General features: G+C 48.6%; 51 protein-coding genes (2 of these 51 only partly in view). 34 read left to right on the top strand and 17 right to left on the bottom strand.

Going from position 1 to position 57671, the window contains the following annotated elements:
- The 6 genes from QNJ26_11610 to QNJ26_11585 all read right to left on the bottom strand — a co-directional run.
- Positions 1-1266, bottom strand: the 5' portion of a protein-coding gene (locus QNJ26_11610) for a glycerophosphodiester phosphodiesterase family protein (protein ID MDJ0986183.1). It extends 648 nt beyond the left edge of the window; only the first 1266 of its 1914 coding nucleotides appear in the window; it begins with the start codon at positions 1264-1266; its stop codon lies beyond the left edge, outside the window.
- Positions 1267-1358: 92 nt separating this feature from the next.
- Entirely contained in the window at positions 1359-2339 is a 981-nt protein-coding gene (locus QNJ26_11605) for a hypothetical protein (GenBank protein MDJ0986182.1), read from the bottom strand.
- Positions 2336-3382, bottom strand: coding sequence for an MlaD family protein (locus QNJ26_11600; GenBank protein MDJ0986181.1), 1047 nt, complete (start codon positions 3380-3382; stop codon positions 2336-2338). Before QNJ26_11600 ends, QNJ26_11605 begins: the two co-directional genes overlap by 4 nt.
- Entirely contained in the window at positions 3379-4086 is a 708-nt protein-coding gene (locus tag QNJ26_11595) for an ATP-binding cassette domain-containing protein (GenBank protein ID MDJ0986180.1), read from the bottom strand. Before QNJ26_11595 ends, QNJ26_11600 begins: the two co-directional genes overlap by 4 nt.
- 12 nt (positions 4087-4098) lie before the next feature.
- Positions 4099-4947, bottom strand: coding sequence for an ABC transporter permease (locus QNJ26_11590; protein MDJ0986179.1), 849 nt, complete (start codon positions 4945-4947; stop codon positions 4099-4101).
- The gene (locus tag QNJ26_11585) at positions 4944-7400 is read right to left on the bottom strand and encodes an adenylate/guanylate cyclase domain-containing protein (protein ID MDJ0986178.1); all 2457 of its coding nucleotides are present in this window, start codon (positions 7398-7400) and stop codon (positions 4944-4946) included. The genes QNJ26_11590 and QNJ26_11585 overlap by 4 nt, the downstream gene beginning before the upstream one ends.
- A 360-nt stretch (positions 7401-7760) precedes the next feature.
- Here QNJ26_11585 and QNJ26_11580 point away from each other — a divergent pair, with 360 nt between their 5' ends.
- Positions 7761-9623, top strand: coding sequence for a DUF389 domain-containing protein (locus QNJ26_11580; protein MDJ0986177.1), 1863 nt, complete (start codon positions 7761-7763; stop codon positions 9621-9623).
- Positions 9624-9717: 94 nt separating this feature from the next.
- Here QNJ26_11580 and QNJ26_11575 read toward each other — a convergent pair whose 3' ends face one another.
- From QNJ26_11575 to QNJ26_11560, 4 genes are all read right to left on the bottom strand, one after another.
- A complete protein-coding gene (locus QNJ26_11575; protein MDJ0986176.1) occupies positions 9718-11991 on the bottom strand; it encodes a cbb3-type cytochrome c oxidase subunit I in 2274 nt (757 codons plus the stop codon).
- A gap of 437 nt (positions 11992-12428) precedes the next feature.
- Positions 12429-13187 (bottom strand): lactate utilization protein, encoded by a 759-nt coding sequence (locus QNJ26_11570; GenBank protein ID MDJ0986175.1) that lies wholly within the window; start codon positions 13185-13187, stop codon positions 12429-12431.
- 280 nt (positions 13188-13467) lie between these two features.
- Entirely contained in the window at positions 13468-14895 is a 1428-nt protein-coding gene (locus QNJ26_11565; GenBank protein ID MDJ0986174.1) for a LutB/LldF family L-lactate oxidation iron-sulfur protein, read from the bottom strand.
- 58 nt (positions 14896-14953) lie between these two features.
- Positions 14954-15682, bottom strand: a complete 729-nt coding sequence (locus tag QNJ26_11560; GenBank protein MDJ0986173.1) for a (Fe-S)-binding protein — start codon at positions 15680-15682, stop codon at positions 14954-14956.
- Positions 15683-15955: 273 nt separating this feature from the next.
- Between QNJ26_11560 and QNJ26_11555 the strand changes: the two genes are divergently transcribed.
- On the top strand, positions 15956-17056 hold the full coding sequence (locus QNJ26_11555) for a sensor domain-containing diguanylate cyclase (protein ID MDJ0986172.1): 1101 nt from the start codon (positions 15956-15958) through the stop codon (positions 17054-17056).
- Positions 17057-17066: 10 nt separating this feature from the next.
- Here the strand turns inward: QNJ26_11555 and QNJ26_11550 are convergent, their stop codons facing one another.
- The 4 genes from QNJ26_11550 to QNJ26_11535 all read right to left on the bottom strand — a co-directional run bounded on the left by QNJ26_11550 (position 17067) and on the right by QNJ26_11535 (position 19703).
- A complete protein-coding gene (locus QNJ26_11550; GenBank protein ID MDJ0986171.1) occupies positions 17067-17456 on the bottom strand; it encodes a response regulator in 390 nt (129 codons plus the stop codon).
- A gap of 9 nt (positions 17457-17465) precedes the next feature.
- Entirely contained in the window at positions 17466-17870 is a 405-nt protein-coding gene (locus QNJ26_11545; protein ID MDJ0986170.1) for a PilZ domain-containing protein, read from the bottom strand.
- A 245-nt stretch (positions 17871-18115) separates the two neighbouring features.
- Positions 18116-19138 carry a tyrosine-protein phosphatase gene (locus QNJ26_11540; GenBank protein MDJ0986169.1) on the bottom strand — a complete coding sequence of 341 codons (1023 nt, stop codon included), beginning with the start codon at positions 19136-19138 and terminating at the stop codon, positions 18116-18118.
- A 151-nt stretch (positions 19139-19289) separates the two neighbouring features.
- Entirely contained in the window at positions 19290-19703 is a 414-nt protein-coding gene (locus tag QNJ26_11535; protein MDJ0986168.1) for a hypothetical protein, read from the bottom strand.
- A gap of 198 nt (positions 19704-19901) precedes the next feature.
- On the opposite strand from QNJ26_11535, the gene lgt reads away from it, so the two are divergent.
- The 8 genes from lgt (at position 19902) to QNJ26_11495 (ending at position 28292) form a co-directional block, all read left to right on the top strand.
- A complete protein-coding gene (gene lgt / locus QNJ26_11530) occupies positions 19902-20747 on the top strand; it encodes a prolipoprotein diacylglyceryl transferase (GenBank protein MDJ0986167.1) in 846 nt (281 codons plus the stop codon).
- Positions 20748-20769: 22 nt separating this feature from the next.
- Entirely contained in the window at positions 20770-21336 is a 567-nt protein-coding gene (locus QNJ26_11525; GenBank protein MDJ0986166.1) for a flavin reductase family protein, read from the top strand.
- Positions 21336-22523 (top strand): Xaa-Pro peptidase family protein, encoded by a 1188-nt coding sequence (locus QNJ26_11520; GenBank protein ID MDJ0986165.1) that lies wholly within the window; start codon positions 21336-21338, stop codon positions 22521-22523. The genes QNJ26_11525 and QNJ26_11520 overlap by 1 nt, the downstream gene beginning before the upstream one ends.
- A 23-nt stretch (positions 22524-22546) precedes the next feature.
- The gene (locus QNJ26_11515; protein MDJ0986164.1) at positions 22547-23239 is read left to right on the top strand and encodes an ATP-binding cassette domain-containing protein; all 693 of its coding nucleotides are present in this window, start codon (positions 22547-22549) and stop codon (positions 23237-23239) included.
- On the top strand, positions 23229-23978 hold the full coding sequence (locus QNJ26_11510) for an ABC transporter permease subunit (protein ID MDJ0986163.1): 750 nt from the start codon (positions 23229-23231) through the stop codon (positions 23976-23978). The genes QNJ26_11515 and QNJ26_11510 overlap by 11 nt, the downstream gene beginning before the upstream one ends.
- 28 nt (positions 23979-24006) lie before the next feature.
- Positions 24007-25011, top strand: a complete 1005-nt coding sequence (locus QNJ26_11505) for an ABC transporter substrate-binding protein (protein MDJ0986162.1) — start codon at positions 24007-24009, stop codon at positions 25009-25011.
- Positions 25012-25204: 193 nt separating this feature from the next.
- Complete coding sequence (ilvD, locus tag QNJ26_11500) at positions 25205-26878, top strand: dihydroxy-acid dehydratase (GenBank protein ID MDJ0986161.1); 1674 nt, start codon at positions 25205-25207, stop codon at positions 26876-26878.
- Between the two features lie 307 nt (positions 26879-27185).
- Positions 27186-28292: a uroporphyrinogen decarboxylase family protein gene (locus QNJ26_11495; GenBank protein MDJ0986160.1), complete on the top strand. Its 1107-nt coding sequence runs from the start codon at positions 27186-27188 to the stop codon at positions 28290-28292.
- A gap of 259 nt (positions 28293-28551) precedes the next feature.
- Here QNJ26_11495 and QNJ26_11490 read toward each other — a convergent pair whose 3' ends face one another.
- Positions 28552-29295 (bottom strand): J domain-containing protein, encoded by a 744-nt coding sequence (locus tag QNJ26_11490; protein ID MDJ0986159.1) that lies wholly within the window; start codon positions 29293-29295, stop codon positions 28552-28554.
- Positions 29296-29535: 240 nt separating this feature from the next.
- Between QNJ26_11490 and QNJ26_11485 the strand changes: the two genes are divergently transcribed.
- Positions 29536-31002 (top strand): OmpA family protein, encoded by a 1467-nt coding sequence (locus tag QNJ26_11485; GenBank protein MDJ0986158.1) that lies wholly within the window; start codon positions 29536-29538, stop codon positions 31000-31002.
- 204 nt (positions 31003-31206) lie between these two features.
- Positions 31207-31524 carry a cupin domain-containing protein gene (locus QNJ26_11480; protein ID MDJ0986157.1) on the top strand — a complete coding sequence of 106 codons (318 nt, stop codon included), beginning with the start codon at positions 31207-31209 and terminating at the stop codon, positions 31522-31524.
- 540 nt (positions 31525-32064) lie between these two features.
- On the opposite strand, the gene QNJ26_11475 is transcribed toward QNJ26_11480, so the two are convergent.
- Both QNJ26_11475 and QNJ26_11470 read right to left on the bottom strand, forming a co-directional pair.
- Positions 32065-34152 carry a LysM peptidoglycan-binding domain-containing protein gene (locus QNJ26_11475; protein ID MDJ0986156.1) on the bottom strand — a complete coding sequence of 696 codons (2088 nt, stop codon included), beginning with the start codon at positions 34150-34152 and terminating at the stop codon, positions 32065-32067.
- 406 nt (positions 34153-34558) lie between these two features.
- Positions 34559-35278 (bottom strand): AAA family ATPase, encoded by a 720-nt coding sequence (locus QNJ26_11470; GenBank protein MDJ0986155.1) that lies wholly within the window; start codon positions 35276-35278, stop codon positions 34559-34561.
- 462 nt (positions 35279-35740) lie between these two features.
- Here QNJ26_11470 and QNJ26_11465 point away from each other — a divergent pair, with 462 nt between their 5' ends.
- The 22 genes from QNJ26_11465 to QNJ26_11360 form a co-directional block, all read left to right on the top strand.
- Positions 35741-36205: a universal stress protein gene (locus QNJ26_11465; protein MDJ0986154.1), complete on the top strand. Its 465-nt coding sequence runs from the start codon at positions 35741-35743 to the stop codon at positions 36203-36205.
- Positions 36206-36303: 98 nt separating this feature from the next.
- Entirely contained in the window at positions 36304-36870 is a 567-nt protein-coding gene (locus QNJ26_11460) for a GAF domain-containing protein (protein ID MDJ0986153.1), read from the top strand.
- A gap of 468 nt (positions 36871-37338) precedes the next feature.
- Complete coding sequence (gene larE / locus QNJ26_11455; protein ID MDJ0986152.1) at positions 37339-38187, top strand: ATP-dependent sacrificial sulfur transferase LarE; 849 nt, start codon at positions 37339-37341, stop codon at positions 38185-38187.
- Between the two features lie 168 nt (positions 38188-38355).
- On the top strand, positions 38356-39444 hold the full coding sequence (mnmA, locus tag QNJ26_11450; GenBank protein ID MDJ0986151.1) for a tRNA 2-thiouridine(34) synthase MnmA: 1089 nt from the start codon (positions 38356-38358) through the stop codon (positions 39442-39444).
- Positions 39445-39546: 102 nt separating this feature from the next.
- Positions 39547-39924 (top strand): helix-turn-helix transcriptional regulator, encoded by a 378-nt coding sequence (locus tag QNJ26_11445; GenBank protein ID MDJ0986150.1) that lies wholly within the window; start codon positions 39547-39549, stop codon positions 39922-39924.
- A 108-nt stretch (positions 39925-40032) separates the two neighbouring features.
- Positions 40033-41319 carry an O-acetylhomoserine aminocarboxypropyltransferase/cysteine synthase gene (locus tag QNJ26_11440; protein ID MDJ0986149.1) on the top strand — a complete coding sequence of 429 codons (1287 nt, stop codon included), beginning with the start codon at positions 40033-40035 and terminating at the stop codon, positions 41317-41319.
- Between the two features lie 286 nt (positions 41320-41605).
- A complete protein-coding gene (locus tag QNJ26_11435; protein ID MDJ0986148.1) occupies positions 41606-42778 on the top strand; it encodes a homoserine O-acetyltransferase in 1173 nt (390 codons plus the stop codon).
- Positions 42762-43379: a methionine biosynthesis protein MetW gene (metW, locus tag QNJ26_11430; GenBank protein ID MDJ0986147.1), complete on the top strand. Its 618-nt coding sequence runs from the start codon at positions 42762-42764 to the stop codon at positions 43377-43379. Before QNJ26_11435 ends, metW begins: the two co-directional genes overlap by 17 nt.
- A 108-nt stretch (positions 43380-43487) precedes the next feature.
- The gene (locus tag QNJ26_11425) at positions 43488-43928 is read left to right on the top strand and encodes an MOSC domain-containing protein (GenBank protein ID MDJ0986146.1); all 441 of its coding nucleotides are present in this window, start codon (positions 43488-43490) and stop codon (positions 43926-43928) included.
- A gap of 148 nt (positions 43929-44076) precedes the next feature.
- Positions 44077-45885 carry a PP2C family protein-serine/threonine phosphatase gene (locus tag QNJ26_11420; GenBank protein MDJ0986145.1) on the top strand — a complete coding sequence of 603 codons (1809 nt, stop codon included), beginning with the start codon at positions 44077-44079 and terminating at the stop codon, positions 45883-45885.
- Positions 45886-46124: 239 nt separating this feature from the next.
- On the top strand, positions 46125-47351 hold the full coding sequence (locus QNJ26_11415; GenBank protein MDJ0986144.1) for a molybdopterin molybdotransferase MoeA: 1227 nt from the start codon (positions 46125-46127) through the stop codon (positions 47349-47351).
- A gap of 63 nt (positions 47352-47414) precedes the next feature.
- Positions 47415-48179 carry a hypothetical protein gene (locus QNJ26_11410; protein MDJ0986143.1) on the top strand — a complete coding sequence of 255 codons (765 nt, stop codon included), beginning with the start codon at positions 47415-47417 and terminating at the stop codon, positions 48177-48179.
- A 244-nt stretch (positions 48180-48423) separates the two neighbouring features.
- Positions 48424-48912: a DinB family protein gene (locus QNJ26_11405; protein MDJ0986142.1), complete on the top strand. Its 489-nt coding sequence runs from the start codon at positions 48424-48426 to the stop codon at positions 48910-48912.
- Between the two features lie 48 nt (positions 48913-48960).
- Complete coding sequence (locus tag QNJ26_11400; GenBank protein ID MDJ0986141.1) at positions 48961-49317, top strand: hypothetical protein; 357 nt, start codon at positions 48961-48963, stop codon at positions 49315-49317.
- Positions 49318-49404: 87 nt separating this feature from the next.
- Positions 49405-50178, top strand: a complete 774-nt coding sequence (locus QNJ26_11395; protein ID MDJ0986140.1) for an aldolase/citrate lyase family protein — start codon at positions 49405-49407, stop codon at positions 50176-50178.
- Positions 50159-50641, top strand: a complete 483-nt coding sequence (locus QNJ26_11390; protein MDJ0986139.1) for an isoprenylcysteine carboxylmethyltransferase family protein — start codon at positions 50159-50161, stop codon at positions 50639-50641. Before QNJ26_11395 ends, QNJ26_11390 begins: the two co-directional genes overlap by 20 nt.
- A gap of 2 nt (positions 50642-50643) precedes the next feature.
- Positions 50644-51393 carry a DUF364 domain-containing protein gene (locus QNJ26_11385; protein ID MDJ0986138.1) on the top strand — a complete coding sequence of 250 codons (750 nt, stop codon included), beginning with the start codon at positions 50644-50646 and terminating at the stop codon, positions 51391-51393.
- Between the two features lie 137 nt (positions 51394-51530).
- Positions 51531-52490 (top strand): phosphate/phosphite/phosphonate ABC transporter substrate-binding protein, encoded by a 960-nt coding sequence (phnD, locus tag QNJ26_11380; GenBank protein ID MDJ0986137.1) that lies wholly within the window; start codon positions 51531-51533, stop codon positions 52488-52490.
- A 4-nt stretch (positions 52491-52494) separates the two neighbouring features.
- Entirely contained in the window at positions 52495-54693 is a 2199-nt protein-coding gene (locus QNJ26_11375; protein ID MDJ0986136.1) for a sigma 54-interacting transcriptional regulator, read from the top strand.
- A gap of 7 nt (positions 54694-54700) precedes the next feature.
- Positions 54701-55075: a helix-turn-helix transcriptional regulator gene (locus QNJ26_11370; GenBank protein MDJ0986135.1), complete on the top strand. Its 375-nt coding sequence runs from the start codon at positions 54701-54703 to the stop codon at positions 55073-55075.
- 399 nt (positions 55076-55474) lie between these two features.
- Complete coding sequence (locus QNJ26_11365; protein ID MDJ0986134.1) at positions 55475-55879, top strand: hypothetical protein; 405 nt, start codon at positions 55475-55477, stop codon at positions 55877-55879.
- A gap of 38 nt (positions 55880-55917) precedes the next feature.
- Positions 55918-57671 carry the 5' portion of a molybdopterin-dependent oxidoreductase gene (locus QNJ26_11360; GenBank protein ID MDJ0986133.1) on the top strand. The gene runs 826 nt beyond the window's last position, so 1754 of the gene's 2580 nt are visible here — the first part of the coding sequence; the start codon lies at positions 55918-55920; its stop codon lies off the right edge, out of view.

The following is a 57671-nucleotide window of genomic DNA, read 5'->3' as shown; positions in this document are numbered from 1 at the left end:
CATTTCCGCAATCTTGCGATCAATTGAAGCAACGCGCATCAGATCGGCATCGTGCATGAGAATTACAACGCCATCAGCCGTAGCCTGCACATCAATTTCAGCATAATCCGCGCCATCCTCTATGGCTTGATTAAGCGCACTGATGGTATTTTCCGGAGCTTTGAGCGAACTGCCGCGGTGGGCGGTGATCGCCATATGGCGACGGTCAAAATTAAAGCTTTCAAAATATGCAAAACCGGCGAAAACCGTTATCGCCAACGACAGGCAGACACCGGCCCATCCTACGCTTTTTAAGACAGAAGGAGATATTTTTTTTATAAGCCACCATTTTTCAGGCAACATGATTTTGCGCCTTACAATCTCGCGATAAAAGTCAACGATAGTAAACATATAAACCGTCTTGCCCAGGGTGAACCAGATTAGGCCGCTTATGACAACAACCCCCAGAGCAACCACGACCAACGGCAGAATGACATATAGGTTCAGCCCGGCGTAGACCAGCAAAAATGTGAACAGCGCTTTAAGTACCAGCGCTGTGGCAAATGATACAGAAACAATAAATATCCACCAGACGGCCTGAGGCACCGCCAGTTCGATGACCCGGTGCTTTGTCCGCTGCCAGCTTTTTCTTAAGGCCTTAAGCGGTTGCGCATTTTCGAAAATGAGGGCTGGAATCGCAAACAGCCAGCGTATATACAACCAGGCAGCCAACAAAAAATAAAGCCCGGCGATCATAGCGCTGATAAATAGCGTCACCCACAACTGCCAGGGTCTTTCAGCAAGGTAATAATTTATGTCATACTCACCAAGGAAAACAAAATACGTCAGAGCGCAGGCTGCTAAAAATGGTATGCTGGCTAAAAAACCAATAGTGGCCTGGAGCAATCCTAAACAAATAACAGACCAAGCATGGACAATTTCTTCTCCGAGGACTCTGCTGACGGAAACCACACGACCATCAGCCGCGGCCAGGGAAATGATCATTAACCCGATCCATTCCAGAAAGGCCAGCCCGAGAAAAAAGGCGGCACTGAGCAGAATGAAACCAAAACCCCGCAAAGATATGAAAAAGGCTATAATGTCTTCATTGCTGACTGCAATTTGACCGTCGGAAACCAGCAGGCTATTTACCAGCCAGGCGGTAAACGGTGCCAGGGCGATTGCAAAAATAAAACTGAACCAGATTTCAAAACCGATGATCGGCCTGATTTCCCTGCGCAAATTATTCCATGCTTTATGATAGCGAATATAAGACGATTTAATCATTGCTAATTTGAAAGGAATCCAGGTGAGAAGTAAACCCGGTACCGGGTTGCGCCCCGATACAAGGCACGGGCTTGAATACCCATCACTAAAAATTATTCGGCGAGGGTTGTCTTTTTAACGGAGCTGTCCGGTGCGGTTACACCAAGCGCTTCTATTTGCTGTAAAAAGCTGGCAGCTTCCTGAACGATTTGACCTTCACCTGCGGTGTTTGCCAGTTGTACCGCCCGATTTAACCATTTTTGGGCATCATCAATCTGATCGTTAGCAAAAGCACTTCGACCGGCTCTAAGATAGCGGATGGCGGCCTCCCGGATGCGTCCCGCTTTTTCACTGGCTTCACCTGCCAGCACCAGAGCCCTGACCATTGCGCGATAGTCACGCGCTTCACGGCGCAGGCGGGTTGTGCGATCAAAGGCTTCAATGGCCGCCGGCCAGTTTTGCTCAGCCAGGGCCAGGTGCCCCAACAGCTCCTGACGATCGGCGCGCAGCCGCACCTGGTCCGGTTGCCCCAAATCCGCTATCGAGCTGCGCAACTGATCCAGATTACCCTGTTCACTGGCGATTAAGCCTCTCAAAAAATGCGTTTTGCTTTGTATAACAGAAGAAGTCTGTGCCGGGTCGGCCAGAATTTGATCGGTTATTTGCCAGGCGGCATCTGCATTCCCAAGTCTGTGAAGAAGGGTGGCTTCGAGAAGCAGAAAATCGACCGACTTACCATGATCCGCCAGGGCCATTTCGGTTTTGGCACGCCGAACCACTTCCAGAGCCTCTTGATAGGATTGCAGGTTCTGCAGACATACGGCCAGATTGTAGCGGGCATCCAGGATCGCGGCGCTATCATCACGCACATAGGCACGCTCCAGCGACCGGCGATAGAAACTGGCAGCCTGACGGAAGCGCCCCTTGTCAAAGGCCTGGCGTGCGGCTCTGTTAAAACGTACCAGTTCTGAATCTATGGACGGATCCCTTTGTGGTGGTGGTGAAGACCCACAAGCGGAAAAAACCAATATGACAACTGCAGCTAGCAGACCAATAAGCCCGGCTCGAAAGAAGGAATGCAGATAGCGGTTCATGGACTGACCTCCAGCGGCGATAAACGATTGGTTGTTTGTTGCGGTTGGCCTGAGCGACCGCCGAATAACCAGTGGGACTGAAGCTGCTGAATCAGCAGTTCCAGTTCGACCATCACCTGCTGCAGTTGCAAAACCAGTATCGTAGCTGTATCCGCAGTGTCACCCACATTTTTGGTAATCTTGGGCAGATGCGGTGTCGTCTCGCTTAGATCTGCCATCACCCCTTCCATGGATGCCATGATTGTTTTCAGACTACGCGTAATTTTGGGGATATCGCCGGTTTCGATATCAAATTCGGTTGAGAAAGCTGAAACGTTTTCAATTATGTGTTGGGCTTCATCAAGGAGCGGGCCCAACTGGGCGATCCGGTTTTCCAGCTCCCTAATAAGTTTATCCTCGGTCAGCAAACGCCCGAGCGACCCTTCCCCCCGGTCAATCCGGTCGGCGATGGAATTCAGATTCGTCAGCAGCTGCTGGACGCCTCTGTCAGGATTCTGTAAATCTTGTGCAACTGACGTCAGCGCAATGATTGCCGTATGGGCATCATCGATCAATGGCATTACTTTGGCCCGCAGCTCATCAATGAGTTCAGACAGTGTATCGCTGGTGCTGCGATCTGATTCAACGGTCAGAACAGCAAATTCCCAATCAAGCGGCGGCCCGCTGCCGCGGGTAATTTCAAGGAAAGCATCACCGGCAATGCCGAATGTCCGGCGGATGGTTGCCCTTGAATCGCTGCGAATAAAAACCGCCATTTCGCTATCGATACGGGCGATGGCGTGGATCTTTTGATCGGGGTTGATGACAATATCCAAAACTTCCCCGGCACGCGTTCCCAGAATTTGGACCGACGATCCTTGGGACAGCCCGAACAGACCTTCATCGGGCAATACTACCTTGAGCAATTCTCCGGGATTAAACCATTTGCGAATCTGACCGGAGTAAATCAAGCCGGCGACAAAAATCAGCAAGGTGAGCAACACAAACAACCCGACCGTTTCATTGGTATAGCGGAATTTTGTCTGTGGCAGCCTTTGTTTCACGGTGTGACCTCCATCAATTTATTGGCAACCATTCGATATCGCCGGGTTACAGGCAGGGTTTGATCCTTCCAGATGCGCTCTTTTCTTGTCAGCCAAATAACGGCAGCGCCCCGTTCGAGCACATCACGCACCGCACTCATCAGGGCAGATATGATATCAAGGAAAATGCCGCTGGTCGGCTCTTCTAACACAATCAGCGAAGGTTGTCCCATAAATGCCCGCGCGCAGGCGGCGCGTTGCAGGTCGGTTTCCGTGAAATCACCGGGCAATCCCAGAGGAAGCCCGGGAAGACCAAAAAGTTGTGCCAGCTGCCCGGCCTCATCGCAAAGCTGGCGGGTAGACCTGCGCGTATGATGAGATTGGGCCAGCAATATATTATCCATCAGCGAAAGGTGGTTGATCCAGTTTCCGGTTTTAAAGACACGGCTGATCCGGCCCCGCAGCGCATTGGCCTGGTCAGGCGGCAGTTTCGTCCAATTGCGTCCCAGAAAACGCACAGACCCACTAGTGGGTTCGATGATTCCAGCACAAGCATCAGCGAATGCCGTTGTTTGCTCCAGGCGCGCCAGACGGATTAAAACCAGATCACCGCCATAAATACTCAGGCTGACCTCATCAGACGCAGCGGCCACCCCGGATGTGCCTGTGAAAATGGTATCTTCAAATTGCAGAATGTTGCGTTGCTTATTGAGAAGGACTGGCATCAGACATCACCCTCATGCAAATAATATTGTTAGTGCAATAGATATGACCAGGGTGGCCAAAGCCGATTTGGCAAAGCCCCTTGGCATGAGTTCCAGTACCCTGGCAGTGCCACCGGTAAGCGACAGCGCCATCTTACAGGATATTAATGCCACCACAAATCCAATAATAACGGTCTTCAAAGTAAATAATATATATGTTTGCTGACCCATTGAGCCGATGGCACGATTGAGGAATTCAAAAAAATTTGATTGCGAGACACCGACCAGCACTCCTGAGACAAAGCCGGCTAACAGGGCCAAGGTAACAAAAGCGACCGACAGCGAAAACATACATATACTAAAGGCCAGCACCCGCGGCACCACCAGATATAAAAACGGGTCGATTCCCTGAGCATCCAACATGTGGACCTGACCTTCGGTCTTCATGGTGCCCAGTTCAACCAGCAGGGTAGATCCGCTGCGACCGATCACAATCAGACCTACCAGTACCGGTGCGATTTCACGCACCAGAACCAAAGACAAAAAGTTGCCGAATAATGCTGTGCTGCCAAAGACGTTTAACCAATAAAAAGACTGAGCGACGAGACCAAAGCCTACAAATATCCCGCTGACCAGGATAAAAGGTAACGCCTGGGCGCCTACCTGAAAACACTGACGCATGAACTCGTTGCGAATCGAACGCCGCCAGGTGATCGGGCGGCAGCCTTGCCAGATAACTGCCACGGCATCGCTGATAAATCGCACCGGCCCATGCCACAAACCAATGGTCCCCGCACCCACGCTTGCGAGCAACCATCTCGGTCTGGATATTCGCCGTGAGGTATCATTACCATATGATGGGTTAAGCGGTTCGGTGTTCATATGTGTCCTGTCAGAAGATAGGTTGAACTTTCACCGACGTGGGGCAAATAATAGCGCCCGCGCATTTGAAATAGGTACCTGGACTGTAATCGCTGATAAGTGGTTTGTGAGACCTGGATGCCGCCCGCTATGCCGGATTCTGCCATTTTTGATGCAAACCGAACCGACTCGCCCCATATATTGTACGTTTTCTGTTTGCGCCCCACGGAGCTGCCCATAGCCGTCCCGGTGTCGATACCGATACGAAATTCCATAGGAATGTTCAAAGATGCAAACAGGCTGCTGTAGCGATCCTGGAGGTATAGTGCCAGGTCGGCAATGCGACCGGCATGGTTATTCGAGTCGTTGTCAATTCCCGCTGCACAGATGATCTCCTCGCCCATAATTTTCACATAATCGATGGCATCCGATGCAGCCGCTTCCTCCAAATAGGCAACCAGCAGATCAACGATTGTCGTTGATTCGTCACCTGCGCTGTGTCCGGCAAGGGTTATGGGATCGCTAAATCGCAATGCCAATACGGTTGTATCTGCAAATATGTCGGCAGCCGTTTTCTGCGCATCAATTCCGCCGGCTGCCAGACGATCCAAGAAAGAAGACACTCTGTCTTTTTCGTCCTCTGAAACGGATATTGTTTGCTCTCCTAACAGATCCGCTATTTCCGGTTGACGATCGGACCGAGTGTCATTTTCAACGGTGGGGGTCTTGGGTCCAGGCGCCGTTGACGCTTTGATACTGGTTGCTCTGTCTTTGCGGCTGTCAGCCTCATGCATCGATTTTCGATCCGTTGAAAATCGCAGCGCCAGCATATTGGCAATGGCGTAGGCAAATGAGACATCTTCGTCCGGCCAGCCACGGTGCATGCGCTCCTGCTCAAACCAAAGGGCCCCAGCTGTCCAATCCTGATAGCGAATCGGTACTGCCAGCAAAGATCTACAACCCAGTGGTTGCAGATAGGCCTGAAACAGCGCGGTCAAGCGACTATCCGCTTCTGCGTCTCCGGTGCTGATGCTGGAACCGTGCTGCAGCACATCAAACAATTCTGAAAATTCGTCCTGAGAAAGTACCGTTCCCTGGGTGTGCCCATTGCTTTCGCTGTCATAACTATCGATACACTTTAAATTTTGGGCGTTATCGTCAAAACGCCACAGACTGGTGCGTCTTAAATTGATGGCATTGGCAACAATCTCGGTTAATTCCTGAAACGAATCACTATCCCCGGTACCAAACACGGCCGCTCTGGAGGACAGCTCGGAGAAGGCCCGGCTCTGGGCCGCGAGTTCATGCTGACGATCGAGCACGCGCTGGGCAATGATTTCCGCCCGCAGAGCCTGATATACCAGCAGAGCCGCCAAAATGGCGGCCAGGATGATGATACCCACAGACATCAGTAAAATATTACGGTTGTTGCGAGCAACAAAGCCGACAAAGTCTTCTTCAGGTACAAAAATGAATACCGATAAGTCGAGCCCGGTTTTTTGGGGCATCAGGAAAGCGCTACTCAGATAGCGCCGATTGTCAACAACCAAATCACGATGACCGTGCCCCTCGATACGGAAGCGACTGAAGGCACGATTTAAGATTGTGTCTCCCAGTTCTTCAACCCGGATGGGTTTGAACACATTGCCTTCCTTTTTCACCATTTTGTCAATCTCCGGATGGGCGACGATGTAACCCTCTTCATCGACGATAATGGCCTCGCCGTTTTCGCCGATTTTCAGGGTCTCGAGAAAGGCGCTGACCGCTTTTAATTCGATATCCAGACCGATGACACCCAGTCGTTCATCATTTTTGCTCATAACCGGCAAAGAAATCGTTATGCCGTGTGTTTGGCTGGTGTAAAAGATATAAAAATCAGTCCAATACGGTTCCTGGCGATTGACAGCCCCCTTAAACCAGGGGCGGTTGCGGGGATCATAGGAATCATCAACCGAGGTCTCTTCTTCCAACATGTTTCCGGCCGGGTCCCGACGGATCCAGGTGGTCCGTGCGGATCCGGTGGCGCGCTCGATGATTTTGGTGTGCAGGGATTTGTCCGGCTGCCGGGCGACCATCAGAAAGTTACCCTGGGTGTCAGCGACGATGAAATTGGTGATTTGCGAAAGATTGTTCAGTATGCCAAAAGCAAGCGGTTCCAGTTGATCCCGGTCTTTAATATCAAATGACGAATTGTTTAAGAAAGTAGCCGTGAGCTGAACCGTATCTTCTATGGGCTTTAAGAAAGCTTCCAGTTCTCCGGCGATGCGTCTTTCAATCGCTCCCAGCACTTCATTCGACAGCGCCAGCGCTTCCCGGCGGTTACTGAAATAGGAGTATGCGACAATCGCCAGCAAGGCCGCCAGCATGATGACCACAAAACCGATCGGGCCGGCCACTCGAAAGAAGTGACCCCGCTGCAATTTTCGCTTGCTGCGATCACCAGATCTAAGATCAACCACTTCTTCTCTTCGCAATTTTAGTGCCTCCCAACATATTCAATGAAGCATAGGCGCTTTACCAGTGCTTGATTTGCTTCTTGACGCAATCTTCTTTAATTACATCCTGCATTTACTATAAATATCAAAATCATATATAGGCCCATCATGACAGATGGGTCAAATGCTTTATGCCATTTTATGAAGTCGATTAGGTTTATTTTAGTGCTGAAATTAGCCGGTTATGCGAAAAAGTAGGTATTCGGCAGTCGGCTGTCAATTGAATGCAACACACTTAATAATCCTTGAAAAACAAATTTTTTTCTGCCACAACCATCGACGGTCCTAACATCTTTAATTATTTCATTTTATGCCCCTTGCTTTTGAAAGGATCGATGAATGAGCACTATGGCAGTCGTCACCCAGGCAAAATCCGCTGCAGCAGTGATCCGTTGGGCCGCGCGCTTCGCAGAAATGCGCAATGATGCCCTCACTGTTCTTTGCTGTGAGTTCGGTCAGCAGGTTATGCCTGCAACAGCGGTTAATTTAAAGCAGCCAGAGCCCGCAGGCGAATTTGTACAAGCTGTGGCTGCGGCCATTGGTGAAATCCGAGATATTGAAGTTGAGCTATTTTGGATGCGCCAACCTAAACCGGCCAGAGCCATTGTTCAGCAGATTCAGAAAAAGAACATCAAATTTCTGTGTGCCGGTATGGATACCGGCCTGCCGAAAGACTCGCCTGTAAATCGGCTGGCCCTGCGATTACTGCGTTTTGCGCCCTGCCAGATGTTCGTGCTGGATCCGGGGGATGCAGACGGCACACGCTTTCATAATATCCTGTTGCCGATGGGCTCGAAACTGAAACCATTTACCATGCAAACTGCCGTCAGTCTGGCGGAGAAATTGGATTGCACGGTCATGCCGATGGAGGTGGGTTCCTATTTTGGCAGCGACTCAAAGGAGGTTGCCCAGCGCTCGTTGATATCAAAGCTTCAGGAGGCCGGTATCAAGGAATCTACGGCGATTAAGCCCATCCTGGTGCTCAGCGGTGAAAAGTGGAAGAGCGCGGTTAACCGAAGTCGAGGCAGCGATCTGGTGCTGACCGGAGCAGCCGCCATTAGCGAAGTTCGCAAATTTCGCCAGGAAGAAAAACGCCACAGTGATCCCGAAAGTCCAAAAGTACCGATCGGAATGGTGCGCCGCTGGAATGTGGAGGCCGGGTCATCCTGGATCAATATGATTGAAATCCGGATTTTCAGCTGGCTGCCGTCCCTGGAAGCCGTGGATCGGGTTGATCTTTTTGATCGCCTGCAAGCCGGTGCACGCTGGAATGTGGATTATATATTGATGATGTGTCTGTCCACCGCCATCGCCTCACTGGGCTTAATGCAAAATTCAACAGCCGTGGTCATCGGCGCCATGGTGGTCGCCCCGCTGATGACACCGCTGATTGGCGCCGGGCTTTCGCTGGTGCAGGGCAATCTTGTATTTTTTCGGGATGCCATGCGGGCCATGGGATATGGCATTGTAGCCGGCTTAACGATCTCGAGTATTCTGGGCTTTATCGTTCCGCTGGAAGAACTCACCCCGGAGCTATTGGCTCGCGGTGCTCCGACGATTATCGATCTGGTGGTGGCATTCCTTTCCGGGGCAGCGGCTGCTTATGCCCTTGCCAGACCCTCTTTGCTCGGTGCACTTGCCGGGGTCGCCATTGCTGCAGCGCTGGTCCCTCCCCTGGCGACGGTGGGCATCGCTTTTGCCGAATTTAGATGGGACATTGTTGAAGGCGCCGCTATTTTGTTTGTCACCAACCTGGTGGCCATCATTTTAGGCGCCGCCAGCGTCTATCGCCTGCTGGGCATCCAGGGCTCGCGTTTGGGTATACGGCTGCCCCTGTGGGTGCGTCGCACGGTTATGCTGCTGGTTTTGCTGTCGGTGGCCTTAACAGCACCACTGGGATATAAGCTGGCAGACCAGCTGCTTGAGGGTCAAACCCGTCCGTACACCTTGCCCGTCAGCAAAACGGTCTGGACAGCTATCCGGGATCGGGTTCATCTGGAGCCGGGGGTGACGTTTTTGTCGGCCAGCCGTTTCGGTATGGAACATGATACGGATATCGTCATTCTGCTGACGGCTTCAAAACCGGTCTCCGCCGACTTTATCTCCGACTTGAAACGAGTGACCAATGAAGCGCACGATGAAAACTTAAATATCGGTGTTTATGTCGTCCAGGAGGCCGGGATCAAACGTACTAAATTCTGATATTTATTAGACACATCGCCTAAACTAAATATGAAAGCCCGGTTCGCATCGAACCGGGCCTTCTGTTTCTGAGTTAGATAACATGCTCTGCAGATTACAATTCAATTCCCAGCCGTTCCCAGACCGACTCATCGTCTTTGATTTCCGCGGCTTTCAAATGCGGATAGGTGGTGATCAGAAAATATGCCAGCGGCAGGACCCCCAGCACGATGATGATGGTGTCAGGGAGCGCACGAAAAGTCCCCAGCCAAACGACAGCGCCCTTTTCGAAAAAATCCGCGCTGCGCGCCACCCAATAACCGTCTTTAAAAGCGATCCAGGCCTGCATGGCGCCAATCGGCATCAGGGTGACAAATGCCAGCAAAAACAACCCGCCGTTAAGCCCCCAGAAAGAGAGCTTCAGGATGCCGTCTTTCCAGTGAGCCTTGTCCACCAGGCCACGCCATGAGAACAACAACAGGGCAACAGAAAGCATGCCGTAGGTCCCGAACATGGCCGTATGGCCGTGGTGCATAGTCAGGTAGGTGCCGTGCTCATAGAAGTTAATGATCGGCAGATTGATCAAAAAGCCGAAAATACCGGCACCCAGAAAGTTCCAGAAAGAAGCAGCCACCAGGAAATACATGGGCCACTTGTAGGAGAACTGCCTGCCTTGCTTGCGGATCTCACGGTATTCCATGAGGCCTCTTACCACCAGCGCCAACAGCGGCACAGGCTCCATTGATGAGAATATGGCCCCCCAGCCGACCCAGAATGCCGCACCGCCATACCAGTAGTAGTGATGGGCAGTTCCGATGATGCCACTGAGAAAAGTTAGGGCGGCGGTAAAATAGGCCACCCTTAAAGCCGCCTGGGCTGTTGCCAGTCCCATGGCCACCATCAGCAGCGCGATGACGGCAATACCGAAGAACTCAAAGATGCTTTCCACCCAGAGGTGCACCACAAACCAGCGCCAATAGTCCGCCATCGTCAGGTGAGAACCCTGGCCGTAAAAGAGCCCGAAAGCATAAAAAGCAACCACAAACACGGCACTGAACACGTAAAACCAGATCAGAGCACTGAATTCATCCTTGTGCTTCTTCAGATGCCCACCAACGGCGCGGTAGACAATCAGCAGCCAGAAAACCAAACCCACCAACAGCAGGATCTGCCAGAGTCGGCCTAGCTCTAAGAATTCCCAGCCCTGGTGACCCAGCCAGAACCACAGATCGCCCAGGTATCCCTTGATGCCCAGGACCTCACCGGTCAGACTGCCCACCGCAACCAGTAAAACGGCAACGAACAGCAGCTTAACCAGCAAGCTCTGCTTGTTGGGCTCTTTACCACCAATAATAGGTGCCAGATAAATGGCTGACGCCAGCCAGGTGGTGGCAATCCAGAAAACCATCAGCTGTAAATGCCAGGTTTTGGCCCAGCTATAAGAAATCAGGTCGGCTACAAAGTCTACAAAAAAACTGCCCGGATGAATGGTGTAATGCGCCAGCAATCCACCGAAGCTTGTCTGCAGCAGAAATAGCAGAATCACCACCACAAAAAACTTGGCAGCCTGAAACTGACTGCGGGTCAAAGGCATTTCGATCAATTTTTCAGCCAGGGCCGTCCCTTTGGCCTCTCCATACCATAAGCCGTATCGATGGATCCAATAGACAAACAACGCCAGAACCACTAACAGCGCCAAAACGCCGGCGATGGAATAGAAAAAGGCGTCGGTGCTGGGGACATTACCCACCCGGGTATCCGGCGGCCAATTATTGGTATAGGAATAATCTTCTCCCGGCCGAAGGGTTGAGGCCACCCAGGCCGTCCAGAAGAAAAAGCGGGATGCCTGCAGTCGCTGCTGCTGCTCAGGAATGGTGTTGGGAAGAAAACCATAACGGACCTCGCCATCCTTAAAGGTTTTTTCCCAGTGTTTAATCACACGCTCCAGGCCCTGAATCTGGGCATCGGTGAGCTTGAGCGTGTCACTGGCGGCGTCATAGCGGTTGGGCTTTAGCTCAGCCTTGATTTTAACATCGATGATGTCTTTTTGCAGGTCATCTAGCTGGTTATAGGATTTGCCATGCTCAGCCATTGCCAAATAATCGCCCACAGCCTCGACGATGATATTTAAAGATGCAGCTGAAAACTCCGGACCCCGCTGGGAGCCGTGCCCCCAAACTGCTCCATGATCCATCAGGCCAAACCGTTGATAGACGTCCTGTCCGGCAATGATATCCGACTTCTCAAATAGCAATTTGCCGCTGCTGTCAACGACTTTCCCCGGATAAGGCGGCAGATCCTTTTTCATGGCAACCCCGCCGCCCAGAAGAACCGCCATGGCGACAATAAAACACAGGATTGCTGCCCATTTTAATGTTTTAATTGACATGTGTACTCCTCAGAAATGAGTCACCTTTGGTTTGAATGATTTATGTCCCCACAGATTCTATGTGTAACCGCTACCATAGTTTTATTTCTGTTTACGGTATGGCGGTATGATTTGGATGCAGAAAATCACATCTAATGCCAAAACATATTTTTTTATGACCACTCAATATGGAGGATGGAGCCGCTGTCCTTCGATCACTTCAGTAGTGAATCGCATGGGTTATCAAAAGCCCCGTAAAACGGCTTGATATTTATTTGTTAAATTTAGTCAAACCTGTGGTTTTAAAACCAGAGCCGATCTCTGGTTTCTTGCATAATGTAAATATAATCTTTGGGGGAGGATGCCCTTGACTTAGATCAAGATTGAGGATTTTTAGCAAAATGGATAAAGCGGATGAAAAGCTTTTTCGATTAAATTTTAATCGACCGGGCTCATTTTCAATCCTGGGATGTGATTACATACAGATGGACTTCACGGGGACCATGAGCGCCGTGTACCATGGTGGCTTCGATATCAGCAGTTTTGCTGGGGCCGGATATGAATGTCAAACAATTGGTCAGGCCTTCCTGGTGTTCATGCGGGTCCCATTTAAGCAGGGCGTAAAGCTCTTTGAGGTCGGCAATCATCTGATCGAGTTTGATGACGGCAATATGAATGGCTGGCACCAGTGATACGGTGCGCGCCTGGCCGGGCCGGGTTCGCAGCACCAGCGTGGCGGTGTCGGCCATACAAAAATCAGCCGATGTAACGCCAATATAAGCGTCGATAACCTGTTGCCGGATGTCTTTATCCGTCGTTTTTCTTGACTCGGTGACAAATACCGGTACATTTTGTTCGCCCAAAACAGCCGGCAGATTCATACTTTCAACCAGGGGGTGAGCCCAAGCCACAACACTTTTTGTGTTCCCCCATTCGGGATCTTTTTCCCTGACCAATGTCGCAATGGAATCGGCTACGGTGCTGATGTCATCACAGGGAATCACCTTCAAGTTGATGGGCGAGGCGGCTGCCAGAAGGGTATCGAGCAGTTTTTTCCGCTCAGCAGCACCGCGGTTTTGGATGCGCTCCAATATCGCCCGGCTTTCAGCGGATATCTCACCACCGAACAAATCAGCCTCGCTGCGCGTATCAGCCTGTGGTATTCCCAAAGCCTTTTTGATGGTATTTAAAAATTGTTCTTGCTCTAGATATTTCATCTTATCAGTACTCGACCATGCCGAAACAGCCCTAACTCGGGCGTTGGTTCGCAATTATCGCTTTACGGGCATGTTATTTTTTGAAAGGCGATATGTTGATGGGGAACCCCTCGACCCGCTTATGACCCGATATTTGGGATGAGCGGCAACCAGGCATATGGGCCAACCCCTGAGCCGGTTTCATCCCAAATATCGGGGCACCGGCACCGTGTGATTCATATCGCCTTTCAGAAATTGATATGCCCGCTATCCATTGTCGCTCATCTCTTCTAGCACCATTCTAAAGGCCATTTTTCCAGCGTCTTCTAAAGCTTTCCTTGGCCAACGGCTTTAAATCGCGCCCCTGCGTCCAACCACTGAACGGCGGCGGCAGACGCCGTATCATGCCACCCCGTTGCGGCATCAGTTTTTGCCCTGCAGCTGCCAATCGCAGGGCAAGATCGTATACAGATCGTTTGCGTATGATCCAGGACCACATCTGCCATATCAGGTTTTCCTTGCGATCAGCCGGTGTCACCCCCCAGTCCGGATCGCCTTCAGCCAGCTTTGTTCTCAGGGCCAGCAACATGCGCGGCAGATCAATATTGACGGCACAGGCTTCCTGACAGGCGCCGCAGAGGGTCTCACCCAGACACAGGTCCTTGGCGCGGTTAATGCCCACCAGCAGGGGGGTGACCACCGCGCCCACCGGTCCGGTATACGCATAGCCATATGAATGTCCGCCGATTTTGGCATAGACAGGGCACACATTCAGACAGGCCGCGCACCGGATGCAACACAGCATCTCGCGAAATTCGGGATCGGCCAGAATCCGGCTGCGCCCATTGTCCAAAATAACCAAGTGAAACTCCTGGGGCCCGTCGGCCTGATCCGCTGTACGGGGCCCGCCGATGTAGCTGACATAAGTGGCCATATTCTGTGCTGCCGCTCCCCGACACAGCAACCTTAAAAGGATATCGTGATCTTCCAAGCTGGCGGCAACCCGCTCCATTCCCATGAAAGCCATGTGGATTTTCGGCAGGGTAGTTGACATACGGATATTGCCTTCGTTTGAAACGGTGGTGATGTGTCCGGTTTCGCCACATGCAATATTGCAGCCTGAGGTGCCCATATCCGCCGCCAAAAATTTTTGCCGTAGTGCCTTGCGGGCAATCCAGGTTAATTTCGGTGGATCATCCTCGTACGGGATATCAAGATGATCGGCAAAAAGGCTGCCGACATCATGGCGGGTTTTGTGAATGGCCGGTGCAATAATGTGTGATGGCGTCTCAGCGGCCAGTTGGATGATGTATTCGCCCAGATCCGTTTCAGACACCTCAATGCCGGCATCGATCAAGGCATCGTTTAGACCGATTTCCTCGCTTACCATGGATTTGCCTTTGACCACCCGCCTGACCTGATGCTGCCGGGCGACCTTCAGGCAATAGTCCACTGCCGCCTGGCGGTCTTTTGCAAAATACACATGGCCACCGTTTTTGCGGATGTTGGCCGCCAGGGTTTCCAGAACAACGTCCAGGTTTTCAATAGTTTTCATCCGGATCTCATGGGCTCTTAAACGCAGATCCGGCCCCTCCGGAAGACGGCGGTAGCATTCGGCTGTGCCGCGGCCAAAGCGGTTCTGTAAGTCCGCCAGCGCCTTTTGCAGGATCGGGTTCTTTATGGCCCTTTTGGCCTCAGCCACGTAATGTTCAGTTGTTATTTTGCTCATTTTAAATGACGCGTTGCTTGTTGCGAGTTACAGGTTACGCGTTATAAGCAAGCCGGCCTTAGCGATCTAAGATCTGAGCAATGTGCATCACTTTTATGGAAGAGCCCAGACGGCTGAGCTTGCCTTGAATGTTCATCAGGCAACCCATATCACAACCGACCACGGCATCGGCTTTGGTATCCATTATGTGTTTCACCTTATCGCTGACCATGGCGTCTGAAATGTCCGGATACTTAACGGAAAAGGTGCCGCCAAATCCGCAACAATAGTCCGAATCCCGCATTTCAATAAAGTCCAGACCAGAAACATGCTTCAATAGCATGCGGGGCTGCTGCTTGACACCAATGCCCCGCAGTAAATGACAGGAGTCATGGTAAGTAACCCGGCCATCAAACGTTGCCCCCAGGTTATCAACCCCGAGGACATCCACCAGATATTCACTAAATTCATAGGTGTGTCGGGCAATATGTTGAGCACGCTGCAACCAGGCGGCATCGTTTTGAAACAGCTCCGCAAAATGGTGCCGCACCATGTTGACGCATGAGCCCGATGGACAGACGATGACATCTGCATCTTCAAATACGTCAATGAAATGTCGCGCAGCAATCCGAGCCTGGCGGCGGTACCCGGAATTAAACGCCGGCTGCCCGCAACAGGTTTGATCTGGGGGACAGGTCACGGAAATCCCAAGTCGCCGCAGCACGCGCACCATGGCTTCGGCCACCTGCGGATAATGGGTGTCCACCAGGCACTGAATGAATAATGTAACATTCTGGTTGTAGCTCATTTTTATTTTGCAGCCAGGTCTTTATTGTTTGACTGGACGCCGCGCACGCAACGGTGATTGGATTGCCTTATTATTTTACGCATTCGACCTCTGTGGTAAACAAAACTAATTGTACAGAACCGGAATTAAAGCTGAACGCTACAATGAACCACAAAAAAAATCCAGCGCAAAATCAGGTTGCAAAATAGAGGTCACAGTTTAGCAAATAGGTCTGAAAGGCTTGCGCTAAAAATTTTTTCTGGTAAGATATTGAAAGCTTAGGAGATGATGGACATGTCAGAGCAAAGATTAGCCTTGTTGGAGCTCATTGATAAAATTGAGCACATGGGGCAGTTTCAGGATCGTATCGATTTTCCGGCCACCATCGGACAGATCTGGGAGGTCTTTTTAGATGACGTGCGCAGCTTAATTGACATAGAGGTGTGTGCGTTTTTTGTGGTCGATGACAATTCTCACGAATTTATCCTAGAATATGTCTACCCCGATGATCGGAAAAAAATCTGTAAAAAAGAAGTAGATTATCAAATCGAGTGCGGCATATTTTCCTGGATTATCAATCGCAGGCAACCGGCGCTGATACCCGCCCTGGCATTTGAAGACAGCAAATCAATTGTCATGCTGCCGCTTTCGACCATAAAAAGAACGCTTGGGGTGGTCATGATTAAGACCCCCATCAAGGAAAGCTTCATCACACAGGAGAATATGAAGCTTTTGACCATGCTGGCCAAACAATATTCACTGGTACTGGAAAATACTTTGCTTTACGAACGTTTGAAGCGCAAGCACAAATCACTGGAAAAGGCCAATGGTGAAATCCGGCTTTTATCCCGCAAAGATTCCCTGACCGGCTGCTACAATCGCGGCTACCTTAACGAACACCTGCAGCATGAAATTAAAAGGGCCTCACGTTATCATCACCCACTTTCGGTCGCTTTGTGCGACATCGACCATTTTAAACGCGTCAATGATACGTTTGGCCATTTGTGCGGCGATATGGTGCTCAAAGAATTTGTGCAACATATCCTGTCGTTGATCCGGTCAGATATGGACTGGCTGGCGCGTTATGGTGGAGAGGAGTTTTTGCTGGTCTTGCCAGAAACCAGTTACAAGAATGCGAGCCGCCTGGCCGAAAGGCTCCGCAAGCAAATCGCAAAAAAGAAATTTAACTGGGAAGGGGAAGAGGTCTCCATTACCGCCAGCTTTGGGGTAACCGGCATTGACAAAAGATCGGCTTTGGAGGATTTTTCTTCAGAAGAGCTCATCGAGATGGCAGATCAATACCTTTACAAGGCAAAGAATTCCGGAAGGGATAAGGTGGTCCGCGGGTCTTTTGCCCCTGACCAAAGCGAAAAAAGCAACAAAAACAAAAAATAGACCTGCAGGTTTAGCGACCGAATTTTTTTCTTTGCTTTATTTTTTCAAACCCTGCCTCAACAACCGGTTGGATCTTATCCAGCTTGATAGGTTTGGTCAGATAATTATCAAAGCCGACCTGCTTTAGTTTTTGCAAATCATACAAATCCGCATAACCGGTTAACGCGATAATGACTGACTGGGAGTTTCTCTCTCTGATTCGCTGGCAAAATTCAACTCCGTCCATATCGAGCATAATCAAATCGGTTATAATAACCGGGAAATCCTCTTTTCTCATGAGCGCAAGCGCGACTTCCGGTGATTCAGCCTCAGCCACTGAATATCCGGCCTTGCTCAGCAGCTTATTCAGCAGATCTCTCTGGAAATCTTCATCATCAACGACCAATATTTTCTTTTTCATTGGACACCTTTATTTTGAAACGCCGTCTAAAAGTGCATCAAACTTAACACCGAAACCCGCAGAAACCGTGCGCACCACCTGCCCGCCTACTTTGATAAATTCTCTGGATTTGGGTCGCATGAAAGATAGCGTCAACTGCTGGCCGACGGGCACAAATTCGCGGGTTTCAATCAACATACCCCCCGTGCTGATATTTTGAATAAACCCGCTAAAGGCACGATCCAGCGTAACAAAGTCCACTGGCATAAAATAAGGCTTACGAGAAAATTTTCTTCGGCCCTGTAAATGCTTTGCTTCCAGGTCTTTTAAAAGAATTCGGCGATCTTTGAAGGGCATATCTAAAATGATTTCAAACAAGCGTGCGGTTACAACGGAAATATTCGGATCTTTGGGATGCTTATCGGAAGGTTCCATTGCCGAGATCCTTTTGTAAGTGAATTAGACCGCCAAATGGAGATACTGCTCCGATGTGTCAATTACTTGTTTTGCATAGCAAAATCGATATTAAAGGTTTTCAACCACAATGTCAATTTAAGATTGGAACGGCTAATTGCTGCCGGCCGCTGGCTACTGGCCTCTGGCAGCAGGCATGCAGCTGCTGCGGAATTACCAGACGGTACGCCAGAAGCTGACGGTAAGCGGAGTGTTGTGCGGATATTTTATTCGAGCAACTGAGACTTGATTGTTTGCAGCATCTCCTCAGTTACCCCCGCCCGCGATGCGAGGTAGGCCATCGCAGAGCCATACTTCTCATTCAGATGCGAAATCATGGCTTCAATGCAGTACTGTGGGGCCGAAAAATAGGGAGAAATTTTTTTCCGATATTGGGCATCAATATCGAACTGATCGTAAATCTGATTGACCACATCGGCGATATAAATATTGGATAGCCCGTAGTCGCTGATGACGGTTTTTTCGGGTACCCCCAGGGCCAGTAAAATCAAAGCCGCACAGGCGCCGGCCCGGTCCTTACCGCCGGTACAGTGAAAAATCAGCGGCAGATGCGCCGGGTCTGCCAGGCGCTTGAATACTTCACCCCAGGTGCTCGCAAATTGATCCACATTTAACAGGTAGCCTTCAATTAAAAATTCAGGAGTTAACCAATCGGCATCCCCATTTTTTAGTTTTTCAAATAAAAGGCCCGGTTCAAATTGAAGGTGGTTGACAGGCAAGTGAACGTATGATCCGCTGTCACCTGCTGGGAAACGATCCGGCCGGTTGCGGACTTCAACCAAGGTGCGAAAATCGCAAACACTTTGAATCTTCAGACGCTGCAAAAAAGCAATGTCTTTATCGGTCAGTCGGGCCAGGTGATCGGAGCGGAAGACTTTACCCCATTTAACCCGGCGGCCATCGGTGGTTTCATACCCACCAAGATCTCTGGTGTTTACGGTTTCTTGCAGAGGCAGACGCCGCTCACCCACGGTGATCGCATTGTTCCCTTCAAATAAAATTTTAAAATAATGGGGAACCGTGGGGTCCAGTTGCGATCTGATGACCGCCGCCGGATCTTTGGTTATCTTAAAAGGTACTTTAGACTGAATGGTTTCGGGTGTTGTTCCGTGATAAACGGAAATCGGCAGCTGTTTACGTTTGCTTTGCCAGCTGATGATCAACTCGCCCTTGCTGTTGCGGTCGGCAGAGACATCAGAGATAGGCGCAGTCGTTTCTAAAATAGTCATTTAATTTATCCCGCTAAGCAATTCGGTTGACCGGTTAAGCCTGCAGAGCCCATTGAAATACCCAATATGCATGATGCTATTATGTCGCGGTCAGACCGGCAAGATCGTTTCAGGCAGGCTTTCGTCAGGCGAAGGGCTCAACTTTTAGGTTCTACTTTTTTTCCAGTTTAACGGCAATGGCATAGCGCCCGGGCCCCACATAAACCAGACCTAAAAAGACAACAGCCAGGCCCAAGGACCACAGCATCAGTGTATCATAGCCCGGTTTTTGCAAATACAGAAAAAAATAAACACCAAATATAGCGAATAAAATGATACACGCGGCTCGAAAAAAATAGCCGAAAACAAAGCTTACTGCGCCCAAAGTTTCCAGAAATAAAATCGTAAAGCCAACAACCACCGGTGGAAATCCGATATTAATGGCGCTGAGACCCATTCCGACATTTTTCCATTGTTGCAAGCCGTCGAATAATTTGGGCAAGGCATGCCATAAAAGTACAGCTGTCAGACCCAATCGAATAATGAGCAGCCCTAAATGGATTCTTCGATCTTGCGAATCAAACATGGTGTATCCAAACGGCTGAAGGTATTAGCCTTAAAACAGTTTTGATATATCTTCTAGTATTCCACACCCAAAAATTATTTCAACTAAAAATTATCCCGCACCATGCTAGCCCCATGCACCCTGGTGATACTTTGACATTAAAAATTATATACCATATTATGAGCCGAAAAAACGGAAAGGAGCAAAAGCCCATTATTGATGAGCGAATTCTGGGATTGGTGGCAGCATCTGCCGCAAAACATAAGCCCGGTTCTATTTGAAATCGGCTGGTTCAAGGTCCAGTACTATGGATTGTCTTATATTGCGGCCTTCGCCATGACCTATATCCTTGTGCTGTATCGCATCAGGCATGAAGAGCGCTTCACGTTCACCAAAGAGCAAGTTAACGATATCACAACCTACGCCATCCTGGGACTGATAATCGGTGCGCGTCTGGGCTATGTATTGTTTTATAATTTAGCCTATTATCTGCGCCACCCGCTTGAAATCTTTTTGCCGTTTTCGCTCTCCAATGGCTTTGCCTTTACCGGCATCTCCGGCATGTCCTACCATGGCGGTCTGATTGGGGCGCTACTGGCTGTCACATGGTACATCCGCAAAAACAACCTCCAATTCTGGGATGTGATGGATTTATATTTTACCGTGGTGCCCCTTGGATATACCTTTGGCCGGCTTGGAAATTTTATGAATGGGGAATTATTCGGACGCGTAACGACCGCGCCGATTGGTATGGTTTTTCCCCAGGCACCGGATACAGCCCTGCGGCATCCATCCCAGTTATATGAAGCTTTTTTTGAGGGTATTTTCCTTTTTGTCATTCTTTGGAGCATCCGTAACATTAAAAAACCCCGTGGCACTATGCTCGCTTTTTATATAATCGGTTATGGGACAGTGCGATTTTTCATTGAATTTTTTCGCCAGCCCGATGCCCATATCGGCTTTATCTTTCTATCGTTATCCATGGGCCAACTTCTTTGTGCACTGATGATTGCCGCCGGATTCGGCCTGTATCTATATTTGCACAAAACCCAACAACGGGTGTAATGCCCATTCGAGGAGAGACATCATGAAGCAGTCCCTTGACGCCATCAATGTGCTGTATCCGACACCGACCACCATCGTCGGCGCGATGGTCGAAGGCAAACCCAATTTCATCACCATCGCCCATATCGGAATCGTTAACCACGCCAAACCTTTTCTGATATCACTCAGCATGGCAAAGCCCCACTATACCAATGCCGGTATCAAAGAAAACAAAGCCTTTAGTGTCAATATCCCATCGGAAGATCTGGTAGTGGCCACCGATTATGTGGGGCTCGTCAGTGGTAAGAAAACGGATAAATCCAATGTATTTGACATTTTTTACGGTCGGCTGGAAAGCGCACCCATGATCAGCGAGTGCCCGATCAACATGGCGTGCAAGCTTTATGATGTCTACGACACCCCCTCCCATGATCTGTTTATTGGTGAAATAGTGGAAACTTACGCCGAAGATTCCGTGCTCGTGGACGGTAAGGTCGATCTTGGCCGTGTAAAACCCCTCTTGTTTGACATGAGTAGCGTACAATACTGGTCAATTGGCCAAGCGCTGGCCAGGTGCTGGAATGTCGGCAAAAAAATGAAGCAAAAATAATGCAAACCGTCCCCCACCAGGAAATACACCAGCGCATCCGCAATTTCCAAACCCGACTGGGCGATAACCGGCTGGATGGGGCCTTTATTCTGCAGAATGCAGATCTGTTTTATTTCAGCGGAACAATTCAATCCGCTGTTTTATTTGTGCCTGCAAACGGTGAACCCATTTTGATGGTATTAAAGAATGCCAAGCGCGCCGAACAGGAATCTTCGATAAAACATATTGTCCCTATCAATAATAAGAGCGAGGTCCCGAATATTTTAAAAGATTTTGGCTTCAATCGCTTGGACAGAGCCGGTCTGGAAATGGATGTCCTGCCGGCCAGTCTATATCTCTGGTTTCAAAAAGCTGTCTCACTGTGCCAATGGACGGATGTATCGGGCATCATCCGCAGATTGCGCATGATTAAATCGGCTTATGAAATTGAGCAAATTAAAAAAGCAACCGCTGTCCTACACAAAGGGTTAACGGAACTTAAAAGCATCATTAGGGAAGGCATGACCGAACTGGAAATCGACGGACATCTGGCCATGGTTGCCCGCAGAGAAGGCCATATGGGCACTCTACGCATGCGAGGTTGGAACCAGGAAATGACCCACGCGCATGTGCTCGCCGGCCGCAGCGGCGCGACCATATCGCTGCTAAACAGCCCCCACGGCGGCAGCGGTAATACACCGGCTATGGCTCAGGGTGCCGGCTTTCGCAAGATACGGCGAAACGAACCCATTGGGGTCGACTATGGGGTAGCCATTAACGGCTATGTCGGCGATCAGTTTCGAACCTATGTGATCGGCACGCTTGCGGAACACTTAGAGCGGGCCCATAACTGCTCACAGGAAATTCTGGCGCTTGTGGTTGATATAGCGCGACCGGGCAAAACCTGCGCTGAGCTATATGCGGCAGCTGTGCAAAAAGCCAAAAGCGATAGCCTGGCAGATTTTTTCATGGGATTTGGAGAGGGGCAGGTTAATTTTATCGGACATGGTATCGGTCTGGAAATTGATGAATACCCCATCATATCTCCGCGTTTTGACGGAGGGCTGGAAATTGGCATGGTGCTGGCTCTGGAGCCCAAATTCGTTTTTCCCCAAAAAGGCGTTGTCGGACTGGAGGATGATTATGTCATGACACCCGAGGGTCTCAAAAGACTGACGCTGACAGAGCAGTCTATCATTTATATTTAAACCCGTTTCAGCTAAGAGAGAAAATGCAGCTTGACATCTCCGAATTAACTTATACCTATCCGGGATCTGTCAGACATGTCTTCCGGCAATTGAGCTGCCAGGTGACCGAACCCGGCTTTCACGCTTTGTTTGGCCCTTCGGGGGTGGGCAAGACCACTCTGGCGAAAATGATTGCTGGTAAGCTTAATGAATATTCCGGAAAAATTAAGCTGCATCAAATGGACCCAGTATTATACACGTATAATCTGGAAAGGCTCCCGGGATGGTCCAGTGTTCATGAGCATCTGACCCACATCACACCCGCATCCAACCGGAAACGCCTGGAAGAATTGGTGGATTCGTTTGGCCTTGATTCTTGTTTAAATTCCCGTTTTGCCCAGCTATCCCTGGGCCAGCAAAACCGAACCAATTTAACCCGCTATCTGCTTCAGGACTTTAAACTGCTGGTTATGGATGAAAGCCTGGCCAATGTGGATGAAATCACCAAAGAGAAAATCATATTAAAAATCAAAGCCCTGTATCCCGAACGCTGCTTTTTATACATCTCCCATAATGTGGCTGAGGTTTCAAAATTTTGCAAACAGATCCTAGTTCTGCGCAGCCATCATAAAGATCCTCAGGCTGTTTTACTTCAAGGTCAGGATTTTAATGGCCGTCAATCGCTCGCTGAAAAGGATCTGGAGCAATGCATGCTGGAGATCGTTAATGCTGCATAGGCGTATTTATCAATTTTTAATGATCTATTTTATCGGTTTTGCCGGTCTGATGCTGGTAAAATATGGTCTGAATTTATCCGATTACGTCATCCCGGGCTTTGGCGAAATCGGCATGACTGTTCGACGCTATTTCGGAATTTACCTGCTGGCCGTGCTCAACACGCTTGCAGTGGCCGTTCTGGGCCACCTGCTGTCCATTTGCATGGCAACGGTTGTGGGCATTATCGGACGGTTAACCATTTGGATCGGTTCTTTTATCCGCGTGGCGGCTTACAATATTCAGGCCTACCCTATTGTGGCCGTGGCGCCGATTATTTTTATCCTTTTAGGAGATGGGCTTTCTTCCCGCTTACTGATTGCAGCGATGATTTGCTATTTTCCGTTATTGCTTTCTATCATCGGAATATTATCAGAGCCGGTAACAGAAATCGAACACTTCTTTGAATCCACGCGCAGGATGAACTGGCAGCTTCAGGTTAAAATACGGGCTTTTGAGAATATTCATAAACTAATTACCGTTATTGTCGGAAGTGCCACCCTGGCCATGGTGGGCACGATTGTGGCCGAATTTATTGCAGCCAATGCCGGCATCGGATACAGTATCCGGATTGCCTTATACCAGAGCGATCTGGCAAAAATACTGGTTGCTCTTTTTTTAATCGGGATTTGCACATCCGTCTATTTGGTGTTTCTAGAATGGCTGGGTAGAGTTGTGAAAAAGCGCATCGGCAGCGTTTAAAAGGTTCAAGGCTCAACTGGAGGAATTGATGCAGCGACAACTGTTTGATCGTTTTGGTTTGCCAGTAATGGTTATGATCCTTATCCTCTTTTTGGTAGGGTGCTCACCGGACGCTGAAAAACCGCTGGAAGAAGTCAGTTACCGTCTTAAGTGGCTGTATAATGTCAGCGTGGTCGGAGACCTGTATGCCCTTGACAACGGATACTTCGCAAAACAGGGCCTGGCGGTAAATGTTAAACCCGGGGGGCCAGAAAAAGACGCTATAAAGGAGCTCGAATTGGGTCATGCTCAGTTTGGCGTTGCATCAGCCGACCAGGTGATCAGGGCGGTATCAAAAGGTTCACCGATTGTGGTCATCGCTCAGCTTTTCCAGACCAATCCGCTGCATTGGATATATCGCCCGGACAAAACACCGCTAAATACGCCTCAGGACCTTAAGGGTAAAACCATCGGTATTACCCATGGGGGCAATGATGAAACCATCATGCGTGCGCTGCTGGCCAAATACGGCATTCAAGAAAATGACGTCACTCTTTTCAGTGTGCGCTATGATTATACCCCTTTCTACCAGGGCAAAGTTGATCTGTGGCCTTTGTATCGTAATGCCCAAGCGCCCATTATCGGTGCTAAGCTACTAAAAGCGGGGGAACGCTTTGATCTCATGGACCCTAACAAAATGGGGATCCGTTTTGTGGCCAACTCAGTGGTCACCACCCGTAAAATGCTTGAAGAAAGACGCGAAACAGTTCAGCGGTTTATCAAAGCGTTGCTTCAAGGCTGGCGGGAGGCATTGGACCCGGCCAATACCGAAACGGCCGTCGCCCTGATCTTAAAATACAATAAAGAAACACCCGAAGAGATCGTTCGGCAGCAGCTGCCCGCCACCCGCATCTTGATGATGCCCTTAGCGAAATTTGACTTTGGCGCCATAGATGTGGCCGCCTGGCAGCAAACTGAAGAAATCATGCTGGCCCAAAAGCTGATCCCCGTCAGGGTATATGTGGAAAAATTGTTGAAACCGATTAACAAATAGTACTGGAATACCACTATGCAGAAAGCTCTACTGATGGATATATAACCACGAAGGGCACGAAGGACGTGAAAAGACAAAAGTAAAATCATGTGTTCCCTTCGTTATCTTCGTGCTCTTCGTGGTAAAATTGTAACGGGCGTATTCAACTGAGTTTTTCCGGATAACTAAGTATTTGAAAAAAAGGAACAGAACAATGAGCAAACGAAGTGATTTAATGACCAAAGGGCCCGAAAGAGCACCCCACCGTTCTTTACTGAGAGCAGATGGCTTTACGGACTGGGAGTTGGAGCGGCCCATCATCGGTATTGCCAACTCCTTTAATGAGATCATACCGGGGCACATGCATCTGGATAAGCTGGTCGATGCAGTCAAAGCCGGTATATATGCAGCCGGGGGTACGCCGCTGGTCTTCAATACCATTGGCATTTGTGACGGCATTGCCATGAACCACGATGGCATGAAGTATTCACTTCCCAGCCGGGAATTGATTGCCGACACCGTAGAAACCATGGCGGTTGCCCATCCTTTTGATGGTTTAGTCCTGCTGGCATCCTGTGACAAAATTATACCGGGGATGCTGATTGCTGCCGCGCGATTGAACATTCCCGCGATTTTTTTATCCGGCGGGCCGATGCTGCCAGGCAAAGTACATGGTAAAGATACGGGGCTGGATAAAGTTTTTGAAGCTGTCGGTCGCTTTAAAAGCGGAAAAATTTCCGAAGAAGAACTGGATACATTTGAGTGCGCTGCCTGCCCTGGTGCCGGCTCCTGTTCGGGGATGTTCACTGCCAATACCATGAGCAATCTCTCAGAAGCGTTGGGCATGTCGCTGCCTTACAACGGCAGCGCACCGGCTGTTTTTTCCGAACGCATCTGGTTGGCCAAAGAAACCGGCTACAAAGTCGTTGAGTTGGTCCAAAAAGACTTGAAACCACGCGAGATCATGACAGCAGATGCGTTTCACAACGCCATTGCGGCTGATATGGCCTTGGGTGGATCCACCAACACGGCGCTGCACATTCCGGCACTGGCCTATTATGCCGGTCTGGACCTAACCCTTAAAGATCTGGATCCCTTCACCGCCATGGTCCCTCATTTGACCTCTATTGCGCCTGCCGGCCCCCATCATGTTGTTGATCTATTTTATGCTGGTGGTATCCCTGCCATATTGGCAGAATTACACAAAGCCAAGCTCATCAAAACAGACCCACCGACCGTCTATGGAAAACCCGTCGGAGAAATGCTGACCGACATCAAGGCCGGGGTCAAAGATTATGCGGTCATTCGTTCAATTGAAAAGCCGGTCCACCGCGGCGGGGGGCTGGCCATCTTAAGCGGCAATCTAGCGCCTGATGGCTCCATTGTAAAGCAGGCGGCGGTATCTGAGGAAATGCTGACCCACTCCGGTCCAGCCCATATTTTCAACTCTGAAGAAGACGTGTTTGAAGCCATCATGGATGCGAAGATTAAAAAAGGTGAAGTCATCGTGGTTCGATATGAAGGGCCAAAAGGAGGGCCCGGCATGCGCGAAATGCTGTCACCCACATCTGCGCTCGCCGGTATGGGGATGGATAAGCAAGTAGCACTGATTACCGACGGCCGCTTTTCAGGAGCCAGTCGCGGGGCCGCTATCGGGCATGTTTCTCCGGAAGCAGCTGCTGGCGGGCCGATTGCAGCACTGCGCGATGGCGATATCATCGAAATCGATATTCCACAAAAACGCCTGAATGTTCGATTATCAGAAGAAGAAATCCGCAATCGGATTGCCACCCTGCCCGCGTTTGAGCCCAAAGTCAAGGGCGGTTATCTGGCCCGCTACACACAGATGGTTTCCAGCGCTGATCGAGGAGCAGTTTTCCAGCGTTAGCGTTGGTAGCCTTTTTCTATCACCGCAGAGACGCAGAGATCGCAGAGATAATTATCTTTAAGTTTTTCGTTGAGAGGCCGAAAAACTTAAAACCTCAGCTTTGCGGGCAGGGTTTCATTACTCCAAATGGATTTTTGGGGTTTGTGCCTTTTAAATTACATCAAAGAATACAATACTTTTTATTTGCTCAAGGCAGATTGTTTGGCCTGATTTTCCCTCTCAGGAATTCAGGCCAAGAAAAAAATTCTCTGCGGCCTTTGCGTCTCTGCGGTGAACAAAAAATAAAATCAACACCAAAACTATTTGCATGAGCAATGAAGACCTATACAACCAGCGGTTGGAAAGAATCCTAAAGGCCGTTGCGCTGGAGGAGCCGGATCGTACACCGGTTGTTTTAGAGTATTCCGGGTTTGCGGCCTATGCCACACAAACGCCGATGGCCGCATTTTTAAAATGCCCGCAAACCAATATTGATACAATGATTAAAGCGTTTGAGCTGGTGGGTGATGGGGATGCTATTAACTATGGCGCTTTTTGGCCTTATGGTCTGTGCTATGATTTTATGGCGAAGGTTCGCGTGCCGGGGGTGGATTTGCCCGAAAATGAAATGTGGCAGGTAACTGAAACCCAGCTGATGGACCGCGATGATTATGATCGCATTCTGGATCATGGATGGTTGGACTTTTTTGAGAAAATGATGCGGGAACGCATCCTCAATGATGTGCCACCGGAATACCTGCCGCCACAGCGGCAGTCGGTCAACGTTCGTGCAAAATGGCAATCCATTGGCATACCGGTGCTCAGCGGTGGCGACATCACCACGCCCATTGAACTGCTGTGCGGGGCACGCTCCCTGATGGAGTTTGCCATCGATCTGATTGACATACCGGAAAAAGTCGAAGCCGTTATGGATACCATTCTGCCGCACCTGGCCGACGCCGCTATTCGACGCGCAACAAAAAAGGAATATCCGTTGGTCTGGGTAGGCGGGTGGCGCGCGGCGCCCTGTCTGTTATCGCCGGCAATGTGGCAACGATTTGTATGGCCTTATTTTCGCAAACTGGTCACAGAGGTCGTTGATGCTGGTTTGATTGCACTGCTGCACCTGGATTCTGATTGGACGCGTGAGCTTGAAATTTTCAAAGAGCTTCCCCGCGGAAAATGTATTATGGCCCTCGATGGCGAAACCGATATTTTCAAAGCCAAAGAAATTTTAGGCGATCATATGTGTATCATGGGGGATGTACCGGCATCGAAACTGTTTTTAGATAATCCGGACGATGTTCACGCCTACTGCACTCGCTTGATCAAGCAGCTGGGTCCACAGGGCTATATTCTACAGTCCGGTTGTGATATTCCAGCCAACGCCAAACTGGAAAATGTGCAGGCCATGGTGGCCGCCGCCATCGGTTAGGCCGGTTTGCCCGTTGAGCCGGTTTAGCCTGTTAGTTCGTTGCCCGTTAAAAATAGGATGGCCTAATTAAAAATATAGGAAAAATTTAAATCAATTTCTATTTCCTTACAAAAGAACGACGCGTCCGAGGCTCATTTGCTGTAAGATTTGAAATTAAGCGACATTCCTTTTCTATCGGGCTCAACCGGCTCAACCGGCCAACGGGCTCAACCTAATGTGGAAGCCCCGACATTGGAGAAAAGATACGGTTTGAAACAAGTTATCGGGGGGTTATCTTGATAGCGGCGGGTTGTATCCACCGATTAGTACTGCCCTCATAAAACCACTTATCCGGAAAACCGCGGCGGCGAGTGAACGTTGGATTTTCAGCCCAGTCCATTAATTGCTCATAGGCTTGTTGAACCCGCAAAAAGACGGCAGCATCACCTCCCTGATCGGGATGATGGGTTTTGGCCTGCTGGCGGTAGGCGCTTTTAATGATCCTTTGCAACTCTGGTGAATTCAGATCTGAGCGAGCCAATTTTAGAAACGTTAGTGATTTGGCCATTCGGGCCGGTTCCACAATTTCATATGGTTTAAGCGAATGGGGACCAGAATTTTGGTTTTTGGCTTTTTCCAAAACATGCTGTGTTGCGATATAGCGCTTGTTGGTGCGGCGTTTTTCAGCCCACCATGCCCTTCCCAGCAGGTTTGACAGGGTAGCGAAATCATCAACCGGTTTTAGACCGGGGCTGCGTGGGAAAAGAAAACTGAATATGCTCTTGGAGCCGTAAGGCAGCACATCCAGAAAAATGAGGGAGGTTGTAAAATAAAACGTCGCATACTTGGTACTGAGTGCTCTTAACAGACCAGTCCGCATATTCAAACTGTAGCGCAGCTTCTGGCGGCAATCGATTGTACAGTATTTGCGTCGACTCATATTCTCGTCTGTGCCGCAGGAAAGGCAGCGTTTATGCGTATGCGCATATGACAGAACGAGGTCTTTTCTTGTGTTTTTTTTCATGGCAGGTGCGATTAGATTGAAATTTAAAACTTAAATACATTCTAATATCTTTGCTGTCAAAGTACAACTGCGCCTGGGTCAGTTTTGCAAAATATTCGCATACCTTTGGCGAAATCATCATATTTTTACTTGCCGTTAGGAATTTAATTTTGTAAAAATAAGTATATTCATTTGAATGATCACACGGTACACCCGCAAAAGGCGGTCATCTATCAGATTTTAAATAAAGGTTTTAAAAAAATGAAGCAACAAATCTGTAATAAACGAATCCTATGGCTTTTGATGGTATTATTCTTAATTGCGGCCTGCGGCGGGCGCCAACTTGAAGTTCAATCGATTCCCAAATCGGAGCATCCACAGGAATTGATCAATAAACTGGACAGCGAGGTTGCCCTGGCACGCAACGAAAAAATAAATGTATTGGCACCAACATGGTTTACCAAGGCCGAATCTTCGCTCAACGAGGCCAAAAGACTTCTGGAGGAAGGTGCTGAGCTTTCAAAAATATTTGATAATATTGCCACTGGTCAGGCCCAACTCAATCGCGCCAAAGAAATAGCCAATGTTTCCAAAGCCACACTGACCGAAGTGATTGAAGCACGCGAGCTGGCACGCAAGGCTGGCGCAGCCGGACTTGGCAAGGATTACACAGCAGTTGAAGAAGAATTTTTAGAACTTACACATGCCATCGAAAAAGAAAATCTGGGCTATGCCCAGCGCAACCAGGCCGAAGTGGCTGAAAAATTCCGCCAGCTTGAAATAAGATCGATTAAAATCAGCACCATTGGCCAGGTGCGCAACTTGCTGCGCGTGGCTAAAAAACAGAACACTGATAAAATTGCACCGGTGTCTTTTAAGGCCGCCAAAGAGAAATTTAAAGAAGCCGATACGTTTATTACTCAAAACCCTTACCAAAAGGAACAAATGAGCTTGCTGGCCAATGAAGCTCTTTTTCTGGCCCGCCGCCATATGGAAATTGCCAAAGAAACCATCAAGCTGCAGCAGATGACAACGGAGCAAATTGCCCTCAACATGGAAGAGATGATTTACCAGATGTCCAGTCAGCTGAAGGCGCCCGATATGCGGGACCAACCTTTCGAGCAACAGCTGGATAACATACTGGCAACTATCTCAGCTCAGCGAGCGGACCAGGAATTCACAACAAAAAAAATCAAAGAGCAGCAATTGGAAATCACCGACCTGCAGCAAAAGATAGCATCACTGGAAGGCCAGAGCCGCCAGCAACAGGAACGGTTGATGGCCGACAAACAGTTAAACCAGATTTACAGCGAGGTTAGAGGTTATTTTGAACCCCATGAAGCAGAAGTTTACAAAAGGGAAAACCAGCTGATTATCCGGCTGAAAACCATCAAGTTTCCGGTCGGCCAGTCGGTGATTATGCCGGAAAATTACGCATTACTTAGCAAAGTCCAGCGTGCCATCCGAGCTTTTGGAGAACCGGATGTCATTATCGGCGGCCATACGGATAGCACTGGACCTGAACCGATAAATGAACATCTATCCCAGCAACGGGCAGAAGCGGTGCGTCAATACCTTGTCGCCAACGGAATCTTGCCGTTTGAAAAGATCATCTCGGTTGGATACGGCTCCATGCGGCCCTTGGCTTCGAATGCAAATGAAAAAGGCCGGGCCATGAATCGCCGCATAGATGTCACCATTTCACCCAACGTGGCAACTACTCGCTGAACCTGAAGCCTCACGCGCATCGTTACCTTTTAGAAAAGAGGCGATGATCACCCGTTGACCTGCACACGGATCCGACCTGAGTCCATTTGTGTTTCTTTTTCATTTTGACCTAAATCAATGCGCGTGCATCCCACATTCATCTATGCTGTTTTAGCGCGTATAAATCTTCACCTTTCAAAGCCATTACAAAACGGGGAGGCTCTTATGAAACAGCTCAATCTTTACGAAGAAAATGATTTTGCCGAAAAAGCGTTCAAAAAACTATTAGTACATGACTCACCCTATTTTAAAATCCTCAATTTCAATTTTAAACCCGGTCAAGAACTGCCGGTTCACAGCCATGACATTGAGGGCCAGCTTAGCTTGGTTGTCCTGGAGGGCGAAGGTGAATTCTTAGGTGAGGGAGATGCGACGATGCCGGCCAAAGCCGGAGATGTTGTCATCAGCGATATTGCCGAGCCTCACGGTCTGCGCGCCACAACGAATCTCAGACTGCTGGTCACAATCGCACCACCTATTTAAGTCGGTTAAGCCGGTTAGCCGGTTATGGCCGTTGAGCCCGTAAAAAGATAATTAGATCGTTTTCATTTTAACCGGCACAACCGGCTTAACGGGCAAACGGGCTCAACTTAGTGTTCGACGAACACTTGAAATAAAACCAAGTCTAAAACCGTTAGATCTTGTTCGAGAGCTCCCGCCTGTTGGCGGGACTTAATTAGAAGCCATTTTAAAATCCCTTTTCTGCTGGTTTGCGGCTTTTGAAAAGCGCTAAACTCGTTACGCTAAATCTTGAAAACTCGAGCTAACGTTCTCAAACAGTTCAAGATTTTGTGCTCCACTTCATTAAGCGCTTTTAACAAAAGGCCGCAAAATCAGGCCTGAAAGGAATTTAAAATAGCTTCTAATTTGAACAACATGGAAGATTAAACAAAACCAAGTCTAAAACGCTTAGATTTTATTCGAGGGCACGGCTTGATTCATTTCAAAAGTGGAGCGTACTCGATAGTACGCGAGCATTTTGAAATGAAGCGTAACACAGCCCTCGGATAAAAGATGAGTGTTTTAGACTTGGTTTTTTTCGATGATGGGGATTTTGAGTTCTTGAGCAGGATGCAGCGCTCCAACATCTAAATGGGAATTATATTTTTTGATCAGCCACACCGGAACATCAAATTTATCCTTTGAAATCGTCCAGATGCTGTCCCCTCTGCGAACCGTATAGGTCTCAACTTTCTCAACACGAAATGATGCAAAAAAATCTTCTGCCATCTCTTTATGAAATTCGAATCGTTTTTCTTCAAAGTCCTCTTTTGTGACCCGCCGAAGGGGAATTTTGATGGATTGATGTATTCGAAGCGCTTTTCCAAATCGCAAGCCATTCAGCCGCCGGATCTCACTGGCGGGAACATCCAGCCATTCAGCATAATGACCCAGAGTTTCTTCAACCTCTACTTGAATGCGACCAATGGAACGTCCTTTGTGGATTTTGATGCGTTTGATGGCCAGCTCGCCCTGCACGACATCAGCGCTCTGGATGGCTTCAGGGGGCAGTTGTTGCCTTTCATCAGCTTGGCGGTTTTCCGATTGCAAACGCGATAGTGCGGCTTCAAGGATACGGTTTGATTCAATTGTGTCAAAATCAAGACTCGAAACCATCCGAGGCTGTTGCAGCTCCAGCAAAGCCATTCGCACATCGGGAATTTCCGGCCTGCGCAAAGGTGTCTTGCTCTGTTTTTTGAAAGGTCGCTCCTTTGAATTTTCAGCTATTTTGGGTTTGGCACGCTCGGATGCCAAAGCAGCCACCTGAGGTGTCTTGGCCCCAGGAAGAGGGATTCGCAAATTCTGATTGACGTGGACGGTCGCACGCGCATCCAGATTGTTAGCAGCAATCAGATCATTTAATTTGACACCGTGGTCACGGGCAATTTTACCAGCTGTATCACCTTTGCGGACAGTGTAAATTCGACTGCGTTTCTGGTAGTTTTTGTAGATTTTCGGTGCCAGTTGGGCGATCTCCTGCTGCCAGTCGTGATCGGGATGAGCCGGCAGCTTAAGATGAAAACCGCGTGGCACATACTTCTGTCCTTTGATAACCGGGGATCTCAACGCCGGGTTCAAATCACGCAGCACTGCAAGTTTCAGATTCAGATGCCGCGCAATTTGCGGTAAAGAGCTGTAGCCGGACATTGCAACTTCCTGCGTTTGCACAGGCGCGTCCAGGATAAGCTTTCCAAAATAGCGTTCATAATCATGGGCGACCTCCCGGGCCGCTAAAAACTCAGAATAAAAATTGCGTGAAGCAAATCTAAAAATACGGCTGCGGTATTCTTTAAATATAGTTTCATAGTTTCCTTTGCGTCTTTTGGCCCGCAGCATACCGGAAACGCCATGATTGTAAGCGGTTATGGCCATCGGCCATTCGCGAAATTTTCTATAATTTCTTTTCAGCAACCGCGAGGCCGCCCGCGTAGAAATCATGGGATCCCGCCGCTCATCAACGGCATAGCTGACCGTCATATAGCTTTTACCCGTTGAGCGCGTAAACTGCCACATGCCGGCAGCGCCGAATTTGCTGTAAGCTTTTGGATTAAATGACGATTCGACATGGGGCAGATACACCAAATCTTCCGGTAAGCCGGCATTGCGGAAGATTCGTTTCATTTCCGCCAAGTAGGCTCCGGATCGAATGATACCTTGGCGAAACGGATCGTTCTGGCCAACCTGACACCGTAAGTTGCGCATGGCATTATGGAAATCGGCACGCGTAGCATGGGGCCCGAATAATTGAGCCACGCGTTGCTCCAGAGGTCCGCTGGGTTTTTTTCCCTGGGCCAGTTTCGCCAGGATCTGTTTGTATTTCTTCTTGACGCGTTTGACCCGTACCTTATTGATTTTGCGACCGCTATAGCTATTGCGGTCCTTTAGGGCAATGACCTCATAGATGATCGCCAGGTTTTTCTTATCGTGAATAACTCCCTGAGCGGTTGAGTATTCGGTATATATTTTTTTCCAGAATTCAACATTGGGTCGAATGCTATCATAGACTGGAAATTCGGCATCGATACTGCTGGCATTTAGCGGCAGATTCCCCCACACCATCCCGAAGAAGGTTATGGTAAAAATTATGATATTGCACCGATAATTTTTCATGAGCTGAGCACATTCGGGCAATATTGGGCCCGAGTCCAATTTTGGCATTAGCACCTGTCAAGGATATATCCGCTGGCGGTGATCGAAGCGGTCAAAACAACTTAGTAAGAATAAAGCAAAATCCAAGCCAAATTTGACTAAAAAACATAAACTGCTAAATTCCATATAGTTACGCTAAATTTTAGGTTGGCCCTTTGCATCAAATGCGAAAATATTTTGACAAAATTCAGCAAATTCTGCCCTAATTGCGCCTGCCAATTTTGGTGACAGCGGGTTTTAAAAATGCGGGAGAGATGTTGGCCAAAAATATGAAAGCTCGGAAGGCAGGATGGTTATATTTAAATTACACAAATGTAATCACAGGCAACCTATTTTCCAAAGCAGACGTTATGCGGTAGGCCCTGAATCAGATGTCCTGCAAATATCGGTTGGGATCCTGCATAAAGCTTTTATATACTTGGAAATGCTCAGTATCCTCATAACCAATAGGTTGAAGCGATGATTCGCTGAAGCGGAATATGGTAGCGCCAGGACAGGCCAGAAGAATGGGTGAATGGGTGGCAATAATGAACTGCGCATGGCCTGCCTGTCCCATTTTAGCGATCAGTTTTAACAAATCGATCTGAGTGGTCGGCGAAAGGGCCGTTTCCGGCTCGTCCAGCAAATAAAGGCCCTTAATTTTAAAGCGTGATTTGAAAAAAGACATCAAAGATTGACCATGGGACTGAATCATTAGCGATTTGCCGCCAAAATAGTCGAGCAAGCCCGGATCCATGGTAGCCCATTCATCAACGATTTGAGCAAAATTGTTAAAAATTTCAGAAGAAAAAAAAGAGCCCGGAACCGACTGTTGGGACCAGACAACTTGAATGCCTTTGAAAAACTGGTTCTCATAGGGATTATATTGATAGCGGGCCCTACGCTCACCCCGCCAAATGTAGATGCCGCAGCGCTGGCTGATAGCCTGCAATAAGGTGGATTTGCCGGTGCCGTTTTCACCCGCGAAAAAAGTCACCGGGCAATCAACGTCTACCGTCTGGATGTGCCTGAAAATATCCAGATTAAATGGATAGTGCGCAACGGTTGGGAATTTATCAGGTACAATACGAACCTGTTTAAGATGCATGCGTGCTTCTCCTGTATTCAATTTAAATAACGATAACAATTCGACAGGTATTTTCACTGCTCCAGTTTAACGCTGCCGCAACAAAGCCTAACACCATTTCAAGTTTACCGGCAAAAATCAAGTCATTTAGATGCAGACGAAATCGCGGTTCTGATAGATTGGACATTCATTGCAGCTGTTTTAGCTTCAAATTTTTATTGACATAAGATACCACTTTGTGGGACCTTGCTGTTAAGAAAATCAGGATTCTATGGGCATTCATACCCTGTATTTCAAAATTTTTGATCCTGAAACAAAATCGGATCCGTATTGCAGTTATCCAGCCTTTTCGATTGTCTTGGTCTCGGGCACACATCAGGTGTGATCAATTTAAACGAAGCCGCTCAAATGACACCTTCTATTCCAGGCGTGAAGGATGTATCTGAATCCATCAGACTTGAATAAGCGTTAAGGGGGAAACCAATGGCTAAACTAAAACTACTACTACCCTATAATTTTGCCAGCTTCGACCATAAAGCGCTGGATTTCGTGATCGACACATTTGGGAATTCGAAAAATGTTGCTGTAACCATATTTAACGCTTATACGCCCATTCCTCAAATTGATACGGCTGCAACTTCTATAACAGGAAAATTGAAAGGAAGCTTAAGTTACCTTTCTCAGAAAATTTCTGAGCAAGAAGCCGAACTCCAAACCATCAAAGATAAACTGGTGGAAAATGGATTTGAAGATAGCGTTGTTGATACTGTTTTCCAACCGCGCAAAAAAGATGTTGCCAGCGAGATTATTGATCTTGCCACGGCGCAAAAATACGATGTGATCGTCATCAGCCACAAGCCCGGCAAAGCAACTCGATTTTTTACCGGCAGCAGATACCATAAAGTAATTTCTGCCCTAAAAAACTTGACCGTTTGCGTTGTGACTTAAGGTCGATAAAAAATATATCCCCCCATAATATTTAAAGCCTTAAATTCCGCAACCGGGGTAGTTGAAGAGCGGTGATTAACCAGTAAAGGAGGGACTCTATGCCTGTCGAGGAAAAAATTGATATTGATATTTTTAAGGTTGTCTTCAGAGCGATAGCCCAATCGGATAATCTGGAAATCATGGCCAATCATCTAACCCAGCTGCTGGTTGCGGCCCTTGAGATTAAGGGATGTACGCTGTTTGCCCTCAATCCGGAGACTGAAGAGTTGGAAGTATTGGCCAGCATTGGTTTGAGCACGAAATATTTAAATAAGGGACCGCTGTTGACCGGCAAAAGCATTGGCGCGACTCTAAAGAAAAAGCCGGTTGTCATCCGCGATGTTACCAAAACCGATCAACTGCAATACCCTGATGATGCTAAAAATGAGGGCATCGGTGCGATAGTCTCAGTTCCCATTCAAATTTACGATAAAGTTATCGGTGCTTTGCGGCTCTATCACCATGAGGCATGGGAAATCTCCGACAAAGACGTCGATTCTTTGCTGGTGCTGGCTGAAAATATCGGTCTGGCAATGACCTATACCCGAATGCTTAACACACTCAACACGATAAAATATGCTATGCAAGAAGTTCAGCCAGTCGGGCTGGCAACCAGGGAAGGATAGCTGATAATTGAGTCCAGAACTGCCATTGGATTAAAACCTGTTCAAAAGGAGTCAGCAAAAATTAAGATTGGTTCATACCGCTATAACCATATAGCAGATCCCCTCTAAATTACTTTTCTTGGGTAATCTCCTTTCCATCCATCTCCGAGCAGTGCCGCCGGGCATTGCTTCAGTTGTGTGCACCGGCTTGCATACTAACTATCTGTCTATTGGTAGCGTCACAAATTGAGAACAGTTCCTCACCTGCGGGGTCCCCGAACACAGGGTCTTTTTTATTGACTAAACTGCCACAATGTAACAAAATTTGGTCTTTGTGTCTCTATTCTTGGTTAGAATAAAATAATATCCACCACAACGGCGCAAAGAGCACAAAGTAAAAAAAATAAAATTGGATGAAGTTTCAAACTTCTTTGTGAACTTTGTGTCTTGGTAGTTATAAAAATTTGCATAAAGTATGGATTTAGGTAAATGCAGGCATCCGCAAAACAAAAGCCGTCTCCTGAAACCCGACTGTCAAAGCTAAAAGACCATTTTGCCCAGTATGATGGTGCGATCATCGCATACAGTGGCGGCGTCGATAGTGCCCTGCTGGCCTTTGTGGCGCACCAGGCGTTAGGAAACAAGATGCTGGCGGCATTGGCGGACAGTCCATCACTTGCACGCCGGGAATATCAACACGCCCTGGCCTTTGCATCAAAACACGATATTCCGCTGCAAGTTATCGATACACGCGAGATGGAAAATCCATTTTACGGGGCCAATCAAGGCGACCGATGCTACCACTGTAAAAAGGCGCTTTTTGAAAGAATTGAAGAACTGCGCCAGCAAACGGGTAACGCTTTCAGCGACCTTTCCTGGCCGGTATTTTACGGCGTTAATTTGGATGATTTGGGGGATTACCGGCCAGGCATACAGGCTGCAGATGAGGCCTCGATTCTGGCACCCTATGTTGAGTTAAAAATGGACAAAAAAGCGATTCGAGATGTCTGCAGCTTGTTGGGCCTTGATGTGGCTGACAAACCGGCGATGCCGTGCCTGGCCAGTCGAATTGCCTACGGTCAGGAGGTTAATGCTGATAAGCTCAAGCAGGTGGAGGCCGCCGAAGATTATTTGAGCGATCTGGGCTTTCAAATGCTGCGGGTGCGTCATCATGGAGATACCGCCAGGATCGAGATTGTGCCGGCAGATTTCAGCTTAGCCTTGCAGCATCGCAAAACCATCAGCAAGAAGCTGCACGATTTGGGATTTTTGTATGTCACCCTGGATATCGATGGCTTCAAAAGCGGCTCTCTCAATGCTGCTTTAAAGAACAAATAGCGGCTATTATAAAAACCATAATTAAACGTCAGGTAAATCGAAATCAAGAGGTTGAGCCCGCTGCCTGCCGAAGGTCCTCGTGAAACGGGATTAGCCGTTTGCCGGTTCAGATATTTTCTGATCTTAACGGGCTAAACCGGCTCAACCGGCACAACGGGCAAACCAAAAATGGAAAATAAGCAAATAAAAGTAGCGGTGGGGCTGAGCGGTGGTGTGGATTCTTCTGTGGCAGCGGCCTTGCTGCAAAAACAAGGTTATGCTGTTTGTGGCATCACTATGGAAATTTATGATGATGCCCTGGGATTTGATGAATCCGCTAAACATGCTTGCTACGGACCCGGTGAAAAAGAAGATGTCGAATCTGCGGCCGCCATTTGCGACAAACTTCACATACCGTTTCATACCATCGATTTACGAAAAGAATATCAAAACCATGTCATCCGATATTTCAGGAATGAATACCTGGAAGGTAAAACCCCAAATCCCTGCGTGGTGTGCAACCAAAAGCTCAAATTTGGTTTTCTTTTGGAAAAAGCCAGGCAGGCAGGCCTGGAATTTGATTATTTTGCCACCGGCCATTATGCCCGCATTGAAAACACCGGCGACCGTTTTGTATTGAAACGAGCTGCTGATCGCTCGAAAGACCAAACCTATTTTCTTTATGGGCTCAACCAGCGGCAACTGGCGCATACGCTTTTGCCGCTGGGCGGTCATACCAAGCAGCAGGTCAGGAAAATAGCGCGCACGTTGGGTCTGCAAACGGCAGAGCGCGAAGAAAGCCAGGATTTCATTGACGGCGGGGACTATTCCATTCTTTTTGATAAAAATGAGATAAAATCCGGCGATATTGTTGATGAAGCCGGCCAGGTACTCGGGAAGCATCGGGGCATCATTCATTACACTATCGGGCAGCGTCGCGGTCTTGGAATTGCTTCCCAACATCCGCTGTATGTCCGTAGAATTGATGCAGCTCATAATCGTATTATCGTCAGCAGCCAGGAGAACCTTTCTAAAGGCCTTGTGGCTGTGGACTTAAACCTCATCGGCATCGATCGCATCGAGCTACCGCTAGACGATGTTCAGGTTAAAATCCGACTGCGGCACAAAGCGGCCGACGCCACAGTTTACCCTTCCGAAGGCCGTCAAACCAAGATCCTGTTTAAAGACCCCCAAATGTCAGTGACCCCGGGGCAATCTGCCGTGATTTACACCGGAGATACGGTGTTGGGAGGCGGTATTATCAGTTCTGCGCTCTGAGCAGCCCTGGCATCTTTTTTGTTGACACAACTGCCACATTGTATCAAATTGAACTGTTGCGGATGTGTATCGCATCATAAACCAGCATTAAGGAAATATATTATGGAACGTGAGGAGTTTAAAAGGCTTAGAAAAAAACTAAATAAAACCCAGGCCCAAATGGCCCAGCTGCTGGGCATATCGTTAAAGGCGGTCCACAGCTACGAGCAGGGATGGCGCAGAGTGCCGACGGCTGTCGAACGTCAGATGTATTTTTTAACGGTCAAACAAAGTTCAAAAAAGGGCAAGCCGAAAGCATGTTGGCAAATAAAAAAATGCAGCCCAGAGCTTAAAATCAAATGTCCGGCTTGGGAGTTCGGCGCCGGTGAACTTTGCTGGTTCATAAACGGCACCATTTGTGATGGAAAGGTTCAGAAAGACTGGAAGGAAAAAATGAAAATCTGCAAGACCTGCGAAGTATTTGAACCGCTGATCGAGTAGGTTACCTGCCATATCCTGTAAAAACCTCATCAATCGAATGTTTCGCCTTGCTGCCGGAAGGTCAGCATCGCCCATATTCCAACCTTAAGGCACTAAAGGATTTCCATAATGAACCCAAACTATAAATTTGAAACATTGTGTCTGCACGCCGGCCAGCAGCCGGATCCGACCACCACTGCCAGAGGCGTACCGGTGCACCGCACGTCTTCTTACGTTTTTAACAGCAGCAAACATGCTGCCGATCTATTTGCACTCAAAGAGATGGGTAATATTTACACCCGCATCATGAATCCCACTCAGGAAGTCCTCGAGCAGCGCATTGCTGCCTTGGAGGGCGGCGCAGCAGCCTTGGCTCTGTCGTCCGGGACATCGGCTGTGTATTACACGATTATTAATATATGTGAGGCCGGTGACGAAATCGTATCCGCCGGCAACCTGTACGGCGGCACCTATACGATGTTTGATTGTATTCTGCCCCAATTTGGTATCCGCACCCATTTTGCAGACGTCACAGATCCGGAAAGCATTAAGCGCGCGATCACTGAAAAAACCCGAGCCGTATTTATTGAAACCATCGGCAATCCGGTATTGGATTTTACCGATATCAATGCGATCGCCGAAATCGCGCATTCACATCATCTACCCCTGATTGTTGATGGCACCTTTACCACGCCTTATTTGATGAAGAGTATTGAATACGGTGCTGACATCGTCGTCAATTCGCTGACCAAATGGATGGGTGGCCATGGCACCGGTATTGGCGGCATTGTAGTGGATGCAGGAAAATTTGACTGGCAGGATCCAAAATTCAAACTGTATAATGAGCCGGACCCCAGTTATCATGACATCCGCTACGCCCATGATTTGGGCGATATGAATCCGATTGCCTTTATTCTTCGCATGCGGCTGGTTCCTTTGCGAAACTTAGGTGCCTGTATCTCCCCGGACAACGCCTGGATGTTCTTGCAGGGTTTGGAAACCCTTCCCTTGCGCATGCAGCGGCATTGTGAAAATGCAGCCGCAGTGGCCCGGTTTTTAAAGGAACACACGCATGTTGAATGGGTGCGTTATCCCGGATTACCCGACGATCCGACATATCCGGTTGCCAGCCGATATCTGAAAAACGGTTTCGGCGGCATGGTCGTCTTTGGGATCAAGGGCGGTTTGAATGCCGGTCAAAAATTTGTGGACAGCCTGAAACTGTTTTCGCACTTAGCCAACGTGGGAGATGCCAAAAGCCTTGTCATTCACCCGGCAAGTACAACGCATTCGCAACTCAGTGAAGAACAGCAAAGGGCCGGAGGGTTAACGCCGGATCTGGTGCGCCTGTCAATCGGTATAGAGAACATCGAAGACATTAAAGAAGATCTCGATCAGGCTTTTGCCCAGACTTGATTTTCCTTGCCCTGGCTTAAAAAATCGAGTAACAAAATTAAATGGTCTTTTTCCCACCGTAATTATGATCAAACGGTGATTAAGACCATTTCTATCTGGCATACTAAAATTTGATATAGGAAATTATTCACCACGAAAGCACGAAAGAACCGAAACACGAAAGAAAAATATCTTTTTCGTGCCTTGTATATTTCGCCTGCCCTGTTAAACCTTTAATTGTTTAAACGGGGTGATTTCGGGATTGATATAATCAGTTTTCAAAATATGAGTTAATGGTTATTCGCTTATGAGTGAATATATCGAACATGATAAACAGGGGGTTTCGGTAGGAATAGTGGAGAAAAAACTCTTCACTTTTGCCGAACCGCCGAATGACATGGTTCTGGAAAACGGCGCTAAACTCGGACCGGTAACCCTCGCCTATGAAACCTACGGTACCCTCAATGCAGATAAATCAAATGCGATATTGATTTTACATGCCCTTTCGGGTGATTCCCATGCCGCCGGATATTACGACCAAGAAGATGAAAAGCCCGGCTGGTGGGATATTATGGTCGGCCCCCGCAAAGGGATTGATACCGACAAATATTTTGTTGTCTGCTCCAATATCATTGGCAGCTGTATGGGTTCCACCGGGCCCTGCAGTACCAATCCGAAAACCGTTCAGCCCTACGCGCTTGATTTCCCAGTGGTCACCATCGGTGACATGGTGACGGCTCAAAAAAAGCTCATGGATCACCTGGGTGTTAAACAAATATTATGCGTAGTGGGTGGCTCGATCGGCGGCATGCAGGTACTGGAGTGGACCGTGCGATACCCGGAAATGGTGAAGTCCGCCATTCCGCTGGCCACCACCACCAAGCATTCGGCGTTGGCCATTGCCTTTAATGAAGTCGCCCGGCAGTCCATCATGGCCGATCCATCGTGGAATAACGGAAACTACTACTACGGACCCAAACCCAACCTTGGGTTGGCAGTGGCACGCATGATCGGCCACATCACCTATTTGTCGGATGAATCCATGCGGTTGAAATTCGGCCGCAGGCTGCAGGATAAGAGTGACTTTTCATTTAACTTCGATGCGGATTTTCAGGTCGAAAGTTACCTGCGGTATCAGGGTAAAAAATTTGTGGATCGTTTTGATGCCAACTCTTTTTTGTATATAACCAAAGCCGCTGATTATTATGACATGGAAAAACAGTATGGTGATGGTTCAGCGGTAAAAGCCTTTTCAAAGGCCAAGGCTAAATTTCTGGTGGTCTCCTTTACATCTGACTGGCTGTATCCTACCTATCAATCCAAATCCATGGTGAAAGCCATGAAGAAAAACGGATTGGATGTCAGTTTTCTTGAAATTGAAGCCGAATGGGGCCACGACGCCTTTTTGCTCCCCAATGAGCGCTTAACGATGCTCATCAGGGGTTTTTTGGAGCGTGTTTGTCGTGACAACAAAACCTAACCATATGCGCTATGATCTTCAGATAATCGCTTCCTGGATCGATCCCGGATCACACGTGCTGGATCTGGGTTGTGGCAAAGGCGAACTGCTGCGCTTTTTGATCGACAACAAGCAGGTGCAGGGCTCCGGCATTGAATTGGAAGAAGATAAGGTGGTTAACTGTATTGAGAAAGGGTTAACGGTTTTACAGGGGGATATCAATGCGGAAGTCTTAGATTATCCCGATATGGCTTTTGATTACGTGATCTTGAGCCAGACGCTGCAGCAAGTCTACGCGCCGGATAAGCTTATACGGGCAATCATGCGCATTGGCAAAAGAGGTATCGTCAGTTTTCCGAATTTCAGTCACTGGGCCTGTCGCTTGCAGCTTCTGTCTTCCGGCTATGCGCCGGTTACCAAACAACTGCCATATCAATGGTATAACACACCCAATATCCGGGTAATTACCATCAAGGATTTCCGAAAATTTATTAATGATGTTGGATTGAAAATTTTAAAAGAGGTGGCCATTAATACGCATTCAGAGAATCGGTATGGCAAGATTATCAAATTTCTGCCAAATGTGAGGGCTACTTATGGTATCTTTCTAATCGGCAATTAAAAAATAATTGAGGATATGTAAGAAAAGACTTACATTTTGCCTTTAATTTAATGTGAATATAATATTATCCTGGGTATGATAATGTAAAAAATTGATTTAGGGGAACAAATGAAGATCGTGTCGATTGCCACCAGCAAGAAAAAGGGAACACGCAAAGCTCAAATTGATGAGGTTTATTTAAAAAAGGAGCATGGCCTGGAAGGCGATGCGCATGCCGGCAAGTGGCATCGCCAGGTGAGTTTTTTGGCATCTGAAGAAATCGATAAAGCCCGCCAATCAGGCCTTGATGTAACCTTTGGTGATTTTGCTGAAAACATCGCCACCACCGGTATTGACTGGAAAAACATTCCGGTAGGAACCCGCGTCCACCTGGGACCGGAAGCACTGGTCGAAATTACCCAGATCGGTAAAGAGTGTCACAACCGGTGCGCTATTTACTACAAGGCTGGCGATTGCATTATGCCGCGCGAGGGCGTTTTTGCACGGGTGCTTAAGGAGGGAAAAATTAAATGCGGTGATCAAATCAGCATTGAGTCACCTGAAGACTAAAAGCAAGGATTCAGACAAGTCTTCATTAAGACCGTTTGTCCTTTTATTACCAGCAATGCATTTCCACCAACAGTTCAATTCTGAGACGATTAAAAATGACTACCCCCGGCAGACCGGCTGAAAAACCATACCCCGGAGGACCTTTCGTATGCAGCCGCGCTTTCTAATTTTTGCTAAATTCCTCGCCAAAGAACTCATTAATCCAATTACCTATTTGGTAGCTTTTCTAATCGGTGCCGCCATCAATACCCTGCAGGGAAACGGCATTTGGTTCTCAGCAGTCCCTTATATCGTGCCGCTCTTTGTGCAGGGTTTCGCCAAGGCCTCATTAAAATTTAAAAACAAAGACATGGATATTCTTTGTCAACTACCGGCAGAGCGCCAGGATCCTGTATTTGTAATTGATAAAAACGGCTGGGTGGTTGCAACCGCCGGCAACACGAAAAAGCTTTTTGAAAAGCATCATATTAAAAAAATTCATGACTTGTTTGGAAAGACCGAAGCCGAAACCATTCTAAATGCCACCGACGATACCCGCGAGCGATGGCAAACTGAGCCGTTAGAATTAAATTCGAAAATCAGCGGCAAATGGTATCAGATCAAAACCAAGATTGGGGAAGGCGGCCACCTTCTCATATGGTTGGATGAAATTTCATCACGCAAAGCCATGGATATCAGCTTGACGGCAATTCGCGGGTTTAGCCGTGAAGTGATCAACTCTATTAACGAGCTGGCAAAAAAGAATGATATTTACGATCGGCTGGCTTTGCTCATTTTGAAGGAAGGATACCAGGGCGTTTTCATTACCCGAGAAGACAAAGATGGCAACTTGGCCGGATATGCCTTTAAAGGAAACAGCAATGAACTTGTAAAATCCGATTATATTCAGGTGCCGGAAGCTTCGGCAGCGCCGATCTGGGCATCACGCAAAGCAGAGTGCGATATTTACGGCTGTGTGGCAACGGCCACCCGGACGGCCGACATGTCTCAGACCGATTTTGAAAAAGCCCACCCGTTTGAAGGGCGCGTTCGATCTTTTTTGGGTTTTGCCATTACCAATTATATTAATTACGCTGAGGGCGATGTGTCCATCATTGCGTTTAATAAAAGGGACGGGATCAAAAAATTTGATGCAGACGTCATCAATACCGTCGTTAATACCGCCAGGTCCGTAACGCATCTGATTGACCTGGCCATTGGCAACAATCGCATGCTCAGTGCCCTGCAAGTAGCTGAAGAAGTCCAGCAGAACCTGCTGCCCAAGGTGCTGCCTGCTGTAAAAGGTCTCGATATTGCGGCTAAAAGCATATACAGCAACAGAACCGGGGGCGACTTTTACGATTTTCTCAGAGTTTCGCAAACACCAGCCGGCGTTTTGAATGTAGTCGTTGGTGATGTATCCGGTCACGGGATCGCCGCTGGTCTATTGATGGCCACCGCACGTGCGTTGTTTAGGAGCCGCTCGGCCCAGCCGGGAGCACTTTCTGAAATCGTTACGGATGTTAACCGTGATCTAACGCTGGATATCTATGACACCGGCCGGTTTATCACCCTGCTTTATCTGGTGGTCGACTCGCCCAACCATCTTGTGAAATGGGTTCGAGCCGGACACGATGCTGCCTTGCTGTATGATCCCGCAAACGATACTTTTGAAAACCTGTATGGTGAGGGTCTGGCATTGGGATGGGATGAAACCTATCCGTATGAAGAAAACGAACGCACCGGTTTGACCCAGGGGCAGATAATCTTTATCGGAACCGATGGCATCTGGGAAACATTTAACATAGACGGTGAACCTTTTGGCAAAGAACCGATCAAAGAGATCATACGTCATAATACTGCCGCTAGCGCCAGTGAAATAATGAATGAAATCCTGGCGGCTTTAGCCAGCTATCGGCAGGGCAAAGAACCCGAAGATGACGTCACGCTGGTCGTCATTAAGTTAGTAGATGGTTGACCAAAGCTTGAAATTAGCATCTTGAAAAACCGGAGGCTACAGTATAGTCGCTACTTAAACTACCAAAAGGTGTCAGTGTTCAGGTGTCAGGTGTAAACACAGACGACAGAGGACAGAAAGTAGTTGGTCGCTTCATCTTGCTGTGTTTGTCATCTGTCTTCTGTAATCTGATCTCTGTCATCTGGAAATCTGATACCCGAAACCTGAAACCTGAACCGCCTTCGGCGGGACTTTGATTTATGAAGACATTTATTGGATTTGACGAAGCGCTCGAGCTGACACTGGCCAATGTATCTGCCGGCCAAGTCGAAGATCTTCCCCTGGCCCAACTAACCGGCAAGGTTCTGGCTGAAGATATTGTTTCCAGAGTGGACAGCCCATCGAGCACTTCGTCCCGCAAAGACGGCTATGCCGTAATGTCATCCGATCTAACCGGCGCCAGCGATCAAAACCCGGTGAATTTAAAGGTCGTCGGAAAACTTGCGGCCGGGGACCGTGCCAACCTGCAAATTGCCAACGGGCAGGCGATCCGCATTACCACCGGCGCGCCCATGCCGAAGGGCGCCGATGCCGTGCTTTCCGAAGAATTCTGCGATGCAAGCGATGACACGATAACCGCTCGGAATATCGCAGAAAAAGGCCGCAATGTGCTCAGGCGTGGAACCGATATACAACAGGGGCAAGCGGTGGCCGCCAGAGGAGAAAAACTGTCTCCGGCCCTGATCGGACTGCTGGCTTCCGCCGGGTTCGATCGTGCGTCTGTATATCGGTCGCCGAAGGTGGCCATTATTGCCAGCGGCAATGAAGTCGTTGCTCCCGGAAAACCATTGAGCGACGGCAAGCTGTATGCCAGCAATATGGTCGAAATCGGCGCCTGGCTGGCATCCTTTGGTCTGTCTTACACCGCTGAGCTTGTCAGCGATAATGCCTCCGAAATTCAAAGCGCAATCACTTCCCAGCTGCCGCAAGCAGATGTCTTCATTACCAGCGGAGGGGCCTGGGGCAGCGAACACGACCTTATGCTAGATGTGGTGGAAAAACTCGGTTGGCAGGGCATTTATCGTCGCGTTCGGATGGGCCCCGGTAAACCGGTCGGATTTGGGTTGCTGGACCAAAAACCGTTTTTCATATTGCCTGGAGGGCCCCCATCCAATGAAATGGCTTTTTTGCAATTGGCACTTCCGGCAATCATGAAAATGAAAGGGGAGACGGCCTTTTCTTTTCCGGTAGTCCGCGCCCAGTTGGCCGAAACCGTTCACGGCCATAAGGATTGGACCCAATTTATTCACGCCCGCCTGGAGACAGAAAAAAACCAAATTATCGTTCAGCCGTCCAAACTTGGAAGCCGGCTGATATCGATGGCCCGGAAAGATGCGCTAATTGTTATCCCGGAAGGCTGGGAGGAGTGGATCGCCGGTGAAATTGTCGAGGTTCAGCTTTTAAATCTGGATTTTGGTCATCGTTAGCAGTACAACAGTAAAAACTGTTTTTGCCATCAACAAAATGTTTAAAAAGGATAAGGAGGTTTCATGATTCGGCATTTAATCGCTGGTTTGTTGGTGGTATTTTTATTTTTAGGATGTGCCTCGGACCCACAACCAAAGCCTGAATTTCAAAACGGCACCCGAGTTGGCGTCCTCAACAGCGTCGAACCCTATCTAACCCATCGACATATCACCATCGGCCGCGTCAATAGCTTTGAGAAGCAAATTAATGTTGATTGGAACATTCCAGCCTATTTAAACACGCAATTAACCAATGCTTTAAAAAAGGACCAGCGCTTTGTGGTTGTTCCGATTAAATCTCCACAAATCCAAACCCGTTTGAAGCAGCTTACGGTACAAATCGGAGCAGCGGCCAACAACAGGAGATTTCCACAGGATCTGGCTGCCTTTATTGAAAGCAAGGCAAAAGCCAATGATCTAGATGTGGTCATCATAGCGCAAAGTTTCAGAGGCAATAGTCGATGGAAAATACACGATGATCCGGTTGTGCTGGAGGGTTATGGGCTTTTCACTCGCAGGACGGTGCTTGGCGCCACCGGCATCCGAAATAGCTGGGTGCACCCTTACGCCCAGATTCGGGTCGTGGTGATAGATGCACAACCGGTGGTCAGAATTGGCGCCGGAAGCCCGTCAATGACACGAGCAAGAATGGACGATTTCAACTGGCCGGCGGATATCAGAAATATCCCCAAAAGCGAACTCAATAAAATACGGCCCAGGATCCAGGCATATGTGGATCAGGCGATTAGAACTGCTTTGACGGATGCCCAAATGCTCTCAACGGAGTAAGGGATTTAATCTGATGTACCGGTCGGTTGCTGGATTAATTCACAATGGGTCGTCCACAATTAGAACCTATCTCAAAAATAGTAGATTACGTCCGAGGGCAAGGCGAAAACCGATTCAAAAGTGGAGTCCGCCTCCGGCGGAACAGTATTCGAGCATTTTGAATCGGTTTTTAATCCGCCACGAATATTGGCGGATTAGATGCATTTTTGAGATGGGTTCTAGATGTAGTTACAAGGGGGATTATATGAGCGAAAGACGCACAACCATTGTGGCCGCGCTTGAAAAAAACCTGCAAGATACCCTTTCCTATTTCGACTCGTTGTCACCGGATGAACTCAGCATTCAGGTTTATCAGGACGGGGCCCAATGGACGGTTCAACAGGTTCTGGCCCATTTTATCACCATTGAGGGATCAATGCAGTGGCTGTTTAAGAATATATTGTCCGGCGGACCGGGCTCACCAGAAGGTTTTGATGTCGAGCGTTTTAACAGCACCCAGCCCAAAAAGTTAGACGGCAAAACCATCGATGAGCTCGTCGCGCAGTTCCAGTCGGTCCGCAATGAAACGATTGCCATCGTGGATTCCATGACAGATGCTGATTTTGACCGCGAAGGACGACATGCATTTCACGGTCACGGCAAGCTCGAACGTTTTATCGTCTGGGCTTATGAACATGTTGAGCTGCATTTAGAAGATCTTCGCAAGCGATTGCCGGACATTAAACCCAAATAATCGCACCTGTGATTGAGAAAAACGCTGCCAGCAAAAGGATTTTCCCTTATGCAAAAATCAAAGGCCATCGACATTATCAAATTACTGGCGGACGGCGTGCATCCGATGACCGGTGAGCAGCTCGACAAAAACCATGTCATCAATGAACCCGACGTTATCCGGGCGCTCAACTTAGCTGTTGAGGCCCTTGTATCGGAAGACGAGAAAATCAGACGTCAAAGCAATTTACCGAAGCGGGTGGGCAAGCCCTGGAGTGAACAGGAAGATAAGGCCCTGATCAAAGCTTTTGATAGTGGGATCTCTCTGAGTGATCTTGTCGATAAGCATCAGCGCACAAGGGGTGCAATTCGCACCCGGCTGGTCAGGTTGGGCAAAATTGACCCAAATGATCGGTCGTCTAAATAATTGAGGCTTCGGGCAGGTTTTTGAATTGAGCTGCGAGATGAACATTCCCTCGCGAAATCCGCGCAAACTGGTGCATAAAGGAGTGTGATGAATCTGAATTTCCGAAAAGAACTTTTGAGCGCTAAAACACTGATCGGCACTGTCGTCACCCAGCCGAATCCGGCGATGGCTGAAATTTTAGCGGATGCGGGGTTTGACTGGCTATGGATCGATGCAGAGCACTCGCCGATGGGAATGGGAGATGTTCAAAGCATTTTGCAAGCAGTCGAAGATCGCTGCGCGTGCGTCGTCCGCGTCCCGACCAGCAATGAGGTGTATATCAAAAAGGCACTGGATATTGGTGCCCCCGGTATCATTGCGCCGCATGTGGATTCGGTTGAGATTGCCGAAAAGGTGGTCAATTGGGCCAAATACCCGCCGATCGGGGAACGAAGCATTGGAGTAGCACGCGCGCACGCATATGGAATGGATGTTGCCAATTATATGGACAGCGCCAATGACCGGATCGCTGTGGTTGTTCAAATCGAACACGTTCTGGGCGCCCGTGATATCAATCAGATCCTGGATGTCACCGGTGTCGATGCGGTATTAATCGGACCGTATGACCTTTCCGGCAGTCTGGGCAAACCTGGAGAAATAGGTGACCCCGATGTACAGGAGCATATCGATCGGGTGCGTGAAACCTGCCTGAAACGCAAAAAGCCGATTGGCATTATCGGTGTCACGGTGGATGCGGCCAAACCCTTTTTGGATCAGGGCTATTCACTTATCGCGGTAGGGATCGATACGATGATATTCGGCCATGCAGCTCGCGACATCGTGACCGAAATGAAAGGTGGATATGCAGGCCAAAAAAGGTGAGCATCCTTTGGGCGATGCCGGGCAACTGATTTTGTTCGGCGTGTTTCTGATCACATGGATCCTGGACTCTTTTGTCTTGCACCGTTCCACCTTTTTGGTGAACAGCATACCGCTGGTGCTTCGTTTGGCTTTCCTGGTGACCGCTTTGGTGATTGCTTTTTTACTTTTCAAGTCCGGCCATGTAGCTGTGATCGGAGACCAGCGCCCCTCGCGTATTATTTCAAGCGGCGCTTTTGGTTATGTGCGGCACCCGTTGTATCTGGGAAGTATTCTGGTTTACCTCGGGTTAACCGTTTCCACGGCGTCCCTATTTTGTCTGGCACTGCTGGTGGTGATCGTTCTGTTTTACAACACCATCGCCGATTATGAAGAAAAACTGATGGAAACAAAATTTGGGCAGGATTACATTACCTACCGGCAAAATACGGGCAGGTGGTTACCCCGGCTTGGCAAGAAAGGTTAGCCATGCGCCTCAACGAAAATTTTTATAACCATTTTATAGACAGGGCCCGAAAAACAAATGTGGATTTGCTGTGTCTGGGCCTGGGTTACACCGCGGTGGTAACAACAGATGGCGGCATCGGGATGGCCTACACCTATTTTGAAGATAAAACATCCTGTATGTTGTTGAATGAAGCCATCGACTATGAAGGCCGACCGGCCGCTGATCTGTTGGAAAAAATAAGAAGTGAGCATCCGCTTGAAAGAAGCATGGCCCTGGCGCTGGTCAATGCCCTTAATTATGAAAACGCGCTTAACCTGCCGGAGGATAAGGACAATGCCGTCCTTTTTAAGGAATTTCGCCTCCAGCCAGACACCAAGGTTGCGATGGTGGGCTATTTCGGGCCGCTGGTCAAGCGCCTAGAGGAAAGAAAAGTCCTCCTTGAAGTACTGGATGTCTCGCGCGGCCTGGGTAAGCGCAAAGATTTTTATCAAAAGCTAACCGACTGGGCCGATGTATTGCTGCTGACCTCAACATCCATCCTCAACAATACCACCGAGGAGATTTTGAGCCACCTTCATGAACGGGCAAAGGCCGCTTTGCTGGGGCCCAGCACACCCATGGTGGCGGAAGCTTTTGCGCACCTGCCGGTACACATGCTGGCCGGCACGGTTCCGCTTGATAAAGATCACATTATCAAAGCGGTTCGCCACGGCATGGGCACCCCGGTGCTGCACAAATTCAGCCGCAAGTCTTTTCTGCTTGTATCCTAACTGAAATTTCTATTGACAAAATCTACCACAATGTGGCAATAAGTCAGTGGATCTTCATCTACCTCTAATAAAACGAAATCTGCGAAGACTTCCCGCCTTTCGAAGAACACATAACCACCTCTTTGAAGAGGGCGTATATGGGCACCATCAAATATAGATCCATTTTTAAAAAAAACCTTTTCATATTCAGTCTCGCTATATTTGTGGCTCTAGTTTGGCTGTATGCCTGCGGCTCAGAAACCGATATCCGGGTCGTTGATTTTTCCAAAACCGTGGTGGTCGAAAAGCCCGCAACACAGTCACCGCAAAATAATCATCTAAAAGTTGCGGTGGCGGCTATGATTTCACCAAAGGAAACGTTTGTCTATTACCGGCAACTTTTAGACTATATTGGGCGTCATCTCGGTAGAGACGTGCACTTTATTCAACGCAAAACCTACGGTGAAATAAATGAATTGTTGGGTAAGGGTCAGATAGATATCGCATTTATCTGTTCAGGGCCTTATGTGGTCGGAAAGGAAAAATTTGGATTTGAATTATTGGCCACCCCGGAAGTTCAAAAGAGCCATTTTTATCAATCCTATCTGATTGTTAATAAAACCAGCCAACTTCGCAATATTGAAGATCTCAGGGGAACGGTTTTCGCGTTTACCGATCCGGACTCCAATACCGGCAAACTGGTGCCCACCTATTGGATCAGTCAGTTGGGAGAGCGCCCCGAAACGTTTTTTAGCAAAACGATCTATACGTACAGTCACGACAACTCGATTATGGCCGTGGCCAAATCCCTGGTGGACGGCGCTGCTGTTGACAGCCTGATATGGGAATATTACCACCGAAAAAACCCGGTTTTCACCTCTAAAACCCGTATCATCCGCAAATCAGAGCCGTATGGCATTCCGCCCATCGTCGCCTCGCCCTTTTTGGCGCCAGAATTAAAAAATCGCATTCGCCAGGTGCTTTTTTCCATGCATCAGGATGCAAATGGGCAAAAAATTCTGGCAGAATTGATGATCGATCGTTTTACCCCTACCCGGGACCAATGGTACGACAGTATCCGCCATATGGAGCTGAAAATCGCTTCCTTGGAGAATTAATTTTATGAAACCGCTCAGCTTAAAAAGCAAACTCCTTTTGGCGGTCTCGTTATTGGTCATCGGCAGCGGTTTGCTCATCTCAATACTCGTCTCCCAGCGGTACAGCAGCAGTCTGTTTCAGTCGTTGTCCGCCCAGGCTGAGAACTTGGCCCATACAATCGAGCTCAATGCCACCGACAAAATTTTGACCAACGACCGGGTCGCCCTGCAAAAAATGCTGGATTACAAGATGCGCAGCAATCCCATGGTTGCCTATCTGTTTATCATTCGCGACAACCAGGTTCTGGCGCATACCTTCGGCCAGGGTATTCCCCTGGAGCTGCTGGATGCCAATGATGCTGTCCTGGATAATTACGGCCATTTCCAAGAAATCGTTTCAACCGAGGGAGAAAATTATCTGGACATCGCCTGGCCCATATTTTCAGGCAAAGCCGGGCTGCTGCGCCTTGGGGTTACCGAGAAATTCTATCGGGACCAGGTATTTCAACTGTGGCTGCAGATGAGCGGGCTTACGCTGGCTATTCTTCTGTTGGCATTGGGTGGTAGCCTTCTGTTTATCAAGCGAATTACCGGCCCGCTGGCAGTGCTGGCCAAGGCAGCCGAAAAAATCGATGCGGGCAATCTGGATGTTAAGGTTGAATTGCACAGTCAGGACGAAGTCGGTAAATTGACCGCCGCCTTCAATCACATGGTTTCCGGTATCAAAGACTACACGCAGCGGCTTCAAGAAAAAACCACGGAACTCGACCGCGCTCACCGGCAAACACGCACCTCATTTACCATAGCCCAGGAGATCGGCGCCCTGACCCATCTGCAGGATGTGTGCCGCTATCTGATCAAAGAACTGCAGGGCATCGTGACCTGCAAAGATATGTGCCTTTTGATTTTCAGCAGCAACCGCAAAAATATGTTTCTGCAGTCTGAAACGCTATCCTCAACCCTGGATAAGACCGTCTCTCAAAAAGCTGCCGCGTATTTGTCTAGAACGAAAAAAATGGAATTTCTGCCCATCGATCCTGCCCTCACCATTTTTCTGCCGGAACCTTTTCAGTCCGCAAAACAGGTTGTCAGCTTCCCGCTCTTTCATGAAGAGCAACTGCAGGGCGCCATGCTGATCGCCTGCCCCGGAAACTGTGCCTGCGTTATCAAAGAACTGGATATTATCGATCTGATATTAAACCAGACGGCAGGGGCAATTCGGCGCTCGGTGATCCAGGAAGAAGAAATTCGGGCCCTGCGGACTCGCATCGAGCACAGCGCCGAATTCAGCGGGATTATCGGTAAAGACCCCCAGATGCAAAACATCTATCGTTTGATTGAAGATATCGCGCCCACCGATGCCACGGTTCTGATCCAGGGTGAGAGCGGAACCGGGAAAGAGCTGGTTGCCCGGGCCATTCATCAACAGAGCCCGCGAAAATACAAACCGTTTGTCGTGATTAATTGCTCCGCCTATCCGGCAACCCTGCTGGAAAGCGAGCTTTTCGGTCATGAAAAAGGCGCATTTACCGGCGCGATCCGCCAAAAATCCGGACGCTTCGAACAGGCAGATGGCGGCACGGTATTTTTAGATGAAATCGGAGAAATTGCCCCTTCAGCCCAGATAAAATTGTTGCGCGTACTGCAAAGCCAGAAATTTGAGCGTATCGGCGGCGAGGAAACGCTCAAGGTCAATGTCAGAATTCTGGCCGCAACCAATAAGGACCTGATAAAGGAAGTGACAAACGGCAGCTTCAGGGAGGACCTTTTCTATCGTCTGAATGTGATTCCGATCCACCTGCCCCCTTTAAGAAAACGTCGTAACGATATTCCGCTGCTGGCGCGTCATTTTTTGAGCCGTTTTGCAGTTGAGCAGAATAAAGAGATTCAGGATTTCAGCTCGGAGGCCATGCGTCTGCTCCTGGATTACCCCTGGCCGGGTAATGTGCGCGAACTGGAAAATAGCATCGAGCATACAGCCGTTTTAGCCAAACGGAGCAGTGTTGACATATCAGATCTGCCCTCTGCGGTTCGCGATGCCGCTCCACCCGTTTTTTCACAAACTTCAGGGACGATCTTTGAAAATGAGAAGCGATTGCTGCTGGAAGTTCTGGAAGAGTGCGATTGGAACAAAAAAAAGGCCGCCATACAGCTGGGAATCAGCCGCAGCACGCTGTATGAAAAAATCAAAAAATATCAGATTCACAAACCCACAATTCATTAGGTAAGTTATGAATAAAAACGAATTTAAAAAATACCGCCAGCGACTGGGGAAAACCCAAAAACAGATGTCTGAACTTCTGGGCACATCACTGAAAGCCATTCACAGCTACGAGCAGGGTTGGCGAACGGTGCCGGTCCATGTCGAGCGGCAGTTCTATTTTCTGCTTTTCAGATCCGAACAAAAAGCCGGGGGTAAAAAACCCTGCTGGACGGTAAAAAAATGCTCCGCTGAGCAAAGGCGTCAGTGCCCCGCCTGGGAGTTTGGATCCGGGGATCTTTGCTGGCTCATAAATGGTACTGTTTGTGAGGGTTCGGTTCAAAAAAACTGGCAAGAAAAAATGAAAATTTGCAAATCGTGTCAGGTATTTAGCTCAATATTATAATTTGGTTTTCTTTTAGCGACACCCTCACTGTCCCGACACCCCAATAAGTGTATGCCACCGTAAAAGCTGTCCGGAAATCGTACACAGCTAACCCTTTAATATTCATATAATTAACCTAAAAGGCTGTTTTTGCTGTCTGCATTTCGAACAAGTTGACATCCATTCTGCGAGTTAAAAACCCTTCTTTGACAAATAAATTTTCACTCTCTATTTTTTCTATAAATCATTTTTTTTATTAGTATCAAATGGTTATGATTTGTGCAGCCGAACTGTTATTCCCGAAACGGTCCTCGGACTATTGCGGGTTTGTTTTGGCACAGCGATTGCTACGTTGTGGCAGTGACGCCTGTTGTTTTTTCCTAATTCCCTGCCGAATTCGTTCCAGGAGAAATTGGACGAATGAAAAAATCAATTATGGTGATCGATGCCAACAAGGAACAACGCCGGGAGCTTTGCAAGCTTTTGGAGGCGAGCCAATTTAATGCAATAGAGAAGGCGTCGGCTCACAACTTAGACCGACTCATAAAAGATTCCGGATGCCGGGCAATTTTTTGGGATATCGACACGGTTCCAGCCGACAATCGTATCATAAGGGAATTGACCACAAATTTCCCGAATGTCACCTTTTTTTGCTTGTCCGGCCAGCCGATTCATCCCGAATTAAAAGATGCCATCAGCCAGCATATTTATGCCTGTCTTAGCCGGCCGATTGATGCAGACGAACTTTTTTTCTGGTTACGCTCGATTGAAGAAAATCACGCAAATTCCAAACCCACAAGAAATCAGTTCCTTAAGGATCTTTAAAACTTAAGGAGGCAAATCGGAAGGGAGGTAATCTGGAGATGAAACCAAACAAAAAAGAAGGCATGCTGAAAGATTTTCTGAATGATTTCAGAATGTCGCGAAGATCTTTCATGAAAAAAGCCTCAGCCGCCACCGGGGGCGCTATTGCCCTCGGCGCAACCGTAAAACCCACATTGCGGTCGCTGGCAGAAGCCAGCGAGAACACCGGCGGTGGAGTTGGCGAATGGAAAGCAGCCACCTGCCAGGGATGTACCTCCTGGTGCTCCAAACAGGTGTATGTCGTCGACGGGCGGGCGGTAAAGGTTCGGGGCAATCCGAATTCAAAGGTCAATGGAGAGGCGAGTTGTCCGCGAGTCCATCTTGCCCTGCAGCAGGTATATGACCCGGATCGGATCAAAACCCCGATGAAACGGACCAACCCCCAAAAAGGACGCAACGAAGATCCGAAATTTGTGCCCATTTCCTGGGATGAAGCCCTGGACGCGATCGCCGATAAGATCATGGAGCTTAGAAAGAACAATGAAACTCACAAGTATATGCTCATGCGCGGTCGTTATTCGTACATGCGTGATGTCCTCTATGATCGCATGACCAAAGTTATCGGTTCACCCAACAACATCTCCCACAGTGCGATCTGTGCGGAAGCGGAAAAATTCGGACCATATTATACAGAGGGTTACTGGGGATACCGACAGTATGATGTTAAAAGGGCCCGGTATATTCTTTTGTGGGGCGCGGACCCCCTGGCGGCCAACCGGCAGGTCTCGTATTACTCCGCGGTTTGGGGAGATGCGGTTGACTCGGCCACAATTGCCATCGCCGAGCCCCGGCTTTCAGCCACGGCCGCCAAAGCCGATGAATGGCTGCCGCTCAAACCCGGTACCGACGGCGCCCTGGCGGTTGCCATCGCGCATGTGCTGCTTACCGAGGGGCTCTGGTACAAAGATTTTGTCGGCGATTTTTTTGATGGTGACAACCGCTTTATAGCCGGCCAAGAACTCGATCCGGAACTCTTCGAAGAAAAACACACCAACGGTATTGTCCAATGGTGGAACCTGGAGCTCAAAGACAAAACACCGGAGTGGGCCGCCAAAATAACCGACCTGCCGGTCGAGCAGATCAAACGGGTGGCCATCGGTTACGGCCAGGCGGCCCCGCATGCCATTTCGTGGCTCGGTGGCGGTCCCTGCATGCAGGTGCGCGGCGGATATGCCGCCATGGCGGTGCATGCCTTAAACGGACTCGTCGGGGCGGTGGACAACGTCGGCGGTACCCAAATAACCAACAAAGAATATACCTCGAAATTTCCGAAACCCGATGATTTTATGGATGAGATCGCCAAAAAGGGTAAAAAGCATAAAAAAATCGACCAGCGCGGCCGGTTGGAGTTTCCCGCGTTGAACAAAGGAAAATCAGGCAAAGGCGTGGTCACCAACAATGCGGCCGACGGCATCCTAAATGAGGATCCCAATGATATCAAAGTGGCCATCGGATACATGAACAACTTTACGTTCTCCTGCCCGCAGCCGGAGCGCTGGGAGCGTGCCCTGGCCAAGATACCGTTTCTGGTGCACATCACCACCAACGCCTCCGAGTTTTCCTGGTTTGCCGATATCCTGCTGCCCGATACCCATCACATGTTCGAAAAATGGGGCTATGTCAAGGCACACGGGAACGGATACCGGCACGTAACGCTTATGCAGCCGATCATCGAGCCGACCGGCGATTATAAGATCGATGAGACCGAAATTCCCTGGCTCCTCGCCGAAAAGTTAAATGAAAAAGGATTCAG

Source organism: Desulfobacterales bacterium, assembly GCA_030066985.1.
Classification (GTDB): domain Bacteria; phylum Desulfobacterota; class Desulfobacteria; order Desulfobacterales; family JAHEIW01; genus JAHEIW01.
This window is presented reverse-complemented; position numbering and strand designations above follow the sequence as displayed.

What these genes read in the sequence shown, in the direction of transcription:
- QNJ26_11445 (MDJ0986150.1), top strand. Translation starts at nt 39,547, where the DNA reads ATGGAACGTGAGGAGTTTAAAAGGCTTAGAAAAAAACTAAATAAAACC.
- QNJ26_11375 (MDJ0986136.1), top strand. Translation starts at nt 52,495, where the DNA reads ATGAAACCGCTCAGCTTAAAAAGCAAACTCCTTTTGGCGGTCTCGTTA.
- QNJ26_11515 (MDJ0986164.1), top strand. Translation starts at nt 22,547, where the DNA reads ATGCAGCTTGACATCTCCGAATTAACTTATACCTATCCGGGATCTGTC.
- QNJ26_11485 (MDJ0986158.1), top strand. Translation starts at nt 29,536, where the DNA reads ATGAAGCAACAAATCTGTAATAAACGAATCCTATGGCTTTTGATGGTA.
- QNJ26_11435 (MDJ0986148.1), top strand. Translation starts at nt 41,606, where the DNA reads ATGAGTGAATATATCGAACATGATAAACAGGGGGTTTCGGTAGGAATA.
- QNJ26_11465 (MDJ0986154.1), top strand. Translation starts at nt 35,741, where the DNA reads ATGGCTAAACTAAAACTACTACTACCCTATAATTTTGCCAGCTTCGAC.
- QNJ26_11595 (MDJ0986180.1), bottom strand. Translation starts at nt 4,086, where the DNA reads ATGCCAGTCCTTCTCAATAAGCAACGCAACATTCTGCAATTTGAAGAT.
- QNJ26_11505 (MDJ0986162.1), top strand. Translation starts at nt 24,007, where the DNA reads ATGCAGCGACAACTGTTTGATCGTTTTGGTTTGCCAGTAATGGTTATG.
- QNJ26_11425 (MDJ0986146.1), top strand. Translation starts at nt 43,488, where the DNA reads ATGAAGATCGTGTCGATTGCCACCAGCAAGAAAAAGGGAACACGCAAA.
- lgt (MDJ0986167.1), top strand. Translation starts at nt 19,902, where the DNA reads ATGAGCGAATTCTGGGATTGGTGGCAGCATCTGCCGCAAAACATAAGC.
- QNJ26_11510 (MDJ0986163.1), top strand. Translation starts at nt 23,229, where the DNA reads ATGCTGCATAGGCGTATTTATCAATTTTTAATGATCTATTTTATCGGT.
- QNJ26_11540 (MDJ0986169.1), bottom strand. Translation starts at nt 19,138, where the DNA reads ATGACTATTTTAGAAACGACTGCGCCTATCTCTGATGTCTCTGCCGAC.
- QNJ26_11565 (MDJ0986174.1), bottom strand. Translation starts at nt 14,895, where the DNA reads ATGAGCAAAATAACAACTGAACATTACGTGGCTGAGGCCAAAAGGGCC.
- QNJ26_11575 (MDJ0986176.1), bottom strand. Translation starts at nt 11,991, where the DNA reads ATGTCAATTAAAACATTAAAATGGGCAGCAATCCTGTGTTTTATTGTC.
- QNJ26_11570 (MDJ0986175.1), bottom strand. Translation starts at nt 13,187, where the DNA reads ATGAAATATCTAGAGCAAGAACAATTTTTAAATACCATCAAAAAGGCT.
- QNJ26_11495 (MDJ0986160.1), top strand. Translation starts at nt 27,186, where the DNA reads ATGAGCAATGAAGACCTATACAACCAGCGGTTGGAAAGAATCCTAAAG.
- QNJ26_11460 (MDJ0986153.1), top strand. Translation starts at nt 36,304, where the DNA reads ATGCCTGTCGAGGAAAAAATTGATATTGATATTTTTAAGGTTGTCTTC.
- QNJ26_11525 (MDJ0986166.1), top strand. Translation starts at nt 20,770, where the DNA reads ATGAAGCAGTCCCTTGACGCCATCAATGTGCTGTATCCGACACCGACC.
- QNJ26_11480 (MDJ0986157.1), top strand. Translation starts at nt 31,207, where the DNA reads ATGAAACAGCTCAATCTTTACGAAGAAAATGATTTTGCCGAAAAAGCG.
- QNJ26_11415 (MDJ0986144.1), top strand. Translation starts at nt 46,125, where the DNA reads ATGAAGACATTTATTGGATTTGACGAAGCGCTCGAGCTGACACTGGCC.
- phnD (MDJ0986137.1), top strand. Translation starts at nt 51,531, where the DNA reads ATGGGCACCATCAAATATAGATCCATTTTTAAAAAAAACCTTTTCATA.
- QNJ26_11385 (MDJ0986138.1), top strand. Translation starts at nt 50,644, where the DNA reads ATGCGCCTCAACGAAAATTTTTATAACCATTTTATAGACAGGGCCCGA.
- ilvD (MDJ0986161.1), top strand. Translation starts at nt 25,205, where the DNA reads ATGAGCAAACGAAGTGATTTAATGACCAAAGGGCCCGAAAGAGCACCC.
- QNJ26_11365 (MDJ0986134.1), top strand. Translation starts at nt 55,475, where the DNA reads ATGAAAAAATCAATTATGGTGATCGATGCCAACAAGGAACAACGCCGG.
- QNJ26_11555 (MDJ0986172.1), top strand. Translation starts at nt 15,956, where the DNA reads ATGTCAGAGCAAAGATTAGCCTTGTTGGAGCTCATTGATAAAATTGAG.
- QNJ26_11520 (MDJ0986165.1), top strand. Translation starts at nt 21,336, where the DNA reads ATGCAAACCGTCCCCCACCAGGAAATACACCAGCGCATCCGCAATTTC.
- QNJ26_11395 (MDJ0986140.1), top strand. Translation starts at nt 49,405, where the DNA reads ATGAATCTGAATTTCCGAAAAGAACTTTTGAGCGCTAAAACACTGATC.
- QNJ26_11440 (MDJ0986149.1), top strand. Translation starts at nt 40,033, where the DNA reads ATGAACCCAAACTATAAATTTGAAACATTGTGTCTGCACGCCGGCCAG.
- QNJ26_11400 (MDJ0986141.1), top strand. Translation starts at nt 48,961, where the DNA reads ATGCAAAAATCAAAGGCCATCGACATTATCAAATTACTGGCGGACGGC.
- mnmA (MDJ0986151.1), top strand. Translation starts at nt 38,356, where the DNA reads ATGGAAAATAAGCAAATAAAAGTAGCGGTGGGGCTGAGCGGTGGTGTG.
- QNJ26_11490 (MDJ0986159.1), bottom strand. Translation starts at nt 29,295, where the DNA reads ATGAAAAAAAACACAAGAAAAGACCTCGTTCTGTCATATGCGCATACG.
- QNJ26_11370 (MDJ0986135.1), top strand. Translation starts at nt 54,701, where the DNA reads ATGAATAAAAACGAATTTAAAAAATACCGCCAGCGACTGGGGAAAACC.
- QNJ26_11475 (MDJ0986156.1), bottom strand. Translation starts at nt 34,152, where the DNA reads ATGAAAAATTATCGGTGCAATATCATAATTTTTACCATAACCTTCTTC.
- QNJ26_11410 (MDJ0986143.1), top strand. Translation starts at nt 47,415, where the DNA reads ATGATTCGGCATTTAATCGCTGGTTTGTTGGTGGTATTTTTATTTTTA.
- larE (MDJ0986152.1), top strand. Translation starts at nt 37,339, where the DNA reads ATGCAGGCATCCGCAAAACAAAAGCCGTCTCCTGAAACCCGACTGTCA.
- QNJ26_11580 (MDJ0986177.1), top strand. Translation starts at nt 7,761, where the DNA reads ATGAGCACTATGGCAGTCGTCACCCAGGCAAAATCCGCTGCAGCAGTG.
- QNJ26_11535 (MDJ0986168.1), bottom strand. Translation starts at nt 19,703, where the DNA reads ATGTTTGATTCGCAAGATCGAAGAATCCATTTAGGGCTGCTCATTATT.
- QNJ26_11390 (MDJ0986139.1), top strand. Translation starts at nt 50,159, where the DNA reads ATGCAGGCCAAAAAAGGTGAGCATCCTTTGGGCGATGCCGGGCAACTG.
- QNJ26_11405 (MDJ0986142.1), top strand. Translation starts at nt 48,424, where the DNA reads ATGAGCGAAAGACGCACAACCATTGTGGCCGCGCTTGAAAAAAACCTG.
- QNJ26_11605 (MDJ0986182.1), bottom strand. Translation starts at nt 2,339, where the DNA reads ATGAACCGCTATCTGCATTCCTTCTTTCGAGCCGGGCTTATTGGTCTG.
- QNJ26_11420 (MDJ0986145.1), top strand. Translation starts at nt 44,077, where the DNA reads ATGCAGCCGCGCTTTCTAATTTTTGCTAAATTCCTCGCCAAAGAACTC.
- QNJ26_11550 (MDJ0986171.1), bottom strand. Translation starts at nt 17,456, where the DNA reads ATGAAAAAGAAAATATTGGTCGTTGATGATGAAGATTTCCAGAGAGAT.
- QNJ26_11545 (MDJ0986170.1), bottom strand. Translation starts at nt 17,870, where the DNA reads ATGGAACCTTCCGATAAGCATCCCAAAGATCCGAATATTTCCGTTGTA.
- QNJ26_11590 (MDJ0986179.1), bottom strand. Translation starts at nt 4,947, where the DNA reads ATGAACACCGAACCGCTTAACCCATCATATGGTAATGATACCTCACGG.
- QNJ26_11470 (MDJ0986155.1), bottom strand. Translation starts at nt 35,278, where the DNA reads ATGCATCTTAAACAGGTTCGTATTGTACCTGATAAATTCCCAACCGTT.
- QNJ26_11560 (MDJ0986173.1), bottom strand. Translation starts at nt 15,682, where the DNA reads ATGAGCTACAACCAGAATGTTACATTATTCATTCAGTGCCTGGTGGAC.